The 57671-nt window shown below is 49.2% G+C and carries 41 protein-coding genes, 1 tRNA gene and 3 rRNA genes (2 of these 45 running past the window's edge); 24 read left to right on the plus strand and 21 right to left on the minus strand.

Annotation, left to right across the window (positions count from 1 at the left end; translation table 11 throughout):
- The 6 genes in view from K6Q96_RS14490 to K6Q96_RS14515 are tightly spaced (at most 58 nt apart) and all read left to right on the plus strand, a layout consistent with a single transcriptional unit that may run on beyond the window.
- Nucleotides 1-257, plus strand: the 3' portion of a protein-coding gene (locus tag K6Q96_RS14490) for an ABC transporter ATP-binding protein (protein WP_251876589.1). The gene continues 733 nt to the left of window position 1, outside the view; the window shows 257 of its 990 coding nt (coding positions 734-990); the start codon falls outside the window, past its left edge; its stop codon occupies nucleotides 255-257.
- A 28-nt stretch (nucleotides 258-285) separates the two neighbouring features.
- Entirely contained in the window at nucleotides 286-1989 is a 1704-nt protein-coding gene (locus tag K6Q96_RS14495) for a glycoside hydrolase family 9 protein (protein WP_251876590.1), read from the plus strand.
- Nucleotides 1982-2854 carry a glucosamine kinase nucleotide-binding domain-containing protein gene (locus tag K6Q96_RS14500; RefSeq protein WP_251876591.1) on the plus strand — a complete coding sequence of 291 codons (873 nt, stop codon included), beginning with the start codon at nucleotides 1982-1984 and terminating at the stop codon, nucleotides 2852-2854. The genes K6Q96_RS14495 and K6Q96_RS14500 overlap by 8 nt, the downstream gene beginning before the upstream one ends.
- Nucleotides 2855-2863: 9 nt before the next feature.
- A complete protein-coding gene (locus K6Q96_RS14505) occupies nucleotides 2864-4780 on the plus strand; it encodes a beta-N-acetylhexosaminidase (protein ID WP_251876592.1) in 1917 nt (638 codons plus the stop codon).
- Nucleotides 4781-4819: 39 nt separating this feature from the next.
- Nucleotides 4820-7225, plus strand: a complete 2406-nt coding sequence (locus K6Q96_RS14510) for a glycoside hydrolase family 94 protein (protein WP_251876593.1) — start codon at nucleotides 4820-4822, stop codon at nucleotides 7223-7225.
- Nucleotides 7226-7283: 58 nt separating this feature from the next.
- Nucleotides 7284-8696, plus strand: coding sequence for a phosphoglucomutase/phosphomannomutase family protein (locus tag K6Q96_RS14515; RefSeq protein ID WP_002540456.1), 1413 nt, complete (start codon nucleotides 7284-7286; stop codon nucleotides 8694-8696).
- A 102-nt stretch (nucleotides 8697-8798) separates the two neighbouring features.
- Here K6Q96_RS14515 and K6Q96_RS14520 read toward each other — a convergent pair whose 3' ends face one another.
- On the minus strand, nucleotides 8799-9092 hold the full coding sequence (locus K6Q96_RS14520) for an MliC family protein (RefSeq protein ID WP_251876594.1): 294 nt from the start codon (nucleotides 9090-9092) through the stop codon (nucleotides 8799-8801).
- 635 nt (nucleotides 9093-9727) lie between these two features.
- On the opposite strand from K6Q96_RS14520, the gene K6Q96_RS14525 reads away from it, so the two are divergent.
- From K6Q96_RS14525 to K6Q96_RS14535, 3 genes are all read left to right on the plus strand, one after another.
- A complete protein-coding gene (locus K6Q96_RS14525) occupies nucleotides 9728-12301 on the plus strand; it encodes a beta-N-acetylhexosaminidase (RefSeq protein ID WP_251876595.1) in 2574 nt (857 codons plus the stop codon).
- Nucleotides 12302-12611: 310 nt separating this feature from the next.
- A complete protein-coding gene (locus tag K6Q96_RS14530; RefSeq protein WP_251876596.1) occupies nucleotides 12612-13286 on the plus strand; it encodes a response regulator transcription factor in 675 nt (224 codons plus the stop codon).
- Nucleotides 13270-14571, plus strand: a complete 1302-nt coding sequence (locus K6Q96_RS14535; protein WP_251876597.1) for a sensor histidine kinase — start codon at nucleotides 13270-13272, stop codon at nucleotides 14569-14571. Before K6Q96_RS14530 ends, K6Q96_RS14535 begins: the two co-directional genes overlap by 17 nt.
- A 10-nt stretch (nucleotides 14572-14581) precedes the next feature.
- Here K6Q96_RS14535 and nagE read toward each other — a convergent pair whose 3' ends face one another.
- The 5 genes from nagE to K6Q96_RS14560 form a co-directional block, all read right to left on the minus strand.
- Nucleotides 14582-16042: an N-acetylglucosamine-specific PTS transporter subunit IIBC gene (gene nagE / locus K6Q96_RS14540; protein WP_251876598.1), complete on the minus strand. Its 1461-nt coding sequence runs from the start codon at nucleotides 16040-16042 to the stop codon at nucleotides 14582-14584.
- 258 nt (nucleotides 16043-16300) lie between these two features.
- Nucleotides 16301-16416: ribosomal RNA gene (gene rrf / locus K6Q96_RS14545) — 5S ribosomal RNA — on the minus strand.
- Between the two features lie 129 nt (nucleotides 16417-16545).
- A 23S ribosomal RNA gene (locus K6Q96_RS14550) occupies nucleotides 16546-19433 on the minus strand.
- A 397-nt stretch (nucleotides 19434-19830) separates the two neighbouring features.
- Nucleotides 19831-21383: ribosomal RNA gene (locus tag K6Q96_RS14555) — 16S ribosomal RNA — on the minus strand.
- The 16S, 23S and 5S rRNA genes sit together here, the layout of an rRNA operon.
- 625 nt (nucleotides 21384-22008) lie before the next feature.
- Nucleotides 22009-22095: transfer RNA gene (locus tag K6Q96_RS14560), tRNA-Leu, on the minus strand.
- A gap of 182 nt (nucleotides 22096-22277) precedes the next feature.
- Between K6Q96_RS14560 and K6Q96_RS14565 the strand changes: the two genes are divergently transcribed.
- Nucleotides 22278-22763, plus strand: a complete 486-nt coding sequence (locus K6Q96_RS14565; protein ID WP_062666341.1) for an RDD family protein — start codon at nucleotides 22278-22280, stop codon at nucleotides 22761-22763.
- A 75-nt stretch (nucleotides 22764-22838) separates the two neighbouring features.
- On the opposite strand, the gene lptG is transcribed toward K6Q96_RS14565, so the two are convergent.
- Both lptG and lptF read right to left on the minus strand, forming a co-directional pair.
- Complete coding sequence (lptG, locus tag K6Q96_RS14570; RefSeq protein ID WP_251876599.1) at nucleotides 22839-23912, minus strand: LPS export ABC transporter permease LptG; 1074 nt, start codon at nucleotides 23910-23912, stop codon at nucleotides 22839-22841.
- The gene (gene lptF / locus K6Q96_RS14575) at nucleotides 23912-25012 is read right to left on the minus strand and encodes an LPS export ABC transporter permease LptF (RefSeq protein WP_251876600.1); all 1101 of its coding nucleotides are present in this window, start codon (nucleotides 25010-25012) and stop codon (nucleotides 23912-23914) included. Before lptF ends, lptG begins: the two co-directional genes overlap by 1 nt.
- Nucleotides 25013-25205: 193 nt before the next feature.
- On the opposite strand from lptF, the gene pepA reads away from it, so the two are divergent.
- The 6 genes from pepA (at nucleotide 25206) to K6Q96_RS14605 (ending at nucleotide 35255) form a co-directional block, all read left to right on the plus strand.
- The gene (gene pepA, locus K6Q96_RS14580; RefSeq protein WP_251876601.1) at nucleotides 25206-26714 is read left to right on the plus strand and encodes a leucyl aminopeptidase; all 1509 of its coding nucleotides are present in this window, start codon (nucleotides 25206-25208) and stop codon (nucleotides 26712-26714) included.
- A gap of 138 nt (nucleotides 26715-26852) precedes the next feature.
- Complete coding sequence (locus K6Q96_RS14585; RefSeq protein WP_251876602.1) at nucleotides 26853-27308, plus strand: DNA polymerase III subunit chi; 456 nt, start codon at nucleotides 26853-26855, stop codon at nucleotides 27306-27308.
- A gap of 20 nt (nucleotides 27309-27328) precedes the next feature.
- Entirely contained in the window at nucleotides 27329-30187 is a 2859-nt protein-coding gene (locus K6Q96_RS14590; RefSeq protein ID WP_251876603.1) for a valine--tRNA ligase, read from the plus strand.
- 208 nt (nucleotides 30188-30395) lie between these two features.
- Nucleotides 30396-32405: a sensor histidine kinase gene (locus tag K6Q96_RS14595; RefSeq protein ID WP_251876604.1), complete on the plus strand. Its 2010-nt coding sequence runs from the start codon at nucleotides 30396-30398 to the stop codon at nucleotides 32403-32405.
- Entirely contained in the window at nucleotides 32392-34662 is a 2271-nt protein-coding gene (locus K6Q96_RS14600) for a bifunctional diguanylate cyclase/phosphodiesterase (RefSeq protein ID WP_251876605.1), read from the plus strand. Before K6Q96_RS14595 ends, K6Q96_RS14600 begins: the two co-directional genes overlap by 14 nt.
- Before the next feature lie 194 nt (nucleotides 34663-34856).
- Nucleotides 34857-35255, plus strand: coding sequence for a DUF2061 domain-containing protein (locus K6Q96_RS14605; protein ID WP_251876606.1), 399 nt, complete (start codon nucleotides 34857-34859; stop codon nucleotides 35253-35255).
- 50 nt (nucleotides 35256-35305) lie between these two features.
- Here the strand turns inward: K6Q96_RS14605 and K6Q96_RS14610 are convergent, their stop codons facing one another.
- Both K6Q96_RS14610 and K6Q96_RS14615 read right to left on the minus strand, forming a co-directional pair.
- The gene (locus K6Q96_RS14610; protein WP_251876607.1) at nucleotides 35306-36310 is read right to left on the minus strand and encodes a M48 family metallopeptidase; all 1005 of its coding nucleotides are present in this window, start codon (nucleotides 36308-36310) and stop codon (nucleotides 35306-35308) included.
- A complete protein-coding gene (locus tag K6Q96_RS14615; protein ID WP_251876608.1) occupies nucleotides 36310-37482 on the minus strand; it encodes a YjgN family protein in 1173 nt (390 codons plus the stop codon). The genes K6Q96_RS14610 and K6Q96_RS14615 overlap by 1 nt, the downstream gene beginning before the upstream one ends.
- 202 nt (nucleotides 37483-37684) lie before the next feature.
- On the opposite strand from K6Q96_RS14615, the gene K6Q96_RS14620 reads away from it, so the two are divergent.
- Nucleotides 37685-38593, plus strand: coding sequence for a bifunctional helix-turn-helix transcriptional regulator/GNAT family N-acetyltransferase (locus K6Q96_RS14620; RefSeq protein ID WP_251876609.1), 909 nt, complete (start codon nucleotides 37685-37687; stop codon nucleotides 38591-38593).
- Nucleotides 38594-38661: 68 nt separating this feature from the next.
- On the opposite strand, the gene rraB is transcribed toward K6Q96_RS14620, so the two are convergent.
- Nucleotides 38662-39060, minus strand: coding sequence for a ribonuclease E inhibitor RraB (rraB, locus tag K6Q96_RS14625; protein ID WP_251876610.1), 399 nt, complete (start codon nucleotides 39058-39060; stop codon nucleotides 38662-38664).
- Nucleotides 39061-39573: 513 nt separating this feature from the next.
- Here rraB and arcA point away from each other — a divergent pair.
- From arcA to K6Q96_RS14650, 5 genes are all read left to right on the plus strand, one after another.
- Nucleotides 39574-40794: an arginine deiminase gene (gene arcA, locus K6Q96_RS14630; protein WP_251876611.1), complete on the plus strand. Its 1221-nt coding sequence runs from the start codon at nucleotides 39574-39576 to the stop codon at nucleotides 40792-40794.
- Between the two features lie 484 nt (nucleotides 40795-41278).
- On the plus strand, nucleotides 41279-42283 hold the full coding sequence (gene argF, locus K6Q96_RS14635) for an ornithine carbamoyltransferase (RefSeq protein WP_251876612.1): 1005 nt from the start codon (nucleotides 41279-41281) through the stop codon (nucleotides 42281-42283).
- Nucleotides 42284-42620: 337 nt separating this feature from the next.
- Nucleotides 42621-43550: an aspartate carbamoyltransferase gene (pyrB, locus tag K6Q96_RS14640; protein ID WP_046307058.1), complete on the plus strand. Its 930-nt coding sequence runs from the start codon at nucleotides 42621-42623 to the stop codon at nucleotides 43548-43550.
- 15 nt (nucleotides 43551-43565) lie between these two features.
- On the plus strand, nucleotides 43566-44033 hold the full coding sequence (pyrI, locus tag K6Q96_RS14645) for an aspartate carbamoyltransferase regulatory subunit (protein WP_251876613.1): 468 nt from the start codon (nucleotides 43566-43568) through the stop codon (nucleotides 44031-44033).
- Between the two features lie 168 nt (nucleotides 44034-44201).
- A complete protein-coding gene (locus K6Q96_RS14650) occupies nucleotides 44202-44591 on the plus strand; it encodes a RidA family protein (RefSeq protein ID WP_046304083.1) in 390 nt (129 codons plus the stop codon).
- Nucleotides 44592-44673: 82 nt separating this feature from the next.
- On the opposite strand, the gene idi is transcribed toward K6Q96_RS14650, so the two are convergent.
- The 8 genes from idi to nudF all read right to left on the minus strand — a co-directional run bounded on the left by idi (nucleotide 44674) and on the right by nudF (nucleotide 53071).
- Nucleotides 44674-45210, minus strand: a complete 537-nt coding sequence (idi, locus tag K6Q96_RS14655; RefSeq protein WP_251876614.1) for an isopentenyl-diphosphate Delta-isomerase — start codon at nucleotides 45208-45210, stop codon at nucleotides 44674-44676.
- A gap of 97 nt (nucleotides 45211-45307) precedes the next feature.
- Nucleotides 45308-46033, minus strand: coding sequence for a 1-acylglycerol-3-phosphate O-acyltransferase (locus tag K6Q96_RS14660; RefSeq protein WP_251876615.1), 726 nt, complete (start codon nucleotides 46031-46033; stop codon nucleotides 45308-45310).
- A gap of 183 nt (nucleotides 46034-46216) precedes the next feature.
- Nucleotides 46217-48511 carry a DNA topoisomerase IV subunit A gene (parC, locus tag K6Q96_RS14665; protein ID WP_251876616.1) on the minus strand — a complete coding sequence of 765 codons (2295 nt, stop codon included), beginning with the start codon at nucleotides 48509-48511 and terminating at the stop codon, nucleotides 46217-46219.
- Between the two features lie 28 nt (nucleotides 48512-48539).
- Complete coding sequence (gene parE / locus K6Q96_RS14670) at nucleotides 48540-50432, minus strand: DNA topoisomerase IV subunit B (RefSeq protein WP_251876617.1); 1893 nt, start codon at nucleotides 50430-50432, stop codon at nucleotides 48540-48542.
- Nucleotides 50433-50529: 97 nt separating this feature from the next.
- Nucleotides 50530-51108: an esterase YqiA gene (gene yqiA / locus K6Q96_RS14675; RefSeq protein ID WP_251876618.1), complete on the minus strand. Its 579-nt coding sequence runs from the start codon at nucleotides 51106-51108 to the stop codon at nucleotides 50530-50532.
- 3 nt (nucleotides 51109-51111) lie between these two features.
- Nucleotides 51112-51936: a 3',5'-cyclic-AMP phosphodiesterase gene (cpdA, locus tag K6Q96_RS14680; protein ID WP_251876619.1), complete on the minus strand. Its 825-nt coding sequence runs from the start codon at nucleotides 51934-51936 to the stop codon at nucleotides 51112-51114.
- A gap of 45 nt (nucleotides 51937-51981) precedes the next feature.
- Nucleotides 51982-52410 (minus strand): DUF1249 family protein, encoded by a 429-nt coding sequence (locus tag K6Q96_RS14685; protein WP_251876620.1) that lies wholly within the window; start codon nucleotides 52408-52410, stop codon nucleotides 51982-51984.
- Nucleotides 52411-52435: 25 nt separating this feature from the next.
- Entirely contained in the window at nucleotides 52436-53071 is a 636-nt protein-coding gene (nudF, locus tag K6Q96_RS14690) for an ADP-ribose diphosphatase (protein ID WP_251876621.1), read from the minus strand.
- Between the two features lie 256 nt (nucleotides 53072-53327).
- Between nudF and tolC the strand changes: the two genes are divergently transcribed.
- On the plus strand, nucleotides 53328-54653 hold the full coding sequence (gene tolC / locus K6Q96_RS14695; protein WP_251876622.1) for an outer membrane channel protein TolC: 1326 nt from the start codon (nucleotides 53328-53330) through the stop codon (nucleotides 54651-54653).
- A gap of 70 nt (nucleotides 54654-54723) precedes the next feature.
- Here the strand turns inward: tolC and hldE are convergent, their stop codons facing one another.
- Nucleotides 54724-56160, minus strand: a complete 1437-nt coding sequence (gene hldE, locus K6Q96_RS14700; RefSeq protein WP_251876623.1) for a bifunctional D-glycero-beta-D-manno-heptose-7-phosphate kinase/D-glycero-beta-D-manno-heptose 1-phosphate adenylyltransferase HldE — start codon at nucleotides 56158-56160, stop codon at nucleotides 54724-54726.
- Between the two features lie 203 nt (nucleotides 56161-56363).
- On the opposite strand from hldE, the gene lpxL reads away from it, so the two are divergent.
- The gene (gene lpxL / locus K6Q96_RS14705) at nucleotides 56364-57293 is read left to right on the plus strand and encodes an LpxL/LpxP family Kdo(2)-lipid IV(A) lauroyl/palmitoleoyl acyltransferase (protein WP_251876624.1); all 930 of its coding nucleotides are present in this window, start codon (nucleotides 56364-56366) and stop codon (nucleotides 57291-57293) included.
- Between the two features lie 108 nt (nucleotides 57294-57401).
- Here lpxL and glnE read toward each other — a convergent pair whose 3' ends face one another.
- Nucleotides 57402-57671: the 3' portion of a bifunctional [glutamate--ammonia ligase]-adenylyl-L-tyrosine phosphorylase/[glutamate--ammonia-ligase] adenylyltransferase gene (gene glnE, locus K6Q96_RS14710; protein WP_251876625.1), read on the minus strand. 2583 nt of this gene lie beyond the right edge of the window; 270 of the gene's 2853 nt are visible here — the last part of the coding sequence; the start codon falls outside the window, past its right edge; it ends in the stop codon at nucleotides 57402-57404.

Genomic DNA, 57671 nt, shown 5'->3' on the forward strand with positions numbered 1-57671 from the left:
GTGACTGTGAAGAAATCATTCACCGTCCACAACACCCATACACACGCCTGCTGGTTTCCGCAGTACCAGATCCTTCGAAATCTATCCACACCGAGCTGGAAGGTAATAAAGGCGAGATTCCTCTATGGACGCCGGATTCTGTTGGCTGTCCATTTGCTGGCCGCTGTCTGCACGCGACAGAAAAATGTCGTGAGGCGTTACCTCCAGTGACCAAACTGGCGGATAACCACTTCGTTCGCTGCTATCTGTTCGAGTGAACCTCGGGCTAGAGTTTTAGGAGGTAAAATGCAGCTGTTGATCAATCATATCGGCTATGAGCGCTTCGGCAATAAACAAGCGCTGATCCTTGCAAAGCAAGAAGTCACTGCAACACATGCCGATATTGTAGATTGCCAGACTGGGCAATCAGTGATGCAGCTGCCTGTTTGTGCTTGTGGTTCTGTAGACCAATGGCATACCGGCGACGTTTACCGTATCGATTTCTCTGCACTCAATAAGTGCGGAGATTTCTTTGTGAAAGTGGGAGACGTTTCGTCTCCGGCTTTTTCTGTCGCAGAAGGTATCCTGTTTGATCGCACCTTTTCAGATGTGATCCACTACTTCAAATCCCAGCGTTGTACAGGCACGTTTGATCAACGCGATCTTACTGCGCCCCTTCTTGGCACAGATCGTCACGTTGATGTTCATGGCGGTTGGTATGATGCGTCAGGCGACGTCAGCAAATACTTCAGCCACCTTTCATATGCTAACTATTTAAACCCTCAGCAAATTCCGATGGTTGTCTGGAATATGCTGAATACTCTGGAAACCCTTTCTTCAGAACTGGCTCCATTCTCTAAAACCCGTCTGCATGATGAAGCGCTGTTTGGTGCAGATTTTCTCGTTCGCATGCAGGACGCAGAAGGTTTCTTCTACCTGACCGTGTTCGACAAGTGGAGCAAAGACCCATCTCAACGTGATATCTGCGCTTATGAAACCCAGCAAGGTCACAAGACCAATGCATTCCAGGCTGGTTTCCGTCAGGGGGCTGGCGTAGCGATCGCATCACTTGCCGCTGCCGCGCGCTTTGGCGTTAACGGCGAATACGATGTTGAGACTTACCAGAAGACTGCAGAAACGGGCTACTGGCATCTAAAAGAAAACAATTCGTCTTACCTAGACGATGGTCAGGAAAACACCATCGACTTCTACTGCGCGCTGCTGGCAACAACAGAACTTTTCAAACTCACCGCCAGAGAGTCATACCTTGAAGAAGCGCGTTATTGGGCAACCCGCCTTGCCGAGCAACAACAGAGTGATGAATGTATTAATCACTTCTGGTCCGCTAACGGTGATGGTTCGCGCCCTTATTTTCATGCTGCTGAAGCAGGCTTGCCTGCGATTTCGCTGATGCAATACCTTCAGGTAGAAGGCGATGACACACTCAAAGCGAAGTATACGGAAACCCTTTTCAATGCGCTGAACTTTGAGCTCAGCATCTCCGCCGAAGTGAACAACCCGTTCGGTTATCCGCGTCAGTACATCAAGAATGTCGACGCAGAAAAGCGCACCAGCTTTTTCGTGGCCCAGCGCAACGAGACCGGATACTGGTGGCAAGGTGAAAATGCGCGTCTGGGTTCACTGGCTGCCATGGCATTTATGGCCACCAGCTATGTGTCTGACGAAGAGCAAAAAGCCAAGCTTCGTGAATACGGTCAACATGCCCTGAACTGGATTGTGGGACTCAACCCTTACGACATGTGCATGTTGGATGGCCATGGCCGCAACAACCCTGACTATCTGCCTGATCTTGGCTTTATCAATGCCAAAGGCGGCGTGTGTAACGGCATTACGGCTGGCTTTGAAAACGAGCATGACATCGCTTTTAAACCGGACGGCCAGAAAGATGACATGCTGCAGAACTGGCGCTGGGGTGAGCAATGGATTCCACATGCAGCTTGGTATCTGTTAGCGATCGCTATGCAAAAGAAGGATGTTGCCCATGGGTAATTTCTTCTGTGGCGTAGACGGTGGTGGTACTTCCTGCCGCGCGCGTATTGTTGATGAACAAGGCCAGTTTTTGGGTGAAGCCAAAACCGGCAGTGCCAACATCCTTTTGGGTGTAGAACTGGCGATGGAGAACATCCAAAGCGCTATTGCTCAAGCGGCTGAACAGGCTGGCATCACCGACCTTTCCACCCTTTCTGTCGGTCTGGCATTAGCAGCAGCCGAGCAACGCTCGGCCTGGCAGGCCTTTATGGCTCTACCGCACCCTTACAAACACATGACCCTGAACACTGACGGTTATGGTGCATGTATGGGCGCATTCAGCGGTGATAACGGTGCCATCGTTATCGCTGGCACAGGCTCTGTCGGTATCTATTTAGAAAACGGTCAACAGCATGTTGTCGGTGGCCGTGAATTCCCAATATCAGATCAAGGCGGTGGCGCGGTTATGGGACTGCGCCTGATCCAACAAACACTGCTGGCACACGATGGTCTTCGCACCAGTTCAGCTCTGTCAGATCACGTCCTTGCGCATTTCAACAACGACCTCGATGCCATTGTTGAATGGTCTAAAACCGCGAAACCTCGCGATTACGGCCAATTCAGTCCGAAAGTATTCGAACTGGCAATGGAACGAGATGAACTTGCCATGGAATTACTGCAAGGCTCTGCTGATGATGTGGAGCGTCTTATCCTCGGTTTGAACCGAAAAGGCGCAACGCAAATCGCGCTGATGGGCAGCATTGGTGAACGTATTGTTCGCTGGCTGTCTCCAGCGGCCCAGTCTTTGCTGGTAAAACCCCAGGCGGATGCCATGGCCGGCGCTATTTTGATGGCGCGCGGTAACCACAATCTTTATCCGTTTTAGAGGTGAGCCATGAACTTTCGCCTAGACCTCAATGTTATTGAAGCGACGCCAAGTGAAAGTCGCTTTGCGTTAGTGCTTCATAACCTTTCTGAAACTAACATCCAGAACTGGCAGCTGACATTCAGCGCCAGCCGCTATGTGCTGCCAACGTCAGTGTCTCACGGCACCTTAAAACAGATTGGCAGTCTGTGTATTTTTGAAACGGGCGAACCTTTAAACGCAAACGATCATCTGTACCTCGAGTTCAGCCATCCTACCAAGCCTTTCTCTATGCATGATGAAGGTATTGGTGATGCATGCCTGTTGATCACAACAGAAGATGGCGTGAAGGCCGTGCCAGTTGAAACAACTCCAATCAACCTCGGCACCCAAACACCAGAACGCCTTCCACTGACACTTCCAGAGCCGAAGGCGATCAACCTGATCCCTCAGCCAAAAGCGCTGGTGGTAAAGCAAGGCCAGTTTGCGCTGACTGACGACATCGCGATTCAATCTGACAGTGAGATCAGCAAACCTGCTGCGCGTTGGCTGGCAGAAGAGATGTCACAACACCTTCGCCGTGATGTCACTATCAAGCAAGAAGCGCAAATCCGTCTGGTTCAGGACGAAAACCTGAAGCCAGAGCACTACCGGGTAAGCATAACCCTCCAGGGAGTGGTGATTTCAGCATCTAACGAGGCAGGCTTTGCACATGGTGTAGCAACAGTACTTCAACTGCTGCCAACACAGGCATCGCATCGGCATTATTTCGATTACGCCCTGCCATGCGTTGAAGTTGAAGATCATCCCCGCTTCGGTTACCGCGGCATGATGCTGGACTGTGCACGTCACTTCCACCCTCTCAGCCGTGTGAAAAACCTGATCAATCAACTGGCTCGCTTTAAGTTCAACCATTTCCATTGGCACTTAACCGATGACGAAGGCTGGCGCATCCAGATTGATGCGTATCCGGAGCTGACGGAAATCGGCGCCTGGCGCGGGCCATTTGAAAGCATTGAGCCTCAGTACACTTCGCTGTCCAAGATCCACGGTGGTTTTTACACCAAAGACGAGATCCGCGATGTCATTGCCTATGCTGCAGAGCGAGGCATCACTGTGGTGCCAGAAATTGATATCCCTGGTCACTGCCGTGCAGCTATCAAATCCCTGCCACAACTGCTGGTTGAAGATGCGGATACCTCAACGTATCGCAGCATCCAAAACTACAACGACAATGTGCTGAACCCTGGACTCAAAGGCACTTATACCTTCCTGGAGACCGTTCTAAAAGAAGTGTGTGAGCTTTTCACTGGGCCTTACGTTCACATTGGCGCAGACGAAGTACCTGAAGGCGTATGGATAGACAGCCCTGCATGTCAGACTTTGATGAAAACCCACGGCTACAAAGACTTCAAAGATCTTCAGGGTCACGTTCTGCGTCACTGTGAAGATTTCCTTAGCACCAAAGGCAAGCAAATGTTCGGCTGGGAAGAGGCGGTGTTTGGCAACAAAGTCAGCAAAGACACAGTGATCTTCTCTTGGCTCAACGAGCAATCCGGTCTCGACTGCATTCGCAACGGTTACAACGTTGTGCTTCAGCCAGGCCACGAAACTTACTTGGATATGGCACAAGACTACTCGGCTTGTGAGCCGGGCACAGACTGGGCCTGTAAGGTACCGCTTGAAAAAGCCTACCACTACGAACCTTTCGCTAACTCAACCGTCACCAAAGAAGAGTTTGGGAAAGTGAGAGGGATTCAATGCGCACTATGGTGCGAGATGACCAATACCCAAAGCCGCTTCGAGTACATGATCTTCCCTCGCCTTCTGGCGATCGCAGAAGTGTGTTGGAGCGCCAAGGAACAGCGGGACTGGGCAGATTTCCAAGCCCGTCTCAGCGGACAACTGCAGTACCTGGATCGTCTGGGTATTAACTATCGTCGGTAATTACTTCAATTTTTTGAGATTTGTAGAAGGATACATGCCATGAAATACGGCTTCTTTGATAACGACAACCGGGAATATGTCATTACCCGCCCTGACGTACCGGCGCCATGGACCAACTATTTAGGTACAGAAAAGTTCTGTACCGTTATTTCACACAACGCAGGTGGCTACTCGTTCTACAACAGCCCTGAGTACAACCGCGTGACCAAATTCCGTCCAAACGGTACCTTTGACCGTCCAGGCCACTACGTATACCTGCGTGATGACGAGACTGGCGACTACTGGTCAATCTCTTGGCAGCCAGTGGCTAAAAGCCTGGAAGAAGCGTCGTACGAAGTGCGTCACGGCCTGTCTTACTCTAAGTTCAAGTGTGAGTACAACGGCATCACCGCACAGAAAACGCTGTTCGTACCAAAAGGCGAAGACGCACAAATCTGGGACGTGAAGATCAAGAACGACGGCGACAAACCTCGTACTATCAGTGCATTCTCTTTCGTTGAGTTCTCATTCAGCCACATCCAGTCTGATAACCAGAATCATCAGATGAGCCTTTACTCTGCAGGCACTTCGTACAACGACGGTGTGATTGAGTACGACCTGTACTACAACACCAATGATTACGAAGGTTTCTACTACATGGCGTCTAGCTTCGACCCTGACAGCTACGACGGTCAGCGTGATAGCTTCCTGGGCATGTACCGTGACGAAGCAAACCCAATTGCAGTAGAGAACGGCCGTTGTTCAAACCACGTTCAAACCTGTTACAACCACTGTGGTTCACTGCACAAGCAATTCGTTATTCAGCCAGGTGAAGAAGTTCGCTTCGTGTTCCTGCTGGGCATTGGCAAAGGCGAAGGTCAGCGTCTACGTGCGAAATACCAGGATATGGCGAACGTTGATGCTGCATTTGCAGCAATCAAAGGCCACTGGGATGAGCGTTGTAACAAGTTCCAGGTAACCTCACCAAACGAAGGTCTGGACACCATGATCAACGCATGGACTCTGTACCAGGCAGAAACTTGTGTGGTTTGGTCTCGCTTCGCATCGTTCATCGAAGTAGGTGGTCGTACTGGTCTGGGCTACCGCGATACCGCGCAAGATGCGATTTCAGTTCCTCACGCAAACCCGCACATGACGCGTAAACGTCTGGTGGATCTGCTGCGTGGTCAGGTGAAAGAAGGCTACGGTTTGCACCTGTTCGATCCAGACTGGTTCGATCCAGAAAAAGCGGACGTTAAACCATCTAAATCACCGACTGTTGTTCCAACACCAAGCGATGAAGATAAGATCCACGGTATCGAAGACACCTGTTCTGACGACCACCTGTGGATTGTACCAACCATCATTAACTACATTCAGGAAACTGGCGAAGAGAGCTTCCTGGATGAGATGATTCCATACGCAAATGGTGGTGATGCATCAGTCTACGAGCACATGAAAGCAGCACTGGACTTCTCTGCTGAGTACGTAGGTCAAACCGGTATATGTAAAGGTCTGCGTGCAGACTGGAACGACTGTCTGAACCTGGGTGGCGGTGAGTCAGCAATGACATCATTCCTGCACTTCTGGGCACTGCAAGAGTTCATCCAACTGGCTAAATACAAAGGCCAGGAAGCCGACGTTCAGAAGTACACCGAAATGGCAGCAAACCTTCGTGAAGCGTGTGAAAAACACCTTTGGGATGATGAAGGTGGCTGGTATATCCGTGGTCTGACAAAAGATGGCGACAAGATCGGTACAGCGCAACAAGCTGAAGGTCGTGTTCACCTTGAGTCAAACACTCTGGCAGTTCTATCTGGCCTGGCATCACAAGAACGTGGTGAGAAGGCCATGGACGCGGTTGATGAGAACCTTTACTGTGAGTACGGTCTGCACCTGAACTCCCCATCATTCGCAACGCCAAACGATGACATTGGCTTCGTAACCCGCGTTTACCAGGGCGTGAAAGAAAACGGCGCAATCTTCTCGCATCCAAACCCATGGGCTTGGGTTGCAGAAACCAAACTGGGCCGTGGTGACCGCGCGATGAAGTTCTACGACGCACTGAACCCATTCAACCAAAACGACATTATCGAGAAGCGTGTTGCTGAACCGTACTCTTACGTTCAGTTCATCATGGGACGTGACCACGAAAACCATGGCCGCGCAAACCACCCATGGCTGACAGGTACGTCTGGTTGGGCTTACTTCGCAGTAACTAACTTCATTCTTGGTGTACAAACCGGTTTCGACGGTCTGATCGTAGACCCATGTATCCCAACAAGCTGGCCTGGTTTCGAAGTTCGTCGTGAATGGCGCGATGCGACTTACAACATCAAGGTTGAAAACCCGAACAGCGTTAGCAAAGGCGTGAAATCAATCACTCTGAACGGTGAGACTGTTGAAGGTGCAATTCCTGCACAAGCTGCAGGCTCTGTGAACGAAGTGGTTGTTGTTCTGGGCTAATCACAAAAACGGGGCTGAATCAGCCCCGTTATTTGTCTGTTTCTAAAGGAGTTCAACTATGATCCAATTTGGTACCGGTGGCTGGCGTGCACTGATTGGCGAAGAGTTTACCCGCGATAACGTGCGACTCGTTGCCCAGAGCCTTGCCAACATCATGATCAATGAAAACGCGATCGAGCCTGGTTTTGTTATCGGTTATGACCGCCGTTTCCTGTCTGACAAAGCGGCAGAATGGTTTGCGAGCGTGCTAGCTGCAAACGGCATCACCGTTAGCTTTATCGACAAATACGTTCCAACCCCTATCGTCATGTTCAAGGCGAAGGAAATGGAAACCCACTACTCGGCGTGTATCACCGCTTCGCACAACCCTGCGGATTACAACGGCGTCAAAGTCTTTATCAAAGGTGGCCGTGACGCAGACGAAATCATCACTGCGAAGATTGAAGAGCAAATCAGCCAACTTCAACTGAGCGATGTGAAAACCATCGACTTCGAAGATGCGGTTGAAGCAGGCTCGGTCAAGATCATCAACCCGATGAACGAGTTCGTGGATTCGATTATTGATTTCATCGACATTGAAGCGATCAAGAAAGCCAACCTGCGCGTGCTGATCGACCCTATGTTCGGTGTGGCGAAAAACGCCCTGCAAACCGTTCTTATCTCTGGCCGCTGTGATGTTGACGTTATCAACGACGGTGCAAACCCAGGCTTCGGCGGTTTGATGCCATCACCAAGTGCTGCAACGCTTTATCGCCTGAAACATTTGGTTGCTCATGAAGGTTACGACATCGGTATTGGTACCGATGGTGATGCAGACCGTCTTGGCATCATCGACGAGAAAGGTAACTTCATTCACCCGAACGAAGTCCTGTTGCTGCTGTACTACTACATGCTGAAGTACAAAGGCTGGAAAGGCTCTGTTGTACGTAACATTGCGACCACTCACCTGCTGGATAAAGTCGCCGCAGACCATGACGAGAAGAGTTTTGAAGTGCCTGTTGGCTTCAAGCACATCAGTTCACAAATGGAAGCAGATGACTCTCTAATTGGCGGCGAAAGCTCTGGGGGCCTGACAATCCGCGGTCACATCAAAGGTAAAGATGGCGTATTCGCTTCAAGCTTATTGGTGGAAATGATCAGCGTAACGGGCAAGAAGCTATCTGAATTACTTGATGAAATCTACAGCAAGTATGGCTACGCCTACACAGCTGAAGGTGATTGCACGTTCAAAGCTTCTCAGCGCGAAGAACTCTACAACAAGATTTATGTAGAAAAAGCGCTGCCAGAATTCGCTTATGAGATTGAAAAAGTCAGCTATGCCGACGGCCTGAAGGTTTACTTCAAGAACGGCGGTTGGGCATTGGCGCGCTTCTCAGGCACCGAGCCACTACTGCGTATTTTCGTGGAGTGGGAAGACAAAGACACCGCGGAGGCTCTGGTTCAACAAATCAAAGAGTTCCTGTACGTTTGATGTCAAAAATGAACAGGTTAATCCACTAAATTGGCAACAATGCTGTTCATTCCTGCAAACCGAAAGGTTTTTGCAACAAGGGTAGCTTAGCTACCCTTTCTTTTATCTGCTGAGGGTGCATTCACGGAAAGAGAGGTCACCGACAACCAGCATAGCGTCATCTCCTTTTGTATATAGCCCCACAGAGCCATCTTCCAGTTCATATTGCGCGCCGGAAGCAGATCGAATTCGGGGGAGTTCATACTCAGCATCATTGACATTAATCAACGCGTAGTCTGACAGCACCATAGCACCGAACACCTGGCCATCCTCACACGCATATTGGTGAGGCAATGGGGAAGCACAAGCGGCCAGCAGAGAGGCCGACATCGTAACGCCAAGTAATCTCTTCATCATTCTTCTCCGTCACTGCGTTTTCAGATACCCAAACAACCTGAAGATGCAGGATTCAGCGAGTTTGACTGGCGTTGTGATCGCGGCGTTCCTTTGTAGGTGTAGCCATCTCCATCGAAAAGGAACAACAAAGAGCACGGCGTCAGTCAACTCGCCCGAAGGGAGGGCCTCAATGCGCCCACTTCTTCGTTAAATTCCACGGAAATAGAATGACTATTCCTCGTAAAATTTGCCTCGAATTGAACGCATTGATGACCTCTGAATGCGAGCATCTTCAGATTGTTTGGGTATATATCTCATCATGAATGCAAAAATTAATATGAAAACCTAGTCACAACATTTCATTCTAGTTTGATCAAAGGCGAAGCTTTGCTTCAAAACAAGATATTGAAAATATGAAATTTGAATAAATTAAAGGGGAGAAATAAAGAGCGCATATTAGACGACATGTATAGTCATTTTTCTGTACATTGTGCGGTCAACGAAAACATTATATTGAAATGCCCTCCATTTCAGCGTCAATCGATGACCGCATTTGCAAAAGGAAAAGTCTTCCCTCGCAACTAATTACCCTGCCTTTTTTCATCGTTATGCTTTTCTATGATTTATTTCGCGTTAGAAATTAAAGGAGCAAACTGATGTTAAAACACGCTTTATTGGCGGCCGCTGTATCTGGAGTATTAGCGGCACCGAGTTATGCAGTCTCTTCGCAGGAGTTAACTCAGTTGGGCCAAGGTCTCGACCTGACGTACTCAGTCATCGATAACCAGCAAGATGAGTGGCGTACATTTAAAGGCGTCATTTCTCTCACCAATGACAGCGCAACCGCGCTGCCATCGTCAGGATGGGCTATTTACTTCAGCCACATCCGCATGATCAAACCTTTAGCAACAGACACGCTTAAGGTTTCTCACGTTAACGGTGATATCTTCAAGATCGAACCTACCGCTTCTTTTTCTCCCCTCGCACCGGGACAGTCACTTGATATCGAATTCTTATCCGAATTCTGGCAAGTCGCGAAAACCGACGTTATGCCAAACTGGTATCTGGTTTCCGACAATGGTGATACCGCTCTGATTGCTAGCACAAGCAACATCATCAATGGTGAAGTACCAACTAAACCAGGTGAAGAGCTACCTTTCGTTTCAGATTTTGACACTGAACTACAGTGGAAGCGCTATGGCGGCAGCATCACAGATTTCTACGACCCGTTCACCGCTGCCGATCGTTACGCGAAAAACAGCGATCTCAGCAAGATTGCTGACGCAAAGGGGGTTATCCCTACACCTGCTTCAATTAGCTTCGGGGAAGGTGAGCTCACTATCGATCCATCTTGGGTAGTGGTTTATGACAATGGTTACCAAACCCAGGCAGAGTTTATCGCTAAGCAGTTTGGCTTAACCGCAGCGCCTTGGTCTCCAAATCAATCCAAAGTGATTCATGTTGGCTGGGGGCAAGTCACCATTGATGGTAAACCCAAATGGGAAGAAGCTTACGAGTTGAGTGTATCCGCAGCAGAAGAAAAGATTGAGATCAACGCTGTTGATGCCGCAGGTGCCTTGTATGCTGCACAATCACTTATTCAATTAACAGACAACGGCACTGTGCCTGAAGCGTCAATCGCTGATGCCCCACGCTTTGCTTACCGTGGACTTTCCATTGACGCAGCACGTAACTTCCGCAGCAAAGAGTCTGTATTGGAATTACTCGATCAGATGGCGGCAGTGAAACTGAATAAACTGCATCTTCGCCTGAGTGACGATGAAGCATGGCGTATTGAAATCCCAGAGTTGCCAGAACTCGCTGACGTTGGCTCAAAACGCTGTCATGACCTTACTGAAACCACATGTGTATTGCCATTCCTTGGCGCTGGCCCTGATGGCACAGCCGAATCCAATGGCTTCTACACCCAGGCTGACTACAAGGAAATCCTGGCCGCTGCTAAAGCGCTAAGCATTGAGGTAATCCCTGAAGTTGATATGCCGGGCCACGCGCACGCCGCTATCAAAGCGATGGACGCACGCTTTGAGAAATTTGCCGCGCAAGGTGATTTGGTCAAAGCCAATGAGTTCCGCCTGAGCGATCCTGACGACACTACAGAATATCTGTCAGTACAGATGTTCACTGATAACGCCATGAACGTTTGTATGGAATCAACCTACAACTTCGTTGATACCGTTGTTGGTTCATTGGTTGCCCTTCATCAGGATATTCAACCACTCAAAACCTTCCACTTCGGTGGTGATGAAATCGCTGGTGCATGGAAAGACTCTCCTGTCTGTCAGGCATTCCTTGCAGATAACAGCCATGGCATCTCTACCATTGACGAGCTAAGCCAATACTTCGTTGAACGTATCTCTGCCATTACGGCGAGCCACAACCTTGATTTGGGTGGTTGGGAAGATGGCCTGATGCACAACAACAAAGTTTACCCACGTGGTGAAATGGTGAACGCACAGGTGGCTGGTAATGCTTGGCAGAACATCTGGGAATGGGGCGTTGCAGACCGCGCTTACAATCTTGCCAACAATGGCTATGGCGTCATTTATAACCAAGCAACTCACTTCTACTTCGACCACCCACATGAGCCAGATCCAGAAGAGCGCGGTTATTACTGGGCGCCACGTTTCACTGACACCCGTAAGTCATTCGGCTTTATGCCAGATGACTTGTACGCGAATGCCGACTTTACCCGTGCTGGCGCGCCAATCACTAAAGAAGAAGTCCTCAACGCAGCTGGTGTGAAAACACTTGAGCGTCCAGAAAACGTTCTGGGACTTCAGGGCTCTATCTGGAGTGAAACTATCCGTACTGAAGCGCAGTTCGAAGGCATGACCTTCCCTCGCGCAATCGCGTTGGCAGAGCGTGCTTGGCATTCGGCATCATGGGAAGCTCACGATGCAGACGGCAAGTTGGTTGATGAGGCAGCACGTAATGCTGGCTACAATCAGTTCGCAAACCTTGTTGCGAAAAACATCATGCCTAGTCTGGAAGAAGGTGGTATCGCCTTTAACTTGCCAGTACCTGGCGGCATCATCGAAGCTGGCGTATTGAAAGCGAACAGTGCTTTCCCTGGTCTTCCGATTGAATACTCCGTTGACAATGGTCAAAGCTGGCAAGCCTATGATGCGAATCAAGCGCCTGCAGTGACTAGTGCACTTATTCGCACCGTCTCAGGAGATCGCTCAAGCCGAGTTGCTGAAGTGAAATAACGCTCCGCTTATTTACTACAACGCCTTGGTCATTAATGACCAAGGCGTTTTTTATTGTGGGCAGAGTTGGCATATCAAGCACAGTACGGGCTTAAATTTCTAACCTTAACAATAATTAACCTTTCATCCACCCTCGGTTAATTCAATCTTCGCTAAGCTATTTCCACGTCAGCATTTGCAGACTGGCGAATTTAGAAAATTACAGTTCCCCCAAACTGGCGTTGGCTCGCATTCTCAGTGCGAGCCTGTTTTTATTTATAAGTAGTGTAATGAGTAAAACGTAAGATATTCATACACCTATGGAGGGGACATGAAAATACTCATCGTTGAAGACGACATTACAACAAGAGACTTTATTGCCAAGGCGCTGAAAGAGCATGGGTATGCTGTTGATATCGCCGAAGATGGCCAAAATGGTCTGATGATGGCACTGAGCAGCCAGTATCAGTTGGTCATACTCGATCGCATGCTACCAAACCTCGATGGGATGAAAGTACTTACCGCGCTGAAGTCTGCAGAGCCCGAGCTTCCCATTCTTATTCTTAGTGCACTAGATAGCGTCAAAGACAAAGTGGATGGCCTAACCGCTGGGAGCGATGACTATCTCACCAAACCTTTTGCCCTTGCAGAATTGATTGCCCGCGTAGATATCATTATCAACAGAGCACATCGTCATCAACCTGTTACTAGTGAGCTGGTTTACGACTGTCTCAAGATCAACCTGAAAACACATAGTGCCCAATGCCATCATCACCAGCTCTCCTTACAGCCCAAAGAGCTGCGTTTGCTTCAATATTTCATTGAACACAACGAGCAGGTGGTGTCTCGTATGCGTCTGTTTGAGGCTATTTGGAGCTATCATTTTGATCCTAAGACCAATGTTATTGATGTGCACATAGCGAATCTGCGTAAAAAACTCGAAGAGGCTGGCTGTTCAGGTATTTTGCACACAGTGCGCGGAGCAGGTTATGTTCTTCGCCGATAACTACACACTAACCCGCTCATCTGTCTTCAGAACTTTGGTGGGACTTTTTCTCTTGATTGCTTCGATAAATGTCGTCGTCATTTATCAGGTTTACACGGATTCAGAGGCCTTTCACAGAGAGCAACTGACAGATCAGCTTAATGATGAGATCTCCGAGTTTAAATATGCGGCTCGATCCAACCGATACGATGTTGAGCAACTCTTGGCAGCAAAGAAAACCACAGAGCGACTTTTTTATTACCAGCTAAGGGATAGCCCATCTATTCAGGTAGGTGAATACCCAATGCACCGACTACCTCAATCCAACACTCAAATCTCTCTAGCTCCAGACTACCACTTAGAGGTTCGTGTAGATCCTGCCAAGTTAGAAGCCTTTCGGAATGCACTTGTGCCTATCGTCTTCTCTGGCATTTTGCTACCAATCGCTTTCATGCTCATTGTCGCCTTTTCTTTCAGCGTTCAAATTCAGCGGAGATTAGAACGGGTGAACCTTGCAATGAATCGGTTTGTCTGCGGGGAAAGTGATGTGAAGCTCTCCGTTTCCCGCAGAGATGACGAGTTTGACATCCTCGCGATTCATCTCAACTTTATGATTGAGCAGATGACGAAGAATGAAGCTACTTTGCGCTCTCTAACAACAGGTCTCGCTCATGACATGCGAACACCGATGGCTAGATTGAAACTTAGGTTAGAACAAACACTAGATAGTCCGACGCTTCTTCCCGACCAAGCCAAAGACATTGGAGCCTGTCATGATGAGCTTGAACTGCTGCTCTCCATGTTCAATAGCATGCTAGAGATCGCCAAACTTAATACCCTTGAGACAAAGATTGAAGAACAAAGCGTAGATTTGAGTTTGGTGACTCGAGATGCCATCGAGTTTATCCAACCTCTAATTGAACAAAAACAGCAAACACTCTCCTTTCGCCAAGACCAAATATGCCAGTTGAAAGGGGATCGCTCTCTCCTATTCCGCGCAGTATTTAATTTGATTGAGAACGCAGTTAAGTACACGCCGGAGCAAGGGACCATTGAAGTGGTTGTTGATAGCTATGGTGTTGTGGTTACTGACAATGGTATCGGGATAAACGATGAAGACAAACTATCTGTATGCAAACCAATGTATCGTGCAGATAAAAGCCGAACTGAATCCGGCTGCGGACTCGGATTAGCTTTAGTCGATGCGGTTGTCAGTCGGCATAAAGCGAGTCTTTTGATTCGAGATAACCATCCAGGAACCAGGGTTCGGATCTTGTTGGACCCGATCCAAACCCATGCTGAGTAGGAGCAATCATTTAACTTGCAGCAACAGCACTTTCATGTCCGTTTGCCATGGCTTGTGCAATTAACTCCGCTTCTGTTCCAACGATAACCTGCAGGTTCTTATCACCCAGTTTTACCACACCCAGAGCACCTAGTTCGGTCAGTGTTTCCTCGTCAATACGGTTGACATCTTTCAGCGTTAAACGAAGACGTGTGATACAAGCGTCTATGCTCACAAGGTTACTTCTTCCTCCCAATGCTGACACATAAGCTTCAGCGCGATCATCGACTGGTAATAACTGCTGTTTCGCATCAACCGATTCCCTACCTGGCGTTTTCAGGTCAAACTTCTCGATAGCAAAGCGGAATACTGCATAGTAAATAGCAGCAAAACACAGACCTTGAACAATCAGCATGTAAGGCTTAATGGCAAGCGGCAAGTTGAACGACAGCACGAAGTCAATCAAACCGCCAGAGAAGGTAAATCCAGCAAACCACTGCATGCTCGCCGCAATAAAGAGCGACAACCCTGTCAGTACAGCGTGAATGACATACAACACAGGTGCGACAAACATAAAGGCGAATTCGATGGGCTCTGTCACACCGGTGATTATTGCGGTTACCGCAGCAGCACCCAAAATGCCGCCAACCTTCGCTTTATTTTCTGGTTTTGCACAGTGGTACATTGCCAAACATGCGGCTGGCAAACCGTAACCCATTACTGGGAAAAAGCCCGCCTGATACATGCCCGTCACGCCCAACTCACCGGTTCCAGACCAAAATTTTGAAATATCGCTGATCCCAACAAGATCAAAGATAAATACTTGGTTCAGTGCATGGTGAAGGCCAACTGGAATCAATAGACGGTTAAAGAAGCCATAGACACCCGCTCCTACTGCGCCCATTTCAGAGATAGCGATACCAAAGTTAACCAAAGCACCATAAACTGTCGGCCACACGTACACCATCAAGATACTGATGCCAATCGCAGAGAAAGAGGTAACGATAGGTACAAAGCGCCGACCACCAAAGAAGCCCAGTGCCGTAGGCAACTGAATATTGTGGAATCGGTTATATAAAACCGCCGCCACAATTCCCATTAATATGCCGGTAAAGGCACTTACCGCAGCCCCTGAGGCAATAACCTGAGCTTGAGACATATCAGCGACCGGTACGCTGGTTATCTGGGAAATCACATTGATGTTCCCAACAACCATTTCCACAATGAGAAGACCCAGAAGACCAGACAGTGCTGCCGCACCATTGTTATCTTTAGCTAGACCGTAGGCGACGCCTGCTGCAAACAGCCAAGCCTGGTTATCCATTATCCCTTTCCCACCAAACACTAAGATGGTTGCCAGTGGACTATTCGCTCCCCAACCAGCTGGGTCAATGGCATAGCCCAATCCCAACATTAAGCCGCCCGCGGGCAGCACGGCAATCGGCACCATTAATGCCTTACCGACTTGTTGTAAATATCCCAAAATATTCACGTTAACACTCCCTCCATTTCAATCTGTTAGGCCATTTCTGAACGTTAAAATGACCATGTCAGAGTAGAGCGAGTGCGATTAACGTGACCTTTTAACAGCATTAACAAAAATTAATATTGGGAAGATTTAGGCAGCCGAGATCTCAAATCTCGTTAATTCGGATAATTGAGTGGTGATTAAAGGAGAAAAAGAGAGCTTTGAGAAAAGACAAACGCAAAAAGGCCATCCTTGCGGATGGCCTTTTCGACTGTATTGGAAGCCTGGCGATGTCCTACTCTCACATGGGGAGACCCCACACTACCATCGGCGCTGTTACGTTTCACTACTGAGTTCGGCATGGAGTCAGGTGGGTCCATAACGCTATGGTCGCCAAGCAAATTCTGCTAAGTCTTCACCTTTTTAAAAAAGGTAAAAACCAAAATCTTGGAAAGTGACTGTCTTTGTTCTCGTTCTTACACATTCAACGTTCTTATTCGAGTCCGTCAAAACCCCTTGGGTGTTGTATGGTTAAGCCTCACGGGCAATTAGTATCAGTTAGCTCAACGCCTCGCAGCGCTTACACACCTGACCTATCTACGTCGTCGTCTCCAACAACCCTTTAGAGGACTTAAAGCCCTAGGGATGACTCATCTTGAGGCTCGCTTCCCGCTTAGATGCTTTCAGCGGTTATCGATTCCGAACTTAGCTACCGGGCAATGCCACTGGCGTGACAACCCGAACACCAGAGGTTCGTCCACTCCGGTCCTCTCGTACTAGGAGCAGCCCCTCTCAATCATCCAACGCCCACGGCAGATAGGGACCGAACTGTCTCACGACGTTCTAAACCCAGCTCGCGTACCACTTTAAATGGCGAACAGCCATACCCTTGGGACCGACTTCAGCCCCAGGATGTGATGAGCCGACATCGAGGTGCCAAACACCGCCGTCGATATGAACTCTTGGGCGGTATCAGCCTGTTATCCCCGGAGTACCTTTTATCCGTTGAGCGATGGCCCTTCCATTCAGAACCACCGGATCACTATGACCTGCTTTCGCACCTGCTCGAACCGTCATTCTCGCAGTCAAGCGGGCTTATGCCATTGCACTAACCTCACGATGTCCGACCGTGATTAGCCCACCTTCGTGCTCCTCCGTTACGCTTTGGGAGGAGACCGCCCCAGTCAAACTACCCACCAGGCACTGTCCTCAACCCCGATAAGGGGCCTAAGTTAGAACATCAAACATACAAGGGTGGTATTTCAAGGTCGGCTCCACACAAACTGGCGTCTGTGTTTCAAAGCCTCCCACCTATCCTACACATGTAGGCTCAATGTTCAGTGCCAAGCTGTAGTAAAGGTTCACGGGGTCTTTCCGTCTAGCCGCGGGTACACAGCATCTTCACTGCGATTTCAATTTCACTGAGTCTCGGGTGGAGACAGCGTGGCCATCATTACGCCATTCGTGCAGGTCGGAACTTACCCGACAAGGAATTTCGCTACCTTAGGACCGTTATAGTTACGGCCGCCGTTTACCGGGGCTTCGATCAAGAGCTTCGACCGAAGTCTAACCCCATCAATTAACCTTCCGGCACCGGGCAGGCGTCACACCGTATACGTCATCTTTCGATTTTGCACAGTGCTATGTTTTTAATAAACAGTTGCAGCCACCTGGTATCTGCGACTCTCAATAGCTCCATCCGCAAGGGACTTCACCGTCGAGAGCGTACCTTCTCCCGAAGTTACGGTACCATTTTGCCTAGTTCCTTCACCCGAGTTCTCTCAAGCGCCTTGGTATTCTCTACCCGACCACCTGTGTCGGTTTGGGGTACGGTTCCTGATAACCTGAAGCTTAGAGGCTTTTCCCGGAAGCATGGCATCAATGACTTCATCACCGTAGTGACTCGACATCGTGTCTCAGTGTATAGCGTCCCGGATTTACCTAAGACACCCACCTACGCACTTGAACCTCGACAACCGTCGCGAGGCCCACCTAGCCTTCTCCGTCCCCCCATCGCAGTTATCAGCAGTACGGGAATATTAACCCGTTTCCCATCGACTACGCCTTTCGGCCTCGCCTTAGGGGCCGACTTACCCTGCCCCGATTAACGTTGGACAGGAACCCTTGGTCTTCCGGCGAGGAGGTTTTTCACCCCCTTTGTCGTTACTCATGTCAGCATTCGCACTTCTGATACCTCCAGCAGCCCTTACAGACCACCTTCAACGGCTTACAGAACGCTCCCCTACCCAGATATAAATATCTGCCGCAGCTTCGGTGTATCGCTTAGCCCCGTTACATCTTCCGCGCAGGCCGACTCGACCAGTGAGCTATTACGCTTTCTTTAAATGATGGCTGCTTCTAAGCCAACATCCTGGCTGTCTGAGCCTTCCCACATCGTTTCCCACTTAGCGATAACTTTGGGACCTTAGCTGGCGGTCTGGGTTGTTTCCCTCTCCACGACGGACGTTAGCACCCGCCGTGTGTCTCCCGGATAGTACTTACTGGTATTCGGAGTTTGCAAAGGGTTGGTAAGTCGGGATGACCCCCTAGCCTTAACAGTGCTCTACCCCCAGTAGTATTCGTCCGAGGCGCTACCTAAATAGCTTTCGGGGAGAACCAGCTATCTCCGAGTTTGATTGGCCTTTCACCCCTAGCCACAAGTCATCCGCTAATTTTTCAACATTAGTCGGTTCGGTCCTCCAATTGATGTTACTCAATCTTCAACCTGCCCATGGCTAGATCACTCGGTTTCGGGTCTACGTCATGCAACTCATTCGCCCAGTTAAGACTCGGTTTCCCTACGGCTCCCCTATACGGTTAACCTTGCTACATAACGTAAGTCGCTGACCCATTATACAAAAGGTACGCAGTCACCCAACAAGTGGGCTCCCACTGCTTGTACGTACACGGTTTCAGGTTCTATTTCACTCCCCTCACAGGGGTTCTTTTCGCCTTTCCCTCACGGTACTGGTTCACTATCGGTCAGTCAGGAGTATTTAGCCTTGGAGGATGGTCCCCCCATCTTCAGACAAGATAACACGTGTCCCGTCCTACTCGTTTTCACGTTAAACAAGCCGTCGTGTACGGGGCTATCACCCTGTATCGCGCCACTTTCCAGAGGCTTCCACTAACTCATAAAACGCTTAAGGGCTAATCCGGGGTCGCTCGCCGCTACTGCCGGAATCTCAATTGATTTCTTTTCCTTCGGGTACTTAGATGTTTCAGTTCCCCGAGTTCGCCTCCACACACCTATGTATTCAGTGTGGGATACTGGCTGATGCCAGTGGGTTTCCCCATTCGGAAATCCCAGATTCAAATGGCTGTTACTGCCTTATCTGGGCTTATCGCAAGTTACTACGTCCTTCATCGCCTCTGACTGCCAAGGCATCCACCGTGTACGCTTAGTCACTTAACCATACAACCCCAAGAGGTTTCGTATGTTTAAACAACCAAGGTGTTCTAATAAGAACATGTTCACCCTTTTTGCCTCTGCTTTTTCTTAAAAAGCGGAAACATAAAGCGATGAACGATTTCGCCGGACTCAAATATTGTTCATCACTTCCAAGGAAGGATGAAACCAAGAACACTTGAATGTGTTTGGTGTTAATTCCGAAGAATCAACATTTGAGAACTTTTACAAACAAACTCATTGAGTTTGTTTAGTCAGCTTTCCAGATTTTTAAAGAGCATTTCTCTTTCGAGAACAGCGCAAAAAGCGCTAATCAATGACAGTGTCATTCATTAGGGCTTTTTACCTTCTTTATCATTTCGACCGTAGCAATCTGTGTGGACACTAGCATTAATAGTATCGTTAAGGAGGTGATCCAGCCCCAGGTTCCCCTAGGGCTACCTTGTTACGACTTCACCCCAGTCATGAACCACACCGTGGTAAACGCCCTCCCGAAGGTTAAGCTATCTACTTCTGGTGCAGCCCACTCCCATGGTGTGACGGGCGGTGTGTACAAGGCCCGGGAACGTATTCACCGTGGCATTCTGATCCACGATTACTAGCGATTCCGACTTCATGGAGTCGAGTTGCAGACTCCAATCCGGACTACGACATACTTTCTGGGATTCGCTTCACATCGCTGTCTCGCTGCCCTCTGTATATGCCATTGTAGCACGTGTGTAGCCCTACTCGTAAGGGCCATGATGACTTGACGTCGTCCCCACCTTCCTCCGGTTTATCACCGGCAGTCTCCCTGGAGTTCCCGACATTACTCGCTGGCAAACAAGGATAAGGGTTGCGCTCGTTGCGGGACTTAACCCAACATTTCACAACACGAGCTGACGACAGCCATGCAGCACCTGTCTCAGAGCTCCCGAAGGCACCAATCCATCTCTGGAAAGTTCTCTGGATGTCAAGAGTAGGTAAGGTTCTTCGCGTTGCATCGAATTAAACCACATGCTCCACCGCTTGTGCGGGCCCCCGTCAATTCATTTGAGTTTTAATCTTGCGACCGTACTCCCCAGGCGGTCTACTTAACGCGTTAGCTCCGAAAGCCACAGTTCTAGACTACAGCCTCCAAGTAGACATCGTTTACGGCGTGGACTACCAGGGTATCTAATCCTGTTTGCTCCCCACGCTTTCGCATCTGAGCGTCAGTCTTTGTCCAGGGGGCCGCCTTCGCCACCGGTATTCCTTCAGATCTCTACGCATTTCACCGCTACACCTGAAATTCTACCCCCCTCTACAAGACTCTAGCCTGCCAGTTCAAAATGCGGTTCCCAGGTTAAGCCCGGGGCTTTCACATCTTGCTTAACAGACCGCCTGCATGCGCTTTACGCCCAGTAATTCCGATTAACGCTCGCACCCTCCGTATTACCGCGGCTGCTGGCACGGAGTTAGCCGGTGCTTCTTCTGCCGCTAACGTCAAACACTGCACGTATTAAGTACAATGCCTTCCTCACGGCTGAAAGTGCTTTACAACCCGAAGGCCTTCTTCACACACGCGGCATGGCTGCATCAGGCTTGCGCCCATTGTGCAATATTCCCCACTGCTGCCTCCCGTAGGAGTCTGGACCGTGTCTCAGTTCCAGTGTGGCTGATCATCCTCTCAAACCAGCTAGGGATCGTCGCCTTGGTGAGCCTTTACCCCACCAACTAGCTAATCCCAACTGGGCCCATCCGGTAGCGAGAGGCCCGAAGGTCCCCCTCTTTGGTCCGTAGACGTCATGCGGTATTAGCCACCGTTTCCAGTGGTTATCCCCCTCTACCAGGCAGGTTCCCAGCCATTACTCACCCGTCCGCCGCTCGCCGCCCAATAAATCATCCGAAGAATCTTTATTGTCGCTGCCGCTCGACTTGCATGTGTTAGGCCTGCCGCCAGCGTTCAATCTGAGCCATGATCAAACTCTTCAATTAAAGTTTTTGGCTCGATGAAATACTGTTGTGTTCTAACCCCTCTCTACAAAGTAAAGAAAGAGCAGAACGAATTGACTGTGCCGATAACTCCGTAGAGTTTTCGTTTGGTCACTCAGTAAACATCGATAAATCTTTTGTCTATCAATCACGAGTGCCCACACAGATTGCATTGGTCAAATTGTTAAAGAACGTTGACTTGGTAGCTTGCTCTGCGAGCCGCTTGCCGTGTCGATGTGGCGCATTATAGAGAGTTCACTTTCATTGGCAATAGCAAAAACCAAATAATTTTCAGAAATCAGCTCAAATGGTCACAAAGCCAGCAAAAACTGCAAAAATGAGTATTTATCCAACAACTTTCACCCTAAAAGTGCAAAGAAAAATGAAATGAAGCACACCTTCATCCCTATACATAGTAGAGATTGTGTTTAAGAAGTCGCTGATGAGCCCAATAATCATTGAGCTTTTTCTTGTCACTGGTATTTAGGATGAAAGTGGTAGGGAGCAAAGCATCATTAAATGGAGATTAGAGTCAGGGAACGTAATAAAGAGGATTTTTTTGGAGTAACAATAGAAAAGTATAAAACGAAAAAAGCCCCAGTCTTTCGACTGGGGCTTTTCCGGAAATTGGTGCCCGGGGCCGGACTTGAACCGGCACAGTGTCACCACCGGCGGATTTTGAATCCGCTGCGTCTACCAATTTCGCCACCCGGGCAAGTGCGAGCAATTATACGCAAGCAATGGGTTGAAGCAAGCCTATAATTCACAAAACCTTCTCGATCGGTTCTTTTTTCACCACAGTGCTATAAACGCGCGCTATCTGCCTTATTTTTACGCATTCAACACTATCGATTAGGCTGGTAAACTACACACTGTACTCATTTCTAGGACAGAACAATGGCTCAATCATCGACACAGTACAGCGTGCCCAAGGGCGCTAGTTTTTTCCGCCGCTTCGGCGCCTGGCTTTATGACTTTCTCGTACTCATCGCTGTGGAGATGTTGGCAATCGCATTAGTCGTCGGTGCCGTGGCTATCGCTGTGCAGCTGGGACTTTCCATTGATGGCTATGAAGATGTCAGCGATTATCTGACACGCAACCCGGCAGTCAGTCCTTTCTTTACTATCTATGTGTTTGCTATTGCAGCTGGCTTTTATGGTTACTTCTGGACCCGAGCAGGACAGACAGTTGGAATGAAAGCATGGAAGCTTAAAGTCGTCAGTGAGTTCGGTGGGAATATCACCTTTACGCAAGCACTGATCCGAATGGCGACTTCTTGCTTAGGTATCGGTAACCTGCTGGCTCTGTTTGACCGCAACAATCGTGCGTTTCAGGATCACTTCTCGAATAGTCAGGTGATTAAGGTCGATACGATTAAATAGTTCGTTCGAATGCAGACAATAAAGAGGGAGCCAATAGGCTCCCTCTTTCGTTTTCCAATCTGATATCGTCTTTTATCAGAGCTTTCGGTTTAATAGATAAAGCGTAACACCGATAAAAGCCAAACTCGGCGCCACCGCACCAACAAATGGCGGTAGCTTATAGACCAGTGTCATCGGGCCAAAAACTTCATTAGATATATAGAAAGCGAAACCGAAAATCACCCCCGACAACACCCTCGCCCCCATGGTCACCGAACGCAAGGGTCCGAAGACAAAGCTCAGCGCCAACAGCATCATGACACCAATCGATAATGGCTGAAGTGCCTTACGCCATAAAGCCAGCTCATAGCGGGAAGCATCTTGCTCTGATGCTTTCAGGTAATCCACATAACTGAAGACACCGCTGAGCGACAACTCTTCAGGCTTCACCGTCACAATCGCGAGCTTCTCCGGTGTCAGTGTGGTTTTCCATGCCAGCTCTGCTTCTTTGGTTTCACTGATCTTCACTGGGCCATCGAAGTGCGTCACTGTCACTTTCTCCAGCATCCAGCTGTCTTTATCCAGATATTTAGCTTGCTCTGCGAACACCTGAGCTTGCAGATTCTGGGTATCATCGAACTTCCAGATATTCACACCCGTCAGTGACTCTTTTTGATCAGTGCGTGCAATATAGATGAAGTCTGAGCCGTCTTTTGCCCACACGCCGGTTCTCACCGACATCACGTTACCACCAGATTTGGCAAAAGCACGAAGTTCACGTGCAGCTTTCTGAGCGTCAGGCGCCCCCCACTGCCCCAGCGCCAGTACCACCAGCATCAAAGGCATGGCGGTTTTTAGTACCGACAGGCCGATATCCAACTTGGAAAAGCCCGCCGCTTGCATCACCACAAGCTCAGAGCTTGAAGCCAGCGTGCCCAGTCCAATCAAGGCACCCAAAAGCACAGCCATTGGGAAGAACATTTCAATATCGCGCGGCATACTGAGTAACACGTACTGAATCGCCGTCATCATGGTGAAGGTCCCTTCACCCACTGAACGCAGCTGCTCAACAAACTTGATGATGGCGGACAGACCAACCAGTGTTGCAAGACACAAGGTTGTTGTAGCGATAATGGTGCGGCCTATATAAAGGTCGAGGATCTTAAACATTAAGCCGCTCTCCTCAGTCGGTATTTCAGTTTACGCATTGGTAGGCTGTCCCAACTGATCAACATTAATGCCACCAGCAAAGCCAAAATGTTCACACTCCAAAGACCGATCTCCGGTGGCAACTTGCCCTCCTCTATTGCGGATTTAGCCGCACTGATAGAAAGGAAGTAAGCCAGATAAATTAATACCGCTGGGAAGAGTTTCGCGAAACGTCCCTGACGCGGGTTCACAGCTGAAAGCGGCACTACAATCATGGTCATCAGCGGGATACACAGCACCAGAGAGATACGCCACTGAAGTTCAGCCTGAGCGCGGGCCGACGGCTCGTTGATCAGCGATTGGGTCGGAACGGCATCCCAATCTCGGTGTTTCTGGCGCACTTCACGCTGACCAATGAGCACCTGATAGTTCTCATAATCTGTCACTGTGTAATCGAGCAGGGTTGGCACACCTTCGTAGCGCATACCGTTATTCAGATCGAGAACCTGACGTCCATCTGGTAATTCAGAGATATAGCCTTTATCCGCTACGACAACGTTGGGCCGCAAGGTACCTCGTGGTACTGGCTGTGCAATAAACACTTTGTGGAGATCTTTACCGTCTCCAGTGATTTCACTGACAAAAACCACTGCCTGTCCATCAGGCGTAGTTTGGATTTGTCCCTGCACCAAAAGCTCAAGGCCCGTATCGGCCTCAAGACTTTCCATTACTTTGACTTCTTTATCATTTGCCCATGGTGTTAGCCATAACGCATTGAACGCAGCAACAGTGCCAGTAATCACAGCTAAATAAAGTGCGGCCCGGATCAGAAATTTGTTCCCGATACCTGTCGCATTCATTACTGTAATTTCACTTTCTGCGTACAAACGCCCAAAAGTGATCAAAATACCTATATAGAGGCTGAGCGGCAGCATTAGCATACCCATCGACGGCATGTACAAACCGACAAGAGTTAACACATCGCTGCCCGGAATTGAGCCATCTGTAGCGTTAGCCAGCACTCGAATAAATTTCTGGCTAAAAAAGACCAGAAATAGCACAAACAGCACCGCAAGTTGCGTTTTCACTGTTTCTCGGATCAAATACCGAACAATAATCACGGCGTTTTACCTTTAGAAAACTTGTTTTTTTACTCGAATCGCTATAGTTTTTCGGTAAATTAGTTATTTTTTAATCTTTCGGCCAAGTGTTGGCCTGCTTAATGAAATTTACGTCGAACACAGTTTCGAGTTCCGATAAAGCGGGCATTATCCAACATTTAGCCTCACTTGTCTTTAGGATGTAGGAGTACGCATGGAGTTCAGTGTAAAAAGCGGGAGTCCCGAGAAACAGCGCAGTGCATGTATCGTTGTAGGTGTGTTTGAACCACGCCGCCTGTCACCAGTGGCAGAACAACTTGATAAAATCAGCGACGGTTACATCAGTAGCCTGCTGCGCCGTGGTGACCTCGAAGGAAAGCCTGGCCAGATGCTGCTATTGCACCACGTTCCTAATGTGCTGTCTGAGCGTGTGCTTCTGGTTGGTTGTGGTAAAGAGCGTGAACTCGGTGAACGCCAATACAAAGAAATCATCAAAAACACCATCAACACGCTGAACGAAACGGGCTCAATGGAAGCCGTTTGCTTCCTGACTGAGCTGCACGTGAAAGGCCGCGATACATACTGGAAAGTACGCCAAGCGGTTGAGAGCACCAAAGACAGCCTCTACACCTTCAACCAGTTCAAGAGCGTGAAGCCAGAAACCCGCCGTCCGCTGCGGAAACTGGTATTCAACGTACCAACACGCCGTGAACTGAATTTGGGTGAACGTGCGATTGCACACGGCCTGGCGGTTGCTTCCGGTGTGAACGCATGTAAAGACCTTGGCAACATGCCACCAAACGTTGCAAACCCAGCATACCTTGCTTCGCAAGCACGCCGTCTGGCGGATGACTTTGAAAAAGTCAGCACCAAGATCATTGGCGAGCAAGAAATGAAAGAGCTTGGCATGACTTCTTACCTGGCGGTTGGTCAAGGCTCTAGAAACGAATCTATGATGTCAATCATGGAGTACAAAGGTCACCCAGACCCAGATGCCAAGCCAATCATTCTGGTTGGTAAAGGTCTGACGTTCGATGCTGGCGGTATTTCACTGAAGCCGCCTGCCAACATGGACGAAATGAAATACGACATGTGTGGCGCAGCATCTGTATTCGGTGCAATGAAATCTCTGGCGAAACTGGACCTTCCAATCAATGTGGTGGGTATTCTAGCTGGTTGTGAAAACATGCCTGATGGCAATGCTTACCGTCCAGGCGACATCGTGACCACCATGTCTGGCCAAACTGTTGAAGTGCTGAACACAGACGCAGAAGGCCGCCTGGTACTTTGTGACGCCCTCACATATGTTGAGCGTTACGAGCCAGAGTGTGTGATTGACGTGGCAACTCTGACGGGCGCATGTATCGTGGCACTGAGCCATCACATCAGCGGCCTGATTTCAAATCACAACCCACTGGCACACGAAATTGTGAATGCATCTGAGCAAGCGGGTGACCGTGCTTGGCGCCTGCCGATGACTGAAGAATACCAAGACCAACTGAAGAGCCCGTTTGCTGACATGGCGAACATCGGCGGTCCAGGTGGCGGCACCATTACTGCGGGTTGTTTCCTTTCGCGCTTTGCGAAGAAGTACAACTGGGCGCACCTTGATGTAGCAGGAACTTCGTTCAAAGGCGGACAGAACAAAGGCGCGACAGGCCGTCCTGTTCCATTGCTGGTCCAGTTCCTTCTGAACCGTTCTGGCCTTGAAGTCGCAGAATAAAACTGCACAAAGAGATAAAGGAGGCCGAGGCCTCCTTTTTTGTTGCTGCTTTTTGTTGCGTGAGTGAACAACTCACCGCACACTGAGCAGAACACAGTGGCGTTATCAACACCGCCCAATGGCTAAAGAGGGAATTCGATGACAGGCATGGCGACCTTCTACATACTGGATGAATCGCAAGGCCAACCAACACAACAAATGTTGGAAAAGGTTAGCCAGCTCTCTGCCCTTTTTTGTCAGCAAGGCATGAAGGCATTCATTATGGCTGAAGACAAAAACCAAGCCGAAGCGATTGATGAATTGCTCTTCCAGCAAACCGCAGAGTACTTTGTGCCTCATAACCTCGTTGGCGAAGGTCCCCGTGGTGGTGCACAGGTTGAAATTGGTTGGCCGGGTGTACGCCATGCTGGCCACCGCCAAGTGCTAATAAATCTGGCGCAAGAAGCAGCAACTTTTGCGCCTTCCTTTGCACAAGTGGTAGACTTCGTGCCTTGCGAAGAAGCTCCCAAGCAACAGGCTCGGGAACGCTACAAAATTTACCGCATGGCGGGGCGTCAAATGCGTACTCTCGCCATTGAAGAAATGTCCTATTAAATCAGTCCATCAAGAGCGCTATGGAAAAGACATACAACCCAACATCAATTGAAAAGGCGCTGTACCAGCGCTGGGAAGAGGCTGGCTACTTCAAGCCTCACGGTGACACGTCAAAAGCTGCATACAGCATCATGATCCCACCACCCAACGTCACGGGCAGCCTGCACATGGGCCATGCGTTCCAAGACACCATTATGGATACCCTGATCCGCTGCGAGCGCATGAAAGGCAAAAACACCCTGTGGCAGGTCGGTACTGACCACGCAGGTATCGCGACCCAAATGGTTGTTGAGCGTAAGATCGCTGCAGAAGAAAGCAAAACCAAGCACGACTATGGCCGAGACGCTTTCATCGACAAGATCTGGGAGTGGAAAGGCGAATCCGGTGGCACAATCACCAAGCAGCTGCGTCGTTTGGGCGCATCTGTAGACTGGGATCGTGAGCGCTTCACCATGGACGACGGTTTCTACGCTGCGGTTCAGGAGGTATTCGTACGCCTTTACGAAGATGACCTTATTTACCGCGGTAAGCGCCTGGTTAACTGGGACCCTAAACTGCACACGGCTATTTCCGATCTGGAAGTAGAAAACAAAGACGTGAAAGGCCACATGTGGCACTTCCGTTACCCACTGGCTGACGGCGTAAAAACCGCTGACGGTAAAGACTACATCGTGGTTGCAACTACCCGCCCAGAAACTATGCTGGGCGATACCGGTGTAGCTGTTAACCCAGAAGATCCTCGTTACAAAGATCTGATCGGTAAAGAAATCATCCTGCCAATCGTTGACCGCCGCATTCCAATCGTGGGCGACGAACACGCAGACATGGAGAAAGGCACAGGTTGTGTGAAGATCACCCCTGCGCATGACTTCAATGACTACGAAGTTGGTAAGCGTCACCAGTTGCCAATGATCAACATCCTGACGTTCAACGCAGACATCCGCGACGCAGCCGAGGTGTTCAATACCAACGGCGAAGCGAGCGATGTTTACAGCACTGACCTGCCAGAGAAATACCGTGGCATTGAGCGTTTCGCTGCACGTAAAGCCATCGTTGCTGAGTTTGAAGCGCTAGGCCTGCTGGACGAAATCAAAGATCACGACCTGACTGTCCCTTACGGCGACCGTGGTGGCGTGGTTATCGAACCAATGCTGACTGACCAATGGTACGTTCGCACTGCGACGCTGGCTCAGCCTGCGGTTGAAGCAGTTGAAAACGGTGATATCCAATTCGTGCCTAAGCAATACGAGAACATGTACTTCTCTTGGATGCGTGACATTCAAGACTGGTGTATCTCCCGTCAACTGTGGTGGGGTCACCGCATTCCTGCTTGGTATGACAACGACGGCAACGTTTACGTAGGTCGTACAGAAGAAGAAGTGCGCGAGAAGAACGGTCTTGCACCCGTTGTTGTTCTACGTCAGGACGATGACGTTCTGGATACCTGGTTCTCATCTGCACTGTGGACATTCGGTACACTGGGCTGGCCACAAGAAACGCCAGAACTGAAAACCTTCCACCCAACTGACGTACTGGTAACCGGTTTCGACATCATCTTCTTCTGGGTTGCGCGCATGATCATGATGACCATGCACTTCATGAAAGATGAAGATGGCAAACCACAAGTGCCATTCAAGACGGTTTACGTAACGGGTCTGATCCGTGACGAAAACGGCGACAAAATGTCGAAGTCTAAAGGTAACGTTCTGGACCCGATCGACATGATCGACGGCATCGATCTCGAGTCACTGGTAGAAAAACGTACTGGTAACATGATGCAGCCACAACTGGCAGCGAAGATCGAAAAGAACACCCGTAAGACGTTCGAAAACGGAATCGAAGCCTACGGTACTGACGCACTGCGCTTCACTCTGGCTGCCATGGCTTCAACAGGTCGTGACATCAACTGGGACATGAAGCGTCTTGAGGGTTACCGTAACTTCTGTAACAAGCTCTGGAACGCAAGCCGTTACGTGCTGATGAACACAGAAAATCAGGATTGCGGCATGCAAGGCGGTGAGATGGAGTTCTCACTGGCTGACAAGTGGATCGAATCTCAATTCCAACTGGCAGCGAAAGAGTTCAACGCGCATATCGAAAACTACCGTCTGGATATGGCATCGAACACCCTGTACGAATTCATCTGGAACCAATTCTGTGACTGGTACCTAGAGCTTACCAAACCCGTTCTGTGGAAAGGCACTGAAGCACAACAGCGCGCGACCCGTCACACGCTGATCACCGTGCTTGAGAAGACACTGCGTCTGGCCCACCCGGTTGTTCCTTACATCACAGAATCTATCTGGCAGAGCGTGAAACCGCTGGTTAGCGGCGTTGAAGGTGACACCATCATGCTGCAGGCACTGCCACAGTATGACGAAGCACAGTTCGATGAAGCAGCACTGACCGATATCGAGTGGGTGAAAGGTTTCATCACTGCCATCCGTAACCTGCGTGCTGAATATGACATCGCACCGAGCAAACCTATGGATGTGATGCTGAAAGCCGCTGACGAGAAAGATGCTATTCGTGTTGAAGCAAGCAAGCAGGTTCTAATGTCACTGGCGAAGCTGGAAGGCATCCGCATTCTGGAAGCAGACGAAGAAACACCGGCATGTGCAACCGCACTGGTTGGTAAATCTACCCTCATGATCCCAATGGCAGGTCTGATTGACAAAGACGCCGAACTGGCTCGTCTGGACAAAGAAATTGCCAAGACTCAGGGCGAGATCAAACGCGTTGAAGGCAAGCTGAATAACCAAGGTTTTGTGGCGAAAGCACCGGAAGCAGTTGTCGCTGCTGAGCGTGCGAAGCTAGATGGCTACGCAGAAACCCTGACTAAGCTGGAAGAGCAGAAAGCAGTTATCGCTGCACTGTAATCTCATCGCTTCACTTGTGCTTACAAACAGGCCTTCTACCGGAAGGCCTGTCTTTTTTCTCTCACCACCCACCAACACTGTTAAATCTATCAACAATTCGACGCATGGAAGTGACATGCGCCGCAATTGGTGAGCAACTTTAACATTCACATCGAATTCCATTACTACGCTTTATAGAACGCCATCCTGCAACCAATGAAACATAGAAATGAATTCAATCGCATTCAGGCTGCACCTCAGTCTGATAACACTAACGGTTCTCTTACTCACCGTGTCATCTCTGACTGTTTGGGTCGCGCTTAATACCCGAAGCAGTACTGATGCGCTGTTAGATAAGGCACTTCCCAATACCATCAACACCATACACATGGTGGATGAGCTTAGCGAAATGCTGTTCAATCTAATGCGGTATGTAGAAGAGGAAGATGAGGAGGGTCACGCAGCCTTTCTTGAACATCTGGAGACGTTCGTCAAACACAAACGGGCTCTCAGTGTCTCGAAAGATGAGGCGATAAGCCAGGATATTGCAGAGTTGCGCAAACTACACCAAGCCTTTCTGTCACTTTCGCAACAAGGTGTCTTTAACGTATTCGACCCTACAGCAGAGCAGCGCGCCCGCTCTCTCATCAACTCAACAAGTCAACCACTTGAAGTGCTTCTAGATAAGCTCCAAACCTTAATAAACAACCAGAGCAACCTACAGGCTTTCCATAGCGACTTCGCTCCGTTAAATAGATACGATCTAGAGTTACTCGATGAAATGCAGGACATGGTATCTGATTTAGATATTTATCTACTTGGTTACCCATTAGCTGAAAAACGCTTCATCGCCAATGCAGAAGAATTCAAGTACTACATGAAGTCAATTTCTGATGTAACGAGCGACCCCAGTATTCTCGAGCAGCTAAGGCGCATTGAATGGCACTTTGCCAGATTTTTCGGAATTGCCAATAACGTTTTCAAACACCATGACAACACAGCCCGACAACGTGCACTAAAAGCGGTTATTGCGTTGGAGCGAGGCATATTTCTGGACATGAAGACACTACTCAACAAAATGGCTGACCAGTCGGATAGCCTATTGATTGAGGAATCTCATGGGCTACGCAACATAGCTAATAAGTCCATGTATCTACTGATATTCGTCACTATATTTGCGACTGTTTTACTGGCATTTATTGTCCTCTTCTTCCAACGTTCACTGTTCAGGCCGCTGGAGAAAATCAACACGGCTATTCAGGCACTGCATCTGGGTCATCGCAATATCACTTTTAAGCACGTTGAAGACAATGAGCTGGGGCGAATTACCCTAAGCCTCAAAAACTTCCAGGTTGCCCTGTCAAAACTCGACCAACTGCAGATAGAAAATGCCAATCAGAAAGAAGCGCTAAAGAGAGATAAAGAACAGCTCACTGAGATGCTTGAAAACCTCAAGTCAGCGCAGGATAAGCTCATTGAGACAGAGAAGCTTTCTTCCCTTGGCAGCCTAGTAGCAGGGGTTTCTCACGAAATAAATACGCCGCTTGGTATTTCAGTGACCATGGCAAGCACCCTGGAAGCCGAACATCTGGCATTTCTGGAAAAACTCAACACCGGTGAGATACGCCGGGGAGAGCTCGAGAGTTTTGAATCTCACGGTAGAGATGCGTTCAGCGTCCTCAACCGCTCACTACAAAGAGCATCTGAGCTAATCAACAGTTTCAAACAGGTAGCCAACGATCAGACCAGCGAACAATTACGCGAGTTTGAGTTGGGCACGCTGATGCAAGAGGTGTATAGCACCCTTCATCACCAAATCAAAAATCGCCCTATCCAATTCGAGCTTCATATTGATGAAGAACTGATGATGAACAGCTATCCAGGACCGATTGGGCAAGTATTTACCAACCTTTTCAACAACTCGATTCTTCATGGTTTTGACAATGATGAAAAAGGTAAAATATCCCTGACACTGACGAGAGAAAATAGTCACATACGTTGGCTCTACCGGGACTCAGGTAAAGGGCTTTCTGAGGAAGGGATTAAACGAATCTTTGAACCATTCTACACCACCCGGCTAGGCAAAGGCGGTTCAGGGATGGGCATGCATATCGTCTACAGCATCGTCGTCAATATGCTGCAAGGAGACATTAAAGTTTACAACGATAACGGTGCCGTATTCGACATCTCGATTCCGGGATCGATTAAACAACAGAAGGTGGACAATGAGCGACTTTAAAATCAATATTATCGACGACTCTTCAGCGTCTTCCCAACAAAAAGTAGCCATAAGCCGGAGCTGGAAGGTCGCCATCATTGATGACGAAGCCTCTATGCATCAGGCCACCATCTTAGCATTAAACAACGTCACCATCATGGGCTATCCACTCGTATTCATTCATGCATACTCGGGCAAAGAAGGACAAAAGCTCCTAGAAGAAAACCCAGACACTGCAGTAGTACTGCTTGATGTGGTGATGGAAACCGAAGATGCAGGGTTACAGCTCGCGAGTTATATCCGAAACGAGCTTGGCAACCACGCCACGCAAATTGTTCTGCGCACTGGCCAGCCCGGTTATGCCCCTGAAGAGTCTGTGATTGAGAACTTCGAAATAAATGACTACAAGACAAAGAATGAGCTCACACGAACCAAGTTATTTAGTACCCTTTGTACCTCCATCCGCTCATACAAGAACCTGTATTCAATCCAAAGAAGTCGCGATGGATTAAGAAAGATCGTCGACTCTGCAGCAAACCGATTCCAGGAGCGCTCTCTTGCTAGTTTTACTGAAGGTGTGTTGGAGCAAATCAATGTACTGTTCGACATTCATTCTGAAGGTATTTTTTGCGTGTCCAGCCGACCGCTAAACCCCCCTCAACAACTGGAGAAGATCTACTTTCATGCCACCAGCAAGCGGCATGAAGACGAACACATTGTTGTGGCTACCAGTCAAAAGTACCAACAAGCATTTGGTAAAAATCTCGACAGTGTGGCCCTCGATAAAACCTCACATAGTGTTATCAAGCAAGCCTTTCAGGAAGGTCGCAATGTGATCAATGGCGGGAACATCGCCCTGTATATGGATACGCCAAGTCTCTGGAAAGCGGTGATCTACATTTTAACTGATAAAACCAATGTGTTAGAGCAGCTTGATCCAGAGCTATTGTCTGTATTCATCCAGAACGTCGCACTCGGTTTGGAGAATACTAAATTCGTCAATCAGCTTTTTGATGCCGCCTTTATCGACGAAATTACCGGTCTTCACAGCCGCCTCGGGTTTGTTGATTCACAAGCGCCATCACTTTTGAAGCAGGCAGGCCGCCTCACCCTCGCAATGATTGATATTGATGATTTTCACCAGATCAATGAATCGCTGGGCTTTGACTACGGCAATAAAGTACTCAAAGTGTTCGGTAATGCCTTAAAACAAAACCTCCCAGCCAATAGCGTCGTCAGCCGACTGCACAGTGATGCTTTTGCTGTCGCCACAGAACTAGGCGAAGCCTCATTGCTGAATGTACTTCAAACCCTTCAAGACACCTGTTTTGAGATGGGAGATGGCGGCACCTTCTACCTTGGTGTGACATCCGGCATTTTTAGCGTGCAGGAGGATGGAAACCTCAGCAACATAGAAGTCGCATTAAGACGCGCCGAAATGGCACTAAAACAAGCGAAATCCAAACGTCGTGGTGCCACACTCATCTTTGATGATGATATGGAAAAAGCCTGCAACGAGAGGCTGAACCTGATCAACAAACTGCGTCAGGACCTATCTGAAGAACAGCTTTATCTGGTTTTCCAACCTAAGGTCAACCTCATTAATAATCGCATTATTGGGGCTGAAGCCTTACTGCGGTGGAACCATGAAGAATTGGGGGAGGTGTCCCCGGGTGTATTTGTCCCAATAGCAGAGGCCGCGGGACTCAGTTTCGAACTCGACACTTTTGTGTTTCGGTCAGCTTGTAAAGTATTGGCAAATCAACCTGAACTGCCAGAGATCGCTATCAACATCTCCCCTCTTTCTCTGAACAGACGAGAGTTGCTTCCGATTCTCGACGGCATCTTGCAGCAATATGGCATAGACAAAAGCCGAGTATCACTGGAGATCACCGAAGGTTGTTTTGTGCAGGGGGAAGGCTCAAAGGCAAATATTACCAAGCTGCATGAACAAGGTTGGACATTACATCTTGATGATTTTGGCTCAGGCTATTCTTCGTTCGGCTATCTGCTCGATTTACCGGTTTCTGTTATAAAAATAGACCGCATCTTTACCTGGGGGCTTAACAAATGCGACCGCTCAGAACGCCTGCTTGGTGGTATGGTCAATATGCTTAAAGGCATGAAAAAACAGGTGTTGATTGAAGGGCTAGAGACAGAGGAACAACTTGTTTCCGCGGTTGCTGCCGGGTTGGAGCTGGCACAAGGTTACTTGTTCTACAAACCTCTTACTTTGGATGCATTCACTCTTGCTCTAAAAGAGCAGGCAGTCGCCTAAAGACTTCCTATTGCCCTGGTTCAGCATCTGGAGCCAGGGCTCACTCTCAGCGCTTTCTTATTCCTTCATTGTTCTCGTTCTCGCTAACCTCGAAACTTCCGATAGTCTAAACCTATCAAAATCATTGACAGAAAACCCATTTACAAATGAGAATTATTTGCAATAATGAGGTCGTACCGAATGAGGAAACTGTTATGAAAAAGACCTTAAGTTTTGCTGTGATTCACTTTACCGTTGCGTTTACAGTCGCGTATATCCTGACTGGCGATATTCTGCTGGGTAGTTTGATTGCCATGGTAAAGCCTATGGTCAATACGGTCGCGTTCTACTTCCACGAAAAAGCGTGGGACAACAAATTACTGAAGCGTCTGGCAACAAACCATCCAGGCCGTAAAACAGCAAGTTTCGCTGTTGTACATTTCAGCGTTGCGTTTGGTGTGGCTTACCTGCTGACGGGTGATGTACTGATTGGCAGTGTGATGGCAATGATTGAACCTTGTATCAATACCATGGCTTACTACTTCCATGAACGTGTATGGCAGAAGAAAGAACGCCTGAGCATGATGCAACGCCAGCACCCTATGGCAGCTTGATAGAGAACATGTCTGGAAACAAAAAAAGGGCAGCGTGAACTGCCCTTTTATCATTCTGTCTGGAAACTGTTTGCTGCCTCAATGCGGCTTTGTGTATCTGGGTGAGAGCTCAGCCACTGAGACATTCCACCAGACTGATGTGCTTCGCCAAGCAAAGTAAACATTTCCGCCTGAGCACTGGCATCTCCATAAAAAGTACTGAGGTATTTAGCCGCGAACTGATCGGACTCTTCCTCATCTGCCCTTGAATACCCAGCCGTTGCCGCAAGTACACCCAAGCCTGTCATCATGTCGATAACACCAGTGCTTTCACCAGTGATCACGGCTACGGAGACTGAAATCAGGGTTGATCGCACCAACCCTATCATCACGTGCTGGTGATAAACATGTCCAAGCTCATGGAGTATTACACTTTCTAACTGCGCGTCATTCTCTGCCAGATTCACCAGCGGATCGAGCAGCACCACAGTGCCATCACTTAAAGCAAATGCATTCGGTCCTTGTTTCCAATTGCGGAGCACCAGTTTAGGTTTGACAGGCATCGGCGGTAGTATTTCAACCAGCTCATCAAAACGCTGATTTAGCGCTTGCTGGCGTTCGGTATCCAGTTCGGAAGCAGTAAACATTCTTTCATCGAGCTGAGACATCACATGCTCACCCACCGCCATCGGAATTTCATCCGGTAAAAGCTGGGTTATTCCTTTACTGATCCCAGGCAAGCCAATATAGAAAAAGGCCACCATAAACAGCAGCGCAGCCGCAATGGAAGAAAGAATTGCCGTTTTACTACTCTCAAGGCGTGTCAGCCATCCTCGCTTTTTAGCCTGAAAAGAGTAGGGCAAGTCAGCTTCATCATTCGCAATAAAGAGCTCACCCTCTGGAAAACGAAGCTGCAAGGGAAGATTACCAATGCGCTCAGAGCGGGAGACTTCATCCAAACGGCATTCAATGGTTTTACCGTCGAATCTCAGTATCGCTTTGGTCTCACCCATGACAAAGAGCTCAGCCTCATGCTTACCTGACTCACCTGCCGCAAACGCTGTCCCTTTCACCATCAGTTTATCCCGATATCTAAGTCGAAGACCTGTGACATTTCATCACCTACTGCAGACTTCGCACCATTTTCATCTTCGTAAACGCTTAACGCATCAAGATCGCCGTGAATTGTAGTCACAGACAACAAATAACGGGTAGTACGCACTTTCACCCAAGGACGAGCGAGACCCAGTGTAAACACCTGAAGGAAAAAGTTACTCACAACCAGCCATGCATAGTCACGAGCCCGCATCTCAGATTTCAGGCGGTAGTCTCCCGTGTCACCAACTTGCATGCGACTAAACACATGATTTCGAGTACGAGAAACAACGTATGCACTTACAACGAGAAAAGACGCAAACATGGTTGCGTAAGTAAGGATAATGACGGAGGCTAAATTGAGTACACCACCTAGGTCAGATATTGAGATACTTTCAATATCTATATCACTCAATGCCAGCGGCATAATAAAGAAGAACTCAGCAATCGCAACCACAACCGCGGACAAAATACCGGTGCCGATGGACACCAAGAATCCCAATAGCAGAGCGCCCAAATAGATCCGAACGTAAGCCCCAGTAGATAATTCAGCTTGAAAGGAAAGTCTTCCGTATCCATAGCCATTAGCAAAGTAATTTGCGATACCTTTCATCAACCAAGCAAACATAACAAATCCTGCTATGAATCCGCCCAGAATAAAGACAAAGATCACAAAGCCATTCGTTTGGGTAGTGGCAAACGCCACCAGTGCAATAAACATTAAGACAATCAACGCACCACGACCAAGAATAGCCGCATACGCCCCAAGCAAAGAGCCTGTAAAGTTGAGCCGTACGTTTCGATAACTGGTCATGCGCGCATCAAAACGGGCGTTGTTTCTCGCGAGCCAAGGCAATACCAGAAGACCAGCCAAAAATAGAACGCCCGAAAACAGCGGAAAAAACTGACCAACTATAATCCAGATGACAAGCGCCGTGACCGCAATCACTCGCCCGATCAGGATTTGTTTTGGTGTGGCATGATAATCAAAGCGATCACCCGCTAGTTCAGTGTTTCCATAGAAGTATTTTTTTGTCCGCACTTTTGCCCACGCTGAATAAATCCCCAGCGTAAGAACACTCAGCACAATATTTACAATCCAAATGCCAAAAAACTCACGGCCCGTGCCGTGAAATGTCATTTTGTTTTCCATGGTCAATCCTTTGCCAACTGTTTTATTATGGTTTCGCCATAATAATGATTAAGCTCAATAGGCTCATCGCCAAATTGAGTAAATGCGAATCAAGAGGCTTTATTTTGTGTAAAACGGAGCAATGACCTTCGAGTTGCCTGCTTAACCAAGAGACAGTAAGCCACAAAGGAAAGTGACACATTCGGTGTAAAATGGAGACACAATGACTACAGGTCCGGTTGAAATCAGATCGCTCGTCCGCCAACTACTTCGCCATCGCGGATTGTTGGACAATATTTACGGCACAGCTGGGCTGACCACAGTGCAATGTCACGTCATGATTGAGCTTGAGCAGGAACCTCTGACTGCTGAGCAGCTTTCTGAACGCCTAAATATTGATGTCGCCAATGCCAACCGAACGCTGGCAATTCTCATCAACAATGACAATGTTGCTTCCTCTATCGACCATGAAAGTAATCTGCCGCGCTATTCTCTTTCTGATGTAGGCAAAGAGCGACTGGATGAGCATCATTTCGGTATCAATCAGCAAATCGCCCTGTATCTGGAGCAGCTGGATACCGACGAAATTGAATCCCTTTCCACATCACTGCACCGCTACAACCGGGCAATGGAGCAGAGCGAGTACCAGAAAGGATTCACCCTTCGCTTGTTAGAGCCTGCTGATAACGCAGCTATAGCTACTGTTATTCGCAAAGTATCAGCAGAATATGGCCTGACTGCTGACAAAGGCTACAGCGTGGCAGACCCGACACTAGATGCACTAAGTGAAAGCTACAAAGCGGATAATGCTGCTTATTGGGTAGTCGAGCAGAACGGAAAAATTTTAGGTGGTGGCGGCGTTGCATCTTTGCCCGGTGAAGAGGGTGTATGCGAATTGCAGAAAATGTATTTCCGTCCTGAACTACGTGGCCGAGGCTTTGCAAGAAGACTCGCGGCAATGGCCATGAAATTTGCGCGACATCAGGGTTATCACGCTTGTTATCTTGAAACGACTGCCTGTCTGAAAGAAGCCGTTAGTCTCTATGAATCGCTCGGCTTTGAACATCTTGATGAGCCACTTGGTAACACCGGACATACAGACTGCGAAGTCGCGATGCTGAAAAAACTGTAAGTCACCAATTACCAGACACAAAAAAGCCGGGGTCTTTAACGCTCCGGCTTTCTTTTCGGCAAAGACAATTAACCGTCTTCTTCCAGTTCACCCTCTTCCTCGGCGTCTTCTTCGTCCGACTCAAAGTAAGTGCCCCAACCGTCGTAATCGATGCTGAATTTCTCAGCAAGCTTGACCAGTTTCTCGACCTGTTCGTCAATGCGGTCTGCATCCAGTGCCGATTCCATCACTGCATCAAAGCAGATCACTGTGGAGCCGTCTTCCAGTTCAAGCTCTTCCGCTTCCAGCACTTCAAAGCCCATTTTGAACGCTTCTACTGCCGCGCCTTCCAGCTCTGCAAAGCTGTCTGCAGACAGGTGGTGCTCAATGGTATATAGCGCATCAGGGTCGCTGCCATCCTCTAGCAGGGCTTCAATGATTTCACGGGTTTCCGCTTTTTGTTCTTCAATAATGTCAGCGTAAGACATCAGATCACTCCAGGCACTTAATTAACGGCAGAACTATGGCATGGATTGGCATGGTTTACCACGCCAATTTCCCACACTCCCCACATGTTAATTAAAAGTAAAATTGACCTTATCGAACAAGGTTGTCATTATTTGAGAACAGGGCAACAACAACACAAGATGCTGGATATAATTAAAAATACCCAATCTTGCGCCAATAAAACCCTGAATTATGGAATAGTGTGCATTTTTATCGCATAGATAAGCACCGATAGATGTGTTGATGGCTTTCCCACTCGCAAAGATCGAGCAAACCAAGGTTAGCCCTAATGCAAAAAGGTAAATGGATTTACGACAAATTTTCAGGCGTCTCTACTATCCGACGCCACGAATACAGAATTCTGTCGCTTTATCTCCATTTTCCCCGTCGTTCCTGCTGCGCGTTGACATGACCAAGAGAAAGCGTCTCTTTGCATCTCATGTCGGACAAGGCAAAACGGTGGAGGTTAATAAAAATTCAAGAGAGAAACGATCATGAGTCAGCTATATGTGGGATCTGAAGTCGGTCAATTGAAGCGTGTGATGCTTCACCGACCAGAAAGAGCGCTAAACCACCTTACACCATCTAACTACAAAGACCTCTTGTTTGATGATGTACTTGCGGTGGAACGTGCCGGAGAGGAGCACGATCAATTCGCGCAGACCCTGCGTGACCAGGGTGTTGAAGTGCTGTTATTGCACGATCTTCTGGCCCAGACTTTAGAAGTGCCGGAAGCCAAAACCTGGTTGCTCAACACCCAGGTGGGCGAATACCGTCTTGGTCACCAGTTCGCGCATGATGTGAGAAGCTATTTAAAAAGCCTTAGTAACGAAGAGCTGGCACACATCCTTCTTGGCGGTTTGAGCTATATCGATTTTCCAAACCATTCAGCGTCGATGATGCAGGCAATGCACGAACGTATGGATTTCATCATCGACCCTCTGCCGAACCACTTGTTTACCCGTGACACTTCATGCTGGGTATATGGTGGTGTGTCCTTAAATCCAATGGCGATGCCTGCCCGTCAGCGTGAAACCAACCACCTGCGCGCCATTTACCGCTGGCATCCTCTGTTTGCGGGTCAGGACTTCATCACTTACCTTGGCGATGAACAGCGCGACTACGACAATGCCATGGTCGAAGGCGGTGATGTGCTGGTTATCGGCAACGGTGCAGTTCTGGTGGGCATGTCTGAGCGCACGACACCACAAGGTGTGGAGGCACTGGCACGCAGCTTGTTTGCTAATGGTCAGGCAAGAGAAGTGATCGCGATTAACCTGCCAAAGCACCGCTCCTGCATGCACTTGGATACCGTGATGACTCACATGGACATCGACACTTTCTCTGTTTATCCGCAAGTAATGCGTAGAGACCTGCAAAGCTGGCGTCTTATCAACAAAGGCAATGGTGACGTAGAAGTGAAAGAAGCTGACTACTTCCTAAATGCCATCGAAAAAGCGCTGGAATTGCCTCAGCTCAATATCATCACCACCGGCGGTGACAGCTTTGAAGCAGAGCGTGAACAGTGGAACGATGCCAACAATGTGCTGACCGTGCGCCCAGGTGTAGTGATTGGTTATGAAGGCAACGTATACACCAATGAAAAATACGACAAAGCGGGCATCACTGTTCTGCCTATCCCGGGCGACCAACTTGGCCGTGGTCGTGGCGGTGCGCGCTGCATGAGCTGCCCTATCGAACGCGAAGGGCTGTAGAAGATAACCGAACTCTCCCACTCTCCTTAACCGAACAAGCCACCTCATTGCGAGGTGGCTTTTTTCGTTTCTCCGGGAAAATGTCGACCAAACACAAATAAATATTTATTCAAAGGGGTTGAATTAATACTCACAAATAAGTCAGAATCGTGATTAATATCAAAGTGACATAAATTTATACCCAAACAACCTAAAGATGCAGGATTCAGCGAGCTTGACTGGCGTCGTGATCGCGGCGTTCCTTTGTAGGTGTAGTCACCTCCATCAAAAAGGAACAACAAAGAGCACGGCGTCAGTCAACTCGCCCGAAGGGAGGGCCTCAATGCGCCCACTTCTTCGTTAAATTCTACGGAAATAGAACGACTATTCCTCGTGAAATTTGCCTCGAATTGAACGCATTGATGACCTCTGAATGCGCGCATCTTCAGATTGTTTGGGTATAGGTCACATCGCAGTAAACGGATTTTTAGAAAGGGACCTCAACATGGCATTTAATCTGCGTAACCGGAACTTTCTCAAGCTGCTGGATTTCACGCCAAAAGAAATCGCGCACCTGCTGGATCTCTCCGCAGAGTTGAAGAAAGCTAAATACGGTGGCTATGAGCAGCCTCGTCTGAAAGGCAAGAACATTGCCCTGATCTTCGAGAAAGCTTCTACCCGCACGCGATGTGCCTTCGAAGTTGCCGCCTTTGACCAAGGCGCACAGGTTTCCTATATCGGTCCATCTGGTTCGCAGATCGGTCACAAAGAGTCGATGAAAGACACTGCGCGTGTTCTTGGCCGTATGTATGACGGCATCCAATATCGCGGTTTCGGCCAGTCTATCGTTGAAGAATTGGGCCAATTTGCAGGTGTTCCAGTTTGGAATGGCCTAACTGATGAATTCCATCCAACCCAGATCCTGGCAGATTTCCTCACCATGCTTGAGCACGGTCAGGGCAAAAAGCTTTCCGAAATGAAGTTTGCTTACCTTGGCGATGCACGCAACAACATGGGTAATTCCCTGATGGTGGGTGCAGCGAAGATGGGCATGGATATCCGTCTGGTTGCCCCAAGTCAGTTCTGGCCGGAAGAAGCGCTGGTTGAAGAGTGTCAGGCGATTGCCGCTAAGACCGGTGCGCAAATTACCCTGACGGAAAGCGTGGAAGAAGGCGTTCAAGGTTGTGATTTCCTTTACACCGACGTGTGGGTTTCCATGGGTGAATCTAAAGAAGCTTGGGACGAACGTGTTGCCATCATGAAGCCTTATCAAGTCAATATGGGCATGATCAAAGCCACAGGTAATCCAGACGTCAAATTCATGCACTGCCTGCCGGCATTCCATAATGATGAAACCACCATTGGTGCAGAGGTAGCAGAGAAATACGGCATGAAAGGGCTCGAAGTCACCGAGGACGTATTCGAATCTGAATACTCCATCGTGTTTGATGAAGCAGAAAACCGTATGCACACCATTAAAGCAGTGATGGTAGCCACGCTGGGCAGTTAACCCTATTACATCGCTCCATGAAGCCGCGCACCTGCGCGGCTTTTTATTTTATAGGGCGACACGATGTCATTGGCTCTGCCTTGCACAGGACAAAAATGGGCGTATAATCCTTCGCAATTTGTCAAAAAAACGAATCGGAATGCCAACATTAGCGACACAACTGACTGCTAAAACCTGCCGAATCTCGGCACTGGCACCGTTTTTTTGTTTTTACTGGATTCTCAAGAAAAGCCTCCTGATCGGGAGGCTTTTTTTTGACCAAAATGTACCATCCACCATGTTGCACTGGCTGTTTTCACCTAGCCAACGCATGGAATCTGTTAAGGGAAGAGAAGACATGGCGACCTCGCTGCACAATAAACACATCATCTCCATCCCGGAGTTGTCCCGCGAAGAACTGGAACTTATCGTTGACACTGCCGGCAAACTGAAAGCGGAACCGAACCCTACTGTGTTGAAGAACAAGGTAGTCGCGAGTTGCTTCTTCGAGGCATCAACCCGCACCCGCCTGTCTTTCGAAACCGCGGTTCAGCGTCTTGGTGGCACAGTCATTGGCTTCCCGGATGGCGGAAATACGTCTTCAGGTAAAAAAGGCGAAACCTTGTCTGACTCGGTACAGGTCATCTCTTCTTATGTTGATGCGTTCGTGATGCGTCACCCGAAAGAAGGCGCTGCCCGTCTGGCTTCAGAGTTCTCCAAAGGTGTGCCAGTGATTAATGGCGGCGATGGCGCTAACCAACACCCAACCCAAACTCTGCTGGACCTTTTCAGCATTTACGAAACCCAAGGGCGTCTGGACAACCTGAAAGTGGCCATGGTCGGTGACCTGAAATACGGCCGTACCGTGCATTCTCTGACTCAGGCACTGTCGAAGTTCGATAACAACCAGTTCTATTTCATTGCACCGGAAGCACTGGCGATGCCAGATTACATTCTGGAAGAGTTGGACGAGCAAGGCATCCCTTACAGCCTGCACACCAGCATTGAAGACGTTGTGCCGGAACTCGACATCCTTTACATGACACGAGTTCAGAAAGAGCGCTTTGACGAATCCGAGTACCAGCACATCAAAGCGGCATTCATTCTCGACACCCCTCAGCTTGCCAATGCCCGTGATAACCTCAAGGTGCTTCACCCACTGCCACGCGTAGATGAAATCACGGTCGCTGTCGATAAAACCCCTTACGCCTACTACTTCGAGCAGGCGGAAAATGGTGTGTATGCGCGTCAGGCATTACTGGCATTGGTTATCAACGGAAGCGTTTAAGGCAGGAGAATCGACATGGTTAAAGAACATAAATTACAGGTTGAAGCCATCAAGAACGGCACAGTTATCGACCACATCCCTGCTAATGTTGGCTTTAAGGTCATGAAGCTGTTTAAGCTACACAAAACCAACGAACGCGTGACCGTAGGTTTGAACCTGCCTTCCTCGGCACTCGGTGCGAAAGATCTGATCAAGATTGAAAACATCTTCGTGTCCGAAGAACAGGCACAACAACTGGCACTCTACGCCCCTAAAGCGACCGTCAACCAAATCGAGAACTACCAAGTTGTCGCGAAAATCCCGCTGACGCTGCCTAAGAGCATCTTGGGTGTGTTCCGTTGTCCTAACTCCAACTGCATCACTCACGACGAAAAAGCCGTTGAGAGCAGCTTCAACGTGATTGAGAAAGCTGATGATATCCACCTTAAGTGCAAATACTGTGAGAAGGTGTTCTCACGCGAAATCATGACAGAAAGCCACTGATCGTTTTCTTTGAACTGAAAAAGCCAGCCTTTGCGCTGGCTTTTCTTGCCCATGAGCGGAACATTACATGGTGTCGGGTATAAAATGTGATGGAATTGGGTTTACGTCAGGCGAGTCGCCATGCAGACTAACCACCCTACCGAAAAACATTGAATGAAGGATTGGTAAATGACTAAAGTGCTTCACACTGAACACGCTCCAGCAGCAATTGGCCCATACATTCAGGGCGTCGATCTGGGTAACATGGTACTGACTTCAGGCCAAATCCCAGTGAACCCAGTCACGGGTGAAGTGTCAGCAGACATCGCGGTTCAAGCACGCCAGTCTCTGGAAAACGTGAAAGCGGTTGTTGAATCTTCAGGCCTGACTGTTAGCGACATCGTTAAACTGACCGTATTCGTAAAAGATCTGAACGACTTCGGTACTGTTAACGAGGTATATGGCAAATTCTTCGACGAGCATGGTGTAGAACACTACCCAGCACGCTCTTGTGTTGAAGTCGCTCGTCTGCCAAAAGATGTGGGTATCGAAATCGAAGCGATCGCGGTACGCAAATAATCTTTCTAAGTCTGATGACGTTGATTGAACGAGAATGAAAAAAGCGACCAAAAGGTCGCTTTTTTATTGTCACGGCAAGCAGTTAAGCCGCCAACTGTACTTCAATCTTGTCGACAACCTCATGGAACCAAGCCGTAAACTGCTCGGGCCTTTCACCCATAGCAACACTCATTTCCTGCTGAGGCCACCAGCGCCAGTCCATCACTTCATCAGGATTGGGAACCAAGGAGACATCATCTACCTGACAGACAATGATTTGGTCCAACTCATGCTCAGTCAGATTGTTATCAAGTTCAGCGCGGTAGCAAAAGGATTCGCCCATCTCGAAACTGAGCGGCGCAACAATGCCAAGTTCTTCATTCAAGCGACGCTTCGCTGCAACCTCAAAAGACTCCCCTTGCATAGGGTGCGAGCAGCAGGTGTTAGTCCATAATCCACCGCTGTGATACTTACCCATTGCTCTTTGCTGGAGCAGGTATTCACGGCCATGCGGGGTTTCCCGGTAAATCATCACCGAGAATGCCAGATGCAAAAGCCCTTGCTCGTGCGCAGCCAGTTTTTCGGCAAGCCCTGTTGGCTCGCCATTTTCTGTTACCAGAACAACCTGATCTCTCAGCATACCTGTCTTACTTCTCTTACAAATCAGAGGCTTCTTAAAACACAAAAAGGATACGCATCAGCGTATCCTTTGGTTTTCACAATTACTGAGTAGTCTATTACTTCTTGTTGAGCTCGGCTACTTCTGCGTCCAATTCTGCCAGTTTGGCCGCCATGATGTCATGACACTTCTTCGCCAATTCGCGCACATTGTCTTTGTCATAGCCTTCGATAGAAATCGGATCCATCACTTCTACAATGATGTGTCCGTTATCGCCAAGTGAAGCACTCAGGTGCTTAGTTGAGCTACATACGATAGGAACGATAGGCACGCCTGCACCAATGGCTGCATGGAACGCACCGGTTTTGAATGGCAACAGACCACGGCCGCGTGAACGGGTACCTTCTGGGAACAGCCAAACAGAGACGTCATTGTCTTTGATTTGGTCAACCACCTGACCAATAGTACCGACTGCTTTACTGCGGTTGTTGCGGTCAATCAGGATGTTACCGGTCAGCCAGTACAAGGTGCCGAAAATAGGAATGTATGCGAGGCTTTTCTTACCTACGGTCACTGCGCGCGGGCGAACAGCATTTGATACGGTCACCAAGTCCCAGTTGCTCTGGTGGTTAGCGATGTAAACACAGGTGCCAACGTCTTTTGATGCTTCAGACTGGCGCAGGTCAAGCTTGATACCAAACAGGGAAGAAAGCTTGCCGAACATGCGGCCGAAAGTATAAACGTGCTTTGGATTTCTCGGGCTGAACAGGCAGTAACCACAACCGAATACAAGCATGAAAATCGCAAACAACGCGACAGCCAGCAGTCGCAGTATAAAGTACATTCAAATTCTCCTAACACCATTTAGCCGCAAAGAATCAGGCTGTTGGCCTGGGGGCGGTCGGGTAAAAATTACAGCGTACACTTGTTCGCTTAAATTGGCTGCGACTAGTATACGCATGCATTGACAAAAATCATCAACCTTCGGTTAACAAGACGAAAAAAAGCCCTCCGTAGAGGGCTTTTCTTATTCAGCTTCCGGAATATCTGGCGCTGAGGTTTCTGCCGACGATGTGTCTGGTGTCACCACCTCGATAGCCGTTACTCGCTGCAAACCTCGTGGCAGCATAGAGCCACGTCGACCGCGCTCACCACGGAAATTATCCATGTCCGCAGGTTTCAATGACAGCTTGCGCTTACCGGCATGCAGAGTCACGGTTGAGCCTTGTGGAATAACGAACAATTGCGCCAACAGCTCTTCACGGGCTTTCGCGCGCGCAGAAGGAATGTTGATGATCTTGTTACCTTTACCTTTACCCAGTTGAGGCAGCTCTTTCACCGGGAACACCAGCATACGACCTTCATTAGTGATAGCAACGATATCGTCATTGTCGATATCAAACACACGTTGCGGTGCCATTACTTCAGCAGCTTGAGGCAGGCTCAACAAGGCTTTACCACTGCGGTTTTTCGACAGAAGGTCGTCTTGCTTACACACAAAGCCATAACCCGCATCCGACGCCATCAGCACCAAATGATCGTTCTCGCCCATCATCACATGGCGCACCGTGGTGCCTGCAGTGATGTTCAAGCGGCCAGTAATCGGCTCGCCCTGACTACGCGCAGAAGGCAAACTGTGCGACTCCAACGCATAGCTTCGACCATCAGTACCGATAAACACAGCCGGCTGATTACTCTTACCACGTGCGGACGCCAGATAATTATCACCAGACTTATAGCTCAGCGTGGTCGCATCAACATCGTGGCCTTTGGCATGACGAATCCAGCCTTTCTCAGACAGAACAACCGTGATTGGCTCACTCGGGATCAAATCGCGCTCAGTCATTGCTTTCGCTTCAGCGCGCTCAATCAATGGCGAGCGGCGATCGTCGCCGTACTTCTCTGCATCTGCCAGAATTTCTTTCTTCAGCAGAGTATTCATACGGCGCTCAGAACCCAGCAGCTTTTCCAGTTGCTCGCGCTCTTTGTTCAGCTCATCTTGCTCGCCACGGATCTTGATCTCTTCCAGTTTGGCTAACTGGCGGAGTTTGATTTCAAGGATCGCTTCGGCTTGTTTCTCGCTGAGGTCAAAACGACTCATCAGCTCTTTTTTCGGCTCGTCTTCGGTGCGGATGATCTCAATCACTTCATCAATGTTGAGGTACGCAGCTAACAAACCTTCCAATATGTGCAGACGGGCCAGTACTTTGTCCAGACGGTATTGCAGACGACGACGCACGGTTTCACGGCGGTATTCCAGCCACTCAGTCAGGATTTTCACCAGACCTTTCACCTGAGGACGGCCATCAAGACCAATCATGTTCAGGTTAACGCGGTAGCTCTTTTCAAGATCCGTTGAAACGAACAGATGGTTCATCAGCTGATCGCAATCCACACGGTTTGAGCGTGGAACAATCACAATACGGGTTGGGTTTTCATGATCTGACTCATCGCGCAAATCGTCGACCATCGGCAATTTCTTAGCGCGCATCTGGTTAGCAATTTGCTCCAGAAGCTTCGCACCGGAAACCTGATGCGGCAGCGCGGTGATCACGATATCGCCGTTGTCTTTGTGCCAGCAAGCACGCATCTTGATGGAACCACGACCATCGCGATACAGCTTCTTGAGCTCTACCTGCGGTGTAATGATTTCGGCTTCGGTCGGATAATCCGGGCCTTTGACATGCTCAAGCAGGTCATCCAGCTCCAGTTTTGGCGTATCAATCAACGCCACCAGCGCATTCGCCACCTCACGGGCGTTGTGCGGCGGTATGTCAGTCGCCATACCAACCGCAATACCAGTCACGCCGTTCAGCAGGATATGCGGCAGACGTGCAGGCAGCGCTTTCGGCTCCTTCATGGTGCCGTCGAAGTTTGGCTGCCAGTCGACAGTGCCTTGTCCCAATTCAGACAGAAGCACTTCCGAGAAACGTGACAGGCGAGATTCAGTGTAACGCATCGCCGCGAAGGATTTAGGATCGTCCGGTGCACCCCAGTTACCCTGACCATCAACCAGCGGGTAACGGTAAGAGAACGGCTGCGCCATTAATACCATGGCTTCGTAACAGGCAGAATCACCGTGCGGGTGATACTTACCCAGCACGTCACCGACAGTACGGGCAGATTTTTTGTATTTGGCGGTTGCCGACAGGCCAAGCTCAGACATCGCATAAATAATGCGGCGCTGTACCGGCTTCAGGCCGTCACCGATAAAAGGCAGTGCACGGTCCATGATGACGTACATCGAATAGTTGAGGTATGCATCCTCAGTAAACTTCCTCAGCGGAAGCTGTTCGACACCGTCATAAGTGATATCAGTCATTGAAAACGTCCGATCTTAAAATTCTTGCTTAAACTTCGGTCAGCTCAGCCATGTCGCCTTTGTCTTGCAACCAATGGCGGCGGTCTTCTGCGCGTTTCTTACCCAGGAGCATGTCCATCATGCGATCCGTTTCTTCCTGATCGTCAATGGTCAACTGAACCAGACGGCGGGTATTCGGATCCATGGTGGTTTCGCGAAGCTGCAGTGGGTTCATCTCACCCAGACCTTTAAATCGCTGTACGTCGATTTTGGCGCGCTTCTGGCTCAAACGCTCAAGGATGCCGGCTTTCTCTTCGTCATCCAGCGCGTAATAGACTTCTTTGCCGCAATCGATACGGTAAAGCGGTGGCATTGCCACATACACGTGACCGGCTCTCACCAGCGCCTGGAAGTGCTTCACGAATAGCGCACAAAGCAGTGTGGCGATGTGAAGACCATCCGAGTCCGCATCGGCGAGGATGCAAACCTTGCCGTAACGTAGGCCGCTCAGATCTTCACTGTCCGGGTCGATACCCAGCGCTACAGAAATATCGTGGACTTCTTGAGAAGCCAAAACCTGATCAGCTGAAACTTCCCACGTGTTCAGAATCTTACCGCGAAGCGGCATGATGGCCTGGAATTCACGGTCACGGGCTTGCTTGGCAGAACCACCCGCTGAGTCACCCTCGACGAGGAAGAGTTCGGTGCGCGCCAGATCCTGCATTGAGCAGTCTGTCAGCTTGCCCGGCAGTGCTGGGCCTGACGCCACTTTCTTACGCACTACCTTCTTCGCGGCACGCATACGTCGGTGCGCATTAGCAATACACACTTCCGCCAGTTGTTCCGCCAGTTGCGGACGCTCGTTCAGCCACAGGCTGAAGGCATCTTTTACTACGCCTGATACGAATGCGGCACATTGACGTGATGACAAACGCTCTTTGGTCTGGCCAGCAAACTGTGGGTCCTGCATTTTTACAGACAGCACGTGGGCACAGCGATCCCAGATATCATCAGCAGTCAGCTTCACGCCGCGCGGCAGAAGATTGCGGAATTCACAGAACTCCCGCATCGCATCCAGAAGGCCCTGTCGAAGACCATTCACGTGCGTACCACCTTGAGCGGTTGGGATTAAGTTAACGTAACTTTCAGCAATCAGCTCGCCACCTTCTGGCAACCAGATAACCGCCCAGTCGGCCGCTTCATGCGGCGCGTTGAATTCACCCACAAAAGGTTCTGCTGGAAGGAGTTCGTAACCTTTTACCCCTTCTGCCAGATAATCTTTCAGGCCACTTTCGTAGCACCACTTGGTGGTTTCATCGGTGTTCTTGTCGGTAAAGACGATTTCAAGCCCAGGGCAAAGTACAGCCTTGGCTTTCAGAATACTTTTCAGACGGGAAACAGAGAATTTTGGTGAATCGAAGTAGCTCGCATCAGGCCAGAAGTGAACACGCGTACCTTTTGCACGGCGGCCACAGGTGCCGGTCACCGTCAGTTCCTGCACTTTATCGCCATGTTCGAAGGCGATTTCATACACCTGACCGTCACGTTTTACAGAGACTTCGACACGGTTAGACAGGGCGTTTACAACCGAAATACCCACACCATGCAAACCACCACTAAATTGATAGTTTTTGTTGGAGAATTTACCACCGGCGTGGAGTTTACAAAGGATCAGTTCGACACCTGAAACCCCTTCTTCCGGGTGGATGTCCACCGGCATACCACGGCCGTCATCAATCACTTCAAGGGACTGATCCGCATGAAGGATGACTTCCACTTTACGTGCATGTCCCGCCAATGCCTCATCGACACTATTGTCGATAACTTCTTGACCGAGGTGGTTTGGACGGGTCGTGTCTGTATACATGCCAGGGCGTCGACGCACTGGCTCAAGACCATTGAGAACTTCAATGGATCCCGCGTTATAAACTTGGTCTGTCATAGATGAATGGTTTTCTAAATTTTGTCACATGGTCAGTGATGCCGCGCTAGCTTGTCAAATATTGTCACAGCTAACGAGGTTATTCTGTGAGTTGTGGTCACAGTCCCAGGAATTGAATGATATCAGCGGGGTATCTGTCGAATCCGACAAAGGCGTGATCGCCACCTGCTTCAACGGTCTGCTTACATCCCTGGTATTTAGCGACAGCTTCTCGGTAATCAAGCACTTCATCGCCCTCTTGCTGCAGCAGCCAGAGTGTCTCTGGATGGGAAATCGAGGCCACATCCAAGGCTTTCAGCTCATCCATATGATGAGGCTCAAGCAGGTACGTTTCTCCAGTGTAAGGGTTTTGCTGTGGTCCGAGGTAATCAGCCAATAAGTCATAAGGCTTCACGGCTGGATTCACCAGCGCGGCACGAAAACCATACTGGGTATTAAGCCAGGTCGATAAATAGCCACCGAGAGAACTACCAACCAAACCTATCTGATAGTCACCTTTGTAGGTTTCAATAATATGTTGGAGTTGGTGTGCGGCTTCGGCAGGGTAACAGGCGAGACGGGGAACTTCCAGCTTTATGTCTGGACGGTGCAATTCGCACCAAGCCCGCATCTGCTCTGCCTTCGCAGAGAGTGGCGAGCTGTTAAAACCATGAATATAGAGGAGCAAGGGCTTCATATTTTAGTAGCCTGTGGAATTCATATCAGGCTGAAATTCCGTGCCCTTGAGTCGTCCTACGTGAGTGATAATAGTGCCGTCTTGATGCAATTCAATCTCGCGCCAGCCAGGATTAGTAGAATCCAGCGCAAAGTCATCAGAATCCGGTTTGAATTGGATGCAGGTTGAAGGTGCAGCCATGACGCGACGACCTTTGTGTTCGATATCCAGCGCTTGGTGAATATGACCACATACGACGCCTTTCACGTTGTTATGCTTTTCAACCACCGCCCAGAAATCCTCCTGATTATGGAGTTGGTGTTGGTCCAGCCATGCACTGCCAGCTGGGAGCGGATGGTGGTGCAGCAGCACCAGAGTGTGACGGTCTTTGTTCGTTGATAGCGCAGTATCAAGCAAGGAAAGTTGCTCTTCAGAAAGGCGGCCATGCGGGACGCCCTTCACCTGGCTGTCCAACACCACCAGTTGCCAATGCTCTCCAACTAACACGCTATCGCAACGTTGCAGCGTGGATTGCACCAGAATGGATTGCATTTCCTGTTGGTAATCATGATTGCCAGGTAGCCAGAAGCAAGGCTGTGACCAGTGATCAATCCCATCAACAAAACGCTGATAGGACTCGGCAGTGTGATCCTGGGAAATATCGCCGGTCGCGATAATGGCATCAAAATCGACCTGACTGGCTTGGATTTCGCCGACTACTGCTTGAAAACTCGCAGCTGTGTTCACCCCAAGCAAACAACCATAAGGATCAGCAAAGAGATGGGTATCTGTAATTTGTAACAACCGGACGGTCTGGCTGTGTTGGCTAGGTAGATGGCTTATCCGCAACGTCTTGAAAACCCTGATCGTAAATACGCGCTCATGCACGTCAAACTAATAAATTATATTCTGTTTTGTTATACCGTTTTGCAGGCAATGCGCTAACCAGTCAGCAAGAAAAGCATTCACTTGATGCTTTTCATCTTTCTGGTGCATACGCGGGTTGGGATAATCATAGCGCGGCTGGATGCGAGAAATCTGCTGTGTGGTACACACTTCGGCCACACGTGCATCATGATACATACGAACTGTGAGTCTGGGTCGCAAATATTGGGGCACCTCACCACGCTGCCAAATATCGAGCAAGGTGGTGTAACGCGTTGACTCTACGATATCCATCTGGAACTCGTGTCCCTGGATTTCATAAACGCAGGAGTCCCCCACGTTATCGTTACGCGGCATCAGTCTTAGCAATTTAGCGTAGTTGGTCTCGTACATACGCATCAGCGCATTCAAGTCGACTCGATATCCTTGCCTCAACATACCCTTATTCCCAATCGCAGCGTGTTCACCCAATGCTGGATGACTCCGCGCGAACCCTGTCACGATTCAGTGCCAGCCACTGCAGAGCAATAAGAGACGCGGCATTTTCGACCTTGCCTTCGTTAATCCATTGCATTGCTGTGTTAAACGGCACCACATGTACCAATATGTCTTCGCCTTCTTCTGGCAAGCCATGAACACCTTTGGCTTCTGACGCATCGACCAATCCAAGGTACAAATGAATGCGTTCAGAACATCCCCCAGAACTCGACAGATAGCTGGTCATCGGCTCAAGCTTTTCAACAGTCAGTCCAGCCTCTTCGTCCGCTTCACGCACTGCCACTTCTTCTGGCGATTCATCTTTGTCGATAATTCCAGCGACAATTTCAAGCTGCCAGGGAGATTCACTTGCCACCATCGCGCCAATGCGAATTTGCTCCACCATGACGACCTGATCAGTCACCGGATCGTAAGGAAGCATCGCGACAGCATGACCACGCTCGAAAAGCTCACGATTGATGGTCTCGCTCCAGCCACCAGCAAACAGGCGATGACGAAATCGATATTTCACCATCTTGAAGTAACCATTATAGACAACGTCACTTGCTTCAATTTTTACGTCGCCTTTCCCAAACTGGGACAGTGCATTTTGCTGTGGCACGGAATATCCCTTTATTCCTGCAAACGGGTGGCAAATGATAAATGGTCGAAATATGGGGCTGCAATGTCGCACCTTCACTTTTTTGGTATGGATTGCAGAATTATTTGAATATCTTTGTGGTTCAGATGGTTTTACAATCAATTTTTCTCAAGAAACCATCACATTGTCAGTTTCAAGTAAGCATCCATAGTTTACACTAGGGTCGAACACCTATTGGCAAATGACGAGATAACGATAAGTTCAGGGACTACCTATTATGAAAAAATTGCTCCCCCTTTTTATCGGGGTTGCGCTAGGCACTGCCGCTCCCCTGGCAAGCGCTGACGATTTGATTCAGGTTTACGAGCAGGCGAAACAAAGCGACCCACAACTTCTACGAGCCGCTGCGACTAAAGACGCTGCTTTTGCTGCCGTTGACACTAGCCGTGGCACCTTGCTGCCGCAGATTAATCTGAATGCTGGGTACAACCTATCGCGTTACAGTACCAACACTCAGAACGGCCCTTTTGATACCAATGTACTGAGTGCTGGGGTCGATTTAAGCCAAGAGCTATTCGAGCAAAACAGCTGGATCACTCTTGATATCGCTGAAATCACTGCCCGTCAGGCGGATGCGGTATATGCATCAGAGCAGCAAGGTCTTATCCTTCGTGTTTCCCAGGCTTACTTCAACGTACTTCGCGCCATTGATGGTTTGATTTTTGTCCGCGCAGAAAAAGCCGCAGTTGGTCGCCAATTAGAGCAAACCAAACAGCGCTTTGAAGTGGGTCTATCTGCAATCACCGACGTACATGATGCACAAGCACAATTTGACTCAGTACTTGCTCAGGAAATCCTGTCTGAAAACCAAGTATCCAACAGTTACGAAGAATTACGTGAGATCACTGGCTCCCGTCACGCTGACCTCCATGTACTGAATACCAAAACTTTCTCAGCGGCACGCCCAGAGCAACCTGCAGATGAATTGGTAAAACAGGCAGAAGAAGGCAACCTGAGCCTGCTGGCACAGCGTATTTCACGTGATGCGGCAAAAGAACGCATCAGTTTAGCTGAGTCTGGACACTTGCCGTCTCTGACCTTCAATGCCGGCTATGACTACGCTGATACCGACAACAAAACCCGCAGCGAAAGCAGTGGCGACAACAACCAGTTTACCGCAGGTATTAACCTGAACATGCCTCTGTACTCTGGTGGTACCGTCAGTGCAAGCGTGAAAGAAGCGCAGTTTAACTACGTTGCCGCGTCCGAGCAGTTAGAAGGCACATACCGTTCAACCGTGAAAGATGTTCGCGCGTTTTACAACAACATCAACGCCAGCATCGGTGCACTTCGTGCGTATGAGCAAACCGTGGTTTCACAACGCTCTGCGTTGGAAGCAACAGAGGCAGGCTTTGAAGTCGGCACCCGTACTATCGTAGACGTACTGGATGCGACCCGTCGCCTTTACGATGCGAACCGTGATCTATCGGATGCGCGTTACGATTACATCATCAGCGTATTGCAATTGCGTCAAGCGGTGGGCACGCTGAACGAACAAGATCTGGTTGATATCAACAACGGTCTGCTTCCACCGAAAAAGTAACTTTCGGTAAGTATCAAAAAGGCGCCTTAGGCGCCTTTTTTGTTTCCAACTCACTGTGCCACATAGGAGATTAAGCCTTGTTGTGGCCGCCCAGAATAGAGTTGATGATCTCTGTGGTTGAACAGCCGTCTTCGAAATTCAGCACGCGAACTTCACCGCCTGCGGCAATCACTTCTTCACCGCCTGCGATATCTTCCGGCTTGTAATCGCCGCCTTTCACCAAGAGGTTAGGCAACACTTCACTGATCAGACGTTGCGGCGTTTCTTCACCGAATGGCACAACCCAATCCACTGCGCCCAAACCTGCCAATACAGCCATGCGGCGATCGGTGGGGTTTACAGGACGACCCGGACCTTTTAGTCCACGCACAGATTCGTCAGTATTCACAGCAACGATCAGACGGTCACCCAGTTTTGCTGCTTCATTCAGATAAGCAACATGTCCTGCGTGCAGAATGTCAAAACAACCGTTAGTCATCACCACTTTTTCACCGCGTGATTGAGCCATCTGCACAGCTGCTATCAGCTGCTCTTCGGTGACAACGCCGTAGCCAGAATGATGGCTGCCATGCACAGCTTCTGTCAGTTCAATGGTAGACAGAGTGGATGTACCCAGCTTGCCAACAACAACACCAGCGGCAGCATTTGCCAGCGCACAGGCGTCTTCGATAGGCTTGCCTGCCGCCAAAGAAGCCGCTAGAACCGAAATCACGGTATCACCCGCACCTGTCACGTCATAGACTTCTTTTGCCAGCGTTGGCAGGTTCAGTGGCTCATGATCTTTGCGGAGCAAAGTCATGCCGTTTTCACTGCGGGTTACCAGCAAGGCTTCGAATTCGAATTTTTCGATAAGTGCCAAACCACGCTCAACAATATCTTCTTCCGTGCGGCAAGTACCCACAACGGCTTCAAATTCGCTCATGTTTGGCGTCAGCAACGTTGCACCTCGGTAGCGTTCAAAGTCAGCACCTTTCGGGTCGACCAACGTAGCAACACCTGCCTGGCGCGCCAGTTGGATCATTGGCTGAACATTTTCCAATGCGCCTTTCGCATAATCCGACAGAATCATTGCCTTCGCTTTTGGCAGTGCCGCTTCAATACGCTCAAGAATTGGCTGAACGTCTATATCGTGGAAACCTTCTTCAAAATCCAGACGAATCAACTGCTGGTTACGGCTCATTACCCGCAACTTGGTGATGGTCGGGAAATTCTCCAAACCAACAAAATCACATTCCACTTTCAGCGAGCTCAACGTGGTGTTCAGCACTTGTGCCTGCTCATCCTGGCCTACCAAACCAATCAGTTGTGCCTTGCCACCCAGCGCTGCAATGTTCATCGCCACGTTGGCAGCACCGCCTGGACGCTCTTCAGTCTGGTTGATTTTAACGACCGGTACCGGAGCTTCCGGAGAGATACGTCCCGTTGGGCCATACCAATAGCGGTCAAGCATGACATCTCCAACAACCAGAACATCGGCTTGCTGATAATCAGGCAAAGTCAGTTTCATTGTTTTCTCCAGGGAAAAAGGAACGTCGGCGATATTACCATAAACACATCACTGCAACAGCCATGCGGGCAACAACTCACATCTTCTTTGTCTTTCAATTGCTACAGTAAGATAGCTTGTTGACGAACTCTGACTATTTCAAAAGTTTCGGTATACAATGACGACCTTATTTTCTCGCTTGATTCAGGAAACACGACAACGCCATGAGCAACAATTCTGAAGCGCCCACTTTCCAATGGTCCTTACTACATCCTAAGTATTGGCACACCTGGATTGGTGTCGGGTTGATGTTCCTAATCAGTTGGATGCCTTATCGCCTGCAGCGCTTCCTTGGCCGGAAGCTTGGTTTGATGATCATGAAGTTCTTCAAGAGTCGCAAAAAGATTGCTTCGCGAAATCTGGAGCTTTGCTTCCCGGAGATGACAGGCGGTGAACGGGAAGCCCTGCTCAAGGAGAACTTCCAGAATATGGGCTTAGCGTTTTTTGAAACTTGTATGGCGTGGTTTTGGCCAGCATGGCGTATCAAGAAACACATGACATACGAAGGCTTTGAACAAATAGAAGCATTCAAAGCCAACAAAGAAGGTGTGCTAGTCGTTGCTGTGCACTCATTTAATTTGGAGCTTGGTGCCCGTGCGTTTGGGGTTCACTCCCCGGGTTACGGTGTTTACCGCCCTAATACCAACCCGGTTTACGACTGGTTCCAATACCGTGGACGTACACGCGAAAACAAATGTATTGATCGTCGTGACGTGAAGCAGATGATCAAACGCCTTCGTCAAGGCGAGCTGGTTTGGTATGCACCGGACCATGACTATGGCCGTCACCGCTATGCGTGGGCACCACTGTTTGCGGTCGAAAAAGCCTGCACTACGACGGGTACACACCTGCTTGCTTCTGCCAGCAAATGTAAAGTCGCTACATTCACCATCACACGAGACCGTGAAGGCACTGGCTATACCATGAGGCTGGACCCGCCGATGGAGGCTTTCCCTTACGATGATGCCGAAGCCTCTGCGGTTTATACCAACAAGTTTGTGGAGCGCTCGATTATGCGTGCGCCTGAGCAGTACATGTGGCTGCACCGCCGATTCAAGAGTCGTCCTGAAGGCGAACCCTCACTATATGACTGACGTATCAAGGTGGTAGGACCTGCGAGTAATTCGGCAAAAAGCGGCACTGAACCAGTAGCCGCTTTTTCATTTCCTAAGCTCTAGGCCCTTCTCTTCCTAGGACCTGTTTTACACAGGCTCCATCCACTCTTCCCAAGCTGCTTTCACCGCTTCGCGCTCTGCCATGAATGCACTGTCGTCCACTTCCACGGACGCATCAAGTAGGTTCAGACGATGAATTTCATCACGCATTGCAACATACGCATCGCGTAACGTCAGTGCCTGCGGTGTGCTGAGAATACCCGCTTGTGCCATGTCTTCAAGGATGCGTACGTTATCGCTCCAGCGGGTCAACGCAGGTTCGTCATTGGCATTCGCCAGCACGAAGAACTGAGTCAT

Origin of the sequence: Grimontia kaedaensis, assembly GCF_023746615.1 — a bacterium.
Classification (GTDB): Bacteria; Pseudomonadota; Gammaproteobacteria; order Enterobacterales; family Vibrionaceae; genus Enterovibrio; species Enterovibrio kaedaensis.

Excerpts from the sequence above, each read along its gene's own strand:
- K6Q96_RS14495 (WP_251876590.1), top strand. The coding sequence starts at position 286 with ATGCAGCTGTTGATCAATCATATCGGCTATGAGCGCTTCGGCAATAAA.
- K6Q96_RS14500 (WP_251876591.1), top strand. The coding sequence starts at position 1,982 with ATGGGTAATTTCTTCTGTGGCGTAGACGGTGGTGGTACTTCCTGCCGC.
- K6Q96_RS14505 (WP_251876592.1), top strand. The coding sequence starts at position 2,864 with ATGAACTTTCGCCTAGACCTCAATGTTATTGAAGCGACGCCAAGTGAA.
- K6Q96_RS14510 (WP_251876593.1), top strand. The coding sequence starts at position 4,820 with ATGAAATACGGCTTCTTTGATAACGACAACCGGGAATATGTCATTACC.
- K6Q96_RS14515 (WP_002540456.1), top strand. The coding sequence starts at position 7,284 with ATGATCCAATTTGGTACCGGTGGCTGGCGTGCACTGATTGGCGAAGAG.
- K6Q96_RS14520 (WP_251876594.1), bottom strand. The coding sequence starts at position 9,092 with ATGATGAAGAGATTACTTGGCGTTACGATGTCGGCCTCTCTGCTGGCC.
- K6Q96_RS14525 (WP_251876595.1), top strand. The coding sequence starts at position 9,728 with ATGTTAAAACACGCTTTATTGGCGGCCGCTGTATCTGGAGTATTAGCG.
- K6Q96_RS14530 (WP_251876596.1), top strand. The coding sequence starts at position 12,612 with ATGAAAATACTCATCGTTGAAGACGACATTACAACAAGAGACTTTATT.
- K6Q96_RS14535 (WP_251876597.1), top strand. The coding sequence starts at position 13,270 with ATGTTCTTCGCCGATAACTACACACTAACCCGCTCATCTGTCTTCAGA.
- K6Q96_RS14565 (WP_062666341.1), top strand. The coding sequence starts at position 22,278 with ATGGCTCAATCATCGACACAGTACAGCGTGCCCAAGGGCGCTAGTTTT.
- lptG (WP_251876599.1), bottom strand. The coding sequence starts at position 23,912 with ATGTTTAAGATCCTCGACCTTTATATAGGCCGCACCATTATCGCTACA.
- pepA (WP_251876601.1), top strand. The coding sequence starts at position 25,206 with ATGGAGTTCAGTGTAAAAAGCGGGAGTCCCGAGAAACAGCGCAGTGCA.
- K6Q96_RS14585 (WP_251876602.1), top strand. The coding sequence starts at position 26,853 with ATGACAGGCATGGCGACCTTCTACATACTGGATGAATCGCAAGGCCAA.
- K6Q96_RS14590 (WP_251876603.1), top strand. The coding sequence starts at position 27,329 with ATGGAAAAGACATACAACCCAACATCAATTGAAAAGGCGCTGTACCAG.
- K6Q96_RS14595 (WP_251876604.1), top strand. The coding sequence starts at position 30,396 with ATGAATTCAATCGCATTCAGGCTGCACCTCAGTCTGATAACACTAACG.
- K6Q96_RS14600 (WP_251876605.1), top strand. The coding sequence starts at position 32,392 with ATGAGCGACTTTAAAATCAATATTATCGACGACTCTTCAGCGTCTTCC.
- K6Q96_RS14605 (WP_251876606.1), top strand. The coding sequence starts at position 34,857 with ATGAAAAAGACCTTAAGTTTTGCTGTGATTCACTTTACCGTTGCGTTT.
- K6Q96_RS14610 (WP_251876607.1), bottom strand. The coding sequence starts at position 36,310 with ATGGTGAAAGGGACAGCGTTTGCGGCAGGTGAGTCAGGTAAGCATGAG.
- K6Q96_RS14615 (WP_251876608.1), bottom strand. The coding sequence starts at position 37,482 with ATGGAAAACAAAATGACATTTCACGGCACGGGCCGTGAGTTTTTTGGC.
- K6Q96_RS14620 (WP_251876609.1), top strand. The coding sequence starts at position 37,685 with ATGACTACAGGTCCGGTTGAAATCAGATCGCTCGTCCGCCAACTACTT.
- rraB (WP_251876610.1), bottom strand. The coding sequence starts at position 39,060 with ATGTCTTACGCTGACATTATTGAAGAACAAAAAGCGGAAACCCGTGAA.
- arcA (WP_251876611.1), top strand. The coding sequence starts at position 39,574 with ATGAGTCAGCTATATGTGGGATCTGAAGTCGGTCAATTGAAGCGTGTG.
- argF (WP_251876612.1), top strand. The coding sequence starts at position 41,279 with ATGGCATTTAATCTGCGTAACCGGAACTTTCTCAAGCTGCTGGATTTC.
- pyrB (WP_046307058.1), top strand. The coding sequence starts at position 42,621 with ATGGCGACCTCGCTGCACAATAAACACATCATCTCCATCCCGGAGTTG.
- pyrI (WP_251876613.1), top strand. The coding sequence starts at position 43,566 with ATGGTTAAAGAACATAAATTACAGGTTGAAGCCATCAAGAACGGCACA.
- K6Q96_RS14650 (WP_046304083.1), top strand. The coding sequence starts at position 44,202 with ATGACTAAAGTGCTTCACACTGAACACGCTCCAGCAGCAATTGGCCCA.
- idi (WP_251876614.1), bottom strand. The coding sequence starts at position 45,210 with ATGCTGAGAGATCAGGTTGTTCTGGTAACAGAAAATGGCGAGCCAACA.
- K6Q96_RS14660 (WP_251876615.1), bottom strand. The coding sequence starts at position 46,033 with ATGTACTTTATACTGCGACTGCTGGCTGTCGCGTTGTTTGCGATTTTC.
- parC (WP_251876616.1), bottom strand. The coding sequence starts at position 48,511 with ATGACTGATATCACTTATGACGGTGTCGAACAGCTTCCGCTGAGGAAG.
- parE (WP_251876617.1), bottom strand. The coding sequence starts at position 50,432 with ATGACAGACCAAGTTTATAACGCGGGATCCATTGAAGTTCTCAATGGT.
- yqiA (WP_251876618.1), bottom strand. The coding sequence starts at position 51,108 with ATGAAGCCCTTGCTCCTCTATATTCATGGTTTTAACAGCTCGCCACTC.
- K6Q96_RS14685 (WP_251876620.1), bottom strand. The coding sequence starts at position 52,410 with ATGTTGAGGCAAGGATATCGAGTCGACTTGAATGCGCTGATGCGTATG.
- tolC (WP_251876622.1), top strand. The coding sequence starts at position 53,328 with ATGAAAAAATTGCTCCCCCTTTTTATCGGGGTTGCGCTAGGCACTGCC.
- hldE (WP_251876623.1), bottom strand. The coding sequence starts at position 56,160 with ATGAAACTGACTTTGCCTGATTATCAGCAAGCCGATGTTCTGGTTGTT.
- lpxL (WP_251876624.1), top strand. The coding sequence starts at position 56,364 with ATGAGCAACAATTCTGAAGCGCCCACTTTCCAATGGTCCTTACTACAT.